Below are 57,671 nucleotides of genomic sequence, written 5' to 3'. Positions count from 1 at the left end.
TCAACGGCATCGAAATTAACAACGAGTGCTTCTTGCTGATCAGGACTTCCTATTAACGTATTAGCAAGATAGGGAGTCCCTAAAAATGAAGCTGATACACGATCAATCAATTCACCCTGAGTAAGATTTTTATTCGGTTTTATTTCACTATTAATAATATTATTGATTTTTTCTTTGGCACTATCACTTATCACTATGGGATAGCCTGGCTGATCATTTGAAGCACAAGAAATTAAAGAAAAAGCAAGCAGAACCAGTAGAGGTGATTTCATCATCTATTACCTAAAGTTGTTATTAACAACTTCATTAATATTGTAAATTATTTCAAATAGCAACTAAAATGTCATCAACATCTAGCGTCATTTTATAGTTCTCCTGGCTTACGTGGGGGATTGCGGCCCGAAATGTTGCTTGTAGAACTGCGGATTTCTTGCCCAAAAATATCGACACGCGCCTGAAATGGTGGGAATGGCAAAGTAATATCGTGTTTGTGGAATTCCTGCAAAATGTGTTGATGCACTTCATGGCGTGCAGGCATACGATGCCCCATTTCTGCGGCGTAAGCGCGCAATTCATAAACTTGAATGCCTTGCTGTAGATCCACTAAATAAACCTCCGGCATCGGATTATCCAGAATCAGCGGTGAGCTTTTGGCTGCGGCCATCAATATATCAGTGGCATTTGCTGATTCAATATCTACCGGAACAGGAATGGTCAGGACGATACGAGTGACCGTGTCAGACAGTGACCAGTTAATAAATTGTTCTGTAATGAATGCCCTGTTGGGAACGATAATTTCTTTTCTGTCCCAGTCAGACAGAGTAGTTGCCCGTGTATTAATCTTCGTGATGCTGCCTGTGAGACCCCGGATAGTCACGGTATCACCAATCCGGATCGGTTTTTCAAATAAGATGATCAGGCCGGAAATGATGTTGGCGAAGATCTCTTGTAAACCAAAACCAAGCCCGACCCCCATTGCTGCGATCAGCCACTGGAGTTTCGACCACTCAATGCCTACCAGCGAGAAACCAACCAGACCACCAACGAGAGTGATACTGTATTTAGTCAGTGTCGTAATGGCATAACCCGTACCCGGTGCCAGCTCCAAATGCTGTAAGAGAGCGAGTTCTAATAGTGCGGGAAGATTACGGACAAGCTGCGTAGTAATGATGATAACTAAGATCGCAATTAACACTGAACCCATAGTAATTGGCTGGACACTATCGACACCGTTGATGGTTGTGCTAACGTCCCAAAGCCGAATATTCTCAAGAAAAGAGAAGGCGGAATGCAATTCAGACCACAATAGAATAAGTGAAACGAGGGCAATCATCGTCAGGATCGAACGAACCAATCCCAACGACTGGGCACTGATTGCATCTAAATTGATGACGGGTTCTTCAACTTCGATTGAGCCTTCTACGCTGCTATTGATATTGGCTGAGTCTTCTTCACTTTTAGCACGTTGGGCCAATATCTCAGCGCGGCGCTGTTTGGCACGTTCAAAGGCAATTTTACGCCTTTGGATCAGCATCCATCGACGAATAATGTGGTAAATGACTAATAAGAAGAACCAAATGGCGACAGATGTTTCCAAACGTCCCAGCAGAGCTTGTGAGGTTTGCAGATAGCCGAGGATCGCAGCAAGTGCCGCCAATATTGGGGCAGAAAGCAGTATCCACCATAAAACGGAGCTAACGATATTTTCGCCTGAACCATGTTTATCCATATAAAGCGGGATACCGGCGCGTTTTAGGCTGCTGGTGACCAGACTCAGGGAAATACAGAGCATGATGAAACAGAGTCTGCCGAGGGTTGTGGTAAATTCCCGGTCGCTGTAATGATTAAAGGTGATCAGTGCCATCATGAGAGGCACGATCAGGAAAATGGAAAGACGATAAAAACGCATTGCCCGTTTTATGCGTTCTTCCGGCCACCGAAAATGGGCGATAAATAAGCCATTGGGATGGGCAAACGCTGCACTCAGCATAAAGACCCACAGGACCGGCGTTGTTTCACGTACACCATTGCCGATTGCATTAGCCATCGGATACTGCCAAGCATTTTGCAGGCCATAACCAATGGCTGACCAGAGCATTGGCAGTGGTAATGCCGCGACGATAGACCAAAAAACGGTACGTAAGGTCAGGGTGAAATGGTCTTGTGTTACTTTGCCGATACGGTTGCTGGAGCGCTCAAGAAAGGCATGGTATTGGCGATGTGAGCTAATACTGAAAATCACCAGCAGTAAAGTACCCACCAAATAGAGCAGGGTATCCTGTGTGGTCAGCATACTGTGGATTGCGCCACCCAGTTGCGAAAATGTATCCAGGGATAGCAGGCGTGTCAGATCTTGTACTACCTGCAACGGGTATTTCAGTGAAATGGGATTGACATCTGCAACCCAGAACAGATAACGGTGGGTCGCATCCTGTACTTCTTTTAGGGCATCATTTAACTGGCTGGTGGAGACTTTGAGCTTTGTTAGCTCCAGTATTTCGTTGTCATATCCTGAAAGCAGGGAACTTAACAGCTCTTTTCTTGTACGGATAAGTGAGTCATAGACTTGCTTTTGTGCCGGTGTCAGTGAGCTGTACGTTGGTGAATTTTGGTTGGTATCCCGTTGTAAATGTTCCAGCATTTCTTCATGTTTCAGCCTTTCGACTCGCAATTCGACAATACTTCTGTCAAGTTGCTGGGATTTCGGCATATCAGGAACACGGGTGACTTGGGCTCTTAATACTTCTCCTAGTGCGGTGGAATCACTCAGCCATTGTGCCTGCTCGCGGATGGTATTAAGCGTCTGGCGAACAGTCAGAATATCACTGGCGGCTTTGCGTTGCTGTGAGCTAATGGCATCCATACTTTGAGTTTGCTGGTTGAGCATTTGTGAGAGCTGGCGGTTTTGCTGAAGTTTATCTTGCAAAAACTGAGGGAGTTGCCCGCCACTTTGTTCCGCCAACATTTCGGTATGTTCAAGTGCTGATTCTGCTTTCTGCTGGCGTTGGCTATTTAACTGACTGCGCAGTTGCTGGAGTTTAAGATCCAGTCGTTGGTAGCGTTTTTTGAATAAGTCAGCGCGAACACGGGCAATTTCTTGTCGATTATTGGCAGAAAGCTGGGCTATTTCCAGTTCATTGGTTGCTGCCTTACGGGCATTGATCTCTGCCTGAGCCAGAGTCAATTGTGCTTCCGCCAATGGAGTAGAAGGAGAACCCAAAGATTGGAGACGGGAAATCGCCTCGGTCAGCAGACGTTTTGCCTCAACTTGTTGTTGAGGCAACTGATTAATGGAATCACTGATATCCCGGATCTTGTCTTGTTCTTGCTGTAATTGGCGTCCGTGTTCCAACAATTCGCTACTGGTCTGAATAATCTGTTGTTCCAGATTACTGATAGATTGATTGGCAGGAATAGGGGGAACAGTATCACTTTCAGCAATAATTTTCTGGCGAAGCTCTTTGATGATAGAAGGAAAATTATCAATCGACTGTTGATATTCCTGAGTACGCTCGTTGGCAGATTTTGTATCATTAACCCAATTTATAGCCCCTTGAAGTGATTGCGCGATTTCAGAATCATGAGAATTCTTATTGCCTTCAACCTGCTTCAGCTCTTTTTTCAGTTGGGTATCATCCAACTGTGTTATAGCGGCAAAAGCTGGATTTGCAATCAGCAAGCTGAGAAGTAAACTGATAATCAGGTGCACAATAAGGGGCTCCTTGGCTTTAAAATTCGCTGACGATATCTTTAATTCACTGATTCTCTGTATTCACAGTAGGTTCTTCTGTTGCCACTGCCTGAGCCATTAAGCCTCCCATGCGGGTTTGTGAACCACTGTATAAATTATTGGCAAAATGAATCTGATCGGAGGCAAACAGGTTGATGACAGTTGAACCGAGTTTGAAACGCCCCATTTCCTCTCCTTTTTTCAGGGAAACAGCACCTTCCTGACCCTCTGTTGGGTAAGTCCAGCGTTTGATAATGCCCTCACGCGGTGGTGTGACACAACCACTCCAGACGGTTTCTATACTGCCGACAATTGTCGCACCAACCAGAATTTGCACCATCGGTCCAAATTCTGTATCAAATAAACAGATGACACGCTCATTACGTGCAAACAAATTTGGAACATTTGCTGCTGTCAATGGATTGACTGAGAACAGATCGCCCGGGACATAGATCATCTCTTTTAGCACACCATCGCATGGCATATGGACACGGTGATAATCTTTTGGTGATAAGTAAGTCGTGATGAACTGACCGTTGCGGAACTGCTCTGCCAGTTGATACTGCCCTGCCAGCAGTGCTTCTACAGTGTAATAGTGGCCCTTGGCCTGAATAATTTGATCTTCACGGACAGCCCCAAGCTGGCTGACGGTTCCGTCTGCTGGCAGAGCCAATTGAGTGGTCTCATTGACGATAGGGCGTATGTCCTCTTTTAAAGGACGGACAAAGAACTCATTGAATGTTGAGTAAGCGGTGAATGAAGGATCTTTTGCTTCATTCATGTCTACTTTATAGGCTTTGGCAAAAGCCTTGATGACGAGCTGTGTCATCCAGCCCGCCTTTTTATTGGCAAACCAGCCCGCTAAATGTGTAATGCATTGTTTTGGCAGTAAATATTGTAACCTGATTTTAATATTATCCAGCACGTCAACCTCTTGGATTTTTTCTTGGCAAATTGGACAAAAGTCTACCATTGTACCTGCCATTGTTTTTAATGTCAGTGTATCGTTAATTATTGTCTTATTTCTGACTGTCTGTGAAATTTCGGCGTGGTTTAACCTGTGCCATACTTTCTAAGATCCGCTGATAATTCTCGAAACGTTCTTCTGCAATATCACCTCGATCCAATGCTTCTCTCAAGGCGCAGCCTGGATCATCTTGATGCTTGCAATCGCGGAATTTACATCTGCCAAGATATTGATGGAACTCAATAAAGCCTTGTGTAACTTGTTCTGGCGTTAAATGCCATAAACCAAATTCACGAACACCTGGAGAATCAATCACATCTCCGCCCAGAGGGAAATGGTAAAGACGTGCGGTGGTGGTGGTATGCTGACCGAGACCCGAATTGTCCGAGACTTCATTGACCAGAATATTTTCTGCATTATCCGGCAATAATGTATTGAGCAGGCTTGATTTCCCAACACCTGATTGCCCCGCAAAGATACTGATTTTATCAGCCAGCAGTGAGATGAGTTCAGGGATACCTTCTCCGGTATAGCTCGAAACTTCCAATACGCGATAGCCGATATGACGGTAAATATCCATGACGCTGTTAACCCAGTCACGGCTTTCTGCATCCAGTAAATCAATTTTGTTGAGGACGATCAAAGGCTCGATATTGAGTGTTTCACAAGCAACTAAATAACGATCGATAATATTCAGGGAGAGTTCCGGCAAGATAGCGGAAACAATCACGATTTGGTTGATATTTGACGCAATGGGTTTGATGCCATCGTAGTAATCGGGGCGTGTAAGAACAGAGGTACGTTCATGAACTGCTTCGACTATCCCATTAACTTTGACATCAGATTGGAGTTGTAGCACAGGGCGCCATACAACGCGATCGCCTGTGACTAATGAACGGATTGTTCTTCTGATATTGCAACGCTGTATGGAAGCATCATCGGCTTCGATATCGGCATGTTGCCCAAATCGGCTGATTACCAGGCCTTCCTGCGGCTCACCAAACTGGCTGTCATCCATTTCTGGTTTATTGGTCTCAGCCTTGTTCAGCCTACGCTGATGGTTGGCTTGTACACGGCGTTGCTGCCCTTTGGAGAGTTTATTTTTAGCCACCGAACCTCACTTATTTCATCTATCTTGCTGATTATCGCTGTGAGTGATCAAAAACGTTATGATACATCACGGATACAGACTACCTGTTTTGAAGGAAACTAGGATATATCATGTCAAAAAGTGAGAACAATCTTATCTGGATAGATTTAGAGATGACTGGGCTAGATCCAGAGCGTGATCGCATAATTGAAATTGCGACCATTGTTACCGACCCGGAATTGAATATCCTCGCGGAAGGCCCTGTTATCGCGGTACACCAGTCCGATGAGCAACTGGCATTGATGGATGACTGGAACGTACGGACACACACAGCCAGTGGGTTGGTGGAACGAGTAAAGCAGAGCCAGTGTGGTGATGAGCAAGCAGAAAAAGCCACCATTGCTTTTCTGGAACAATGGGTGCCGGCAGGAAAATCTCCGATTTGTGGCAATAGTGTGGGGCAGGATCGTCGTTTCTTGTTCCGTTATATGCCTGAATTGGAAAAATATTTTCACTATCGCTACTTGGATGTCAGTACGCTTAAAGAATTGGGTCGTCGCTGGAAGCCTGAGATGCTATCTGGTTTCAGTAAGAAAAACACCCATCAGGCATTGGATGACATTCGGGAGTCTATTGCTGAGTTAGTGTATTACCGAGAGCATTTTATCCAGAAATAAAAGGTCGGGCGTGGTACAAATTCGTATCTAAGTCGTCTCTGTGTTGATGATTAAGCTGATAATTTGCTGATTTAATCATCATCCAGAGAGAAAAAATGATTTTTTGTGTTTTAGGGCTTGCCAGAAGAATAATTCCTCGTATAATGCGCTCCCCGTACCGGAGAAAATTTCTAAAGTACAGCACACCAAAATTTAAGCGGGAATAGCTCAGTTGGTAGAGCACAACCTTGCCAAGGTTGGGGTCGCGAGTTCGAGTCTCGTTTCCCGCTCCAAATCTTATCTCGATTTATGATTTTATCTCTTCCTTAGCCACAGTCACCAAAGCCTTAAGCAAATTCCCTGAAATAACTGTGAATGCATATCGATTCGAGGAAAAGATAGCGTGCATGGTAAATTACGCACGCTACCTCCGGTTATGCTATTTAATGCATCTAAATAGGCATTGCTTATTATTTATGACCAAACGTCATAGTACTCTAGCAAGCGTTTTTTAATCTTGTCATCGTAGTGAGAGAAAGCGATAACCTCCGGAGGTGGTGTAAAGTGGGGGTGGAGAGAATTCACCAAACTCTCATAACGGTGTAACAGCCCTTCCTGAATCACCGGTTCCCAATTCGGTTTGATATCCCAAAGGCATTCATAACCCATGCCCAGCATCTGCGACGTAGTTTCTTTTGCTACCACGTCTCGGGAAAGGCCGGCTAATGGTGCCCGTATAGGGGTAAAATCACTGAGATCGATATCCGCATTGCTTTCCCCATATATTGCATTGGCGATATAGTCAGCCAGTAAGGGGGATTGGTGCAGCCCATCCCGATAAGTGCCGGTCACAAGCCAGAGTCCATCTATTCCACATTCTCCAATAAGCGGAAAACCATCTGCCGATATTGGTCTATTGCCTACTTGGATTGAGACTATCTCAGAATAGTACAAATCTGTATGGAGCTGTTCAACCGCACACTCAAGCAGGAACTGTACATCTGATACGGCTGCTTGAGTCCGGGGATTATTTTTTAAGATATTGGTTGCGCCGATATATAAAATACCGTCATTTCTTGGTACGCAATGCAAACCACATGCGAACGCACGATTAGGTGTCCGAATGACGGATGATGGCAATTCCATGCCTTCTGGAAGTTTAAGTAATATGGAAATGCCGTTGCCTGAAAATAGCGGTGGAATTCGTTTTGTGATGTCTGGCATATCAGCAAGGATATCGAGTGAGTGCACACCTGCCGCTATAACGACTTTATCGGCCAAAATCGTTTCGCCATCCTCAAGTTCAACGCCAGTAATAATTTTATCTTTTGATAGAACACGCTTGGCATTTTTTGCGATGATAGTTCCCCCTTCGGCTACAAAAGCAGAATCCAGCACATCGAGCAGCAGATGGGAATTTACGGCGTGTTCATCGGGGATGTAAAGACTCATTAACGGCCGAACAAGTTCGTTGGGTTTTAACCAAGTAATTTGTTTAGGGGCAACCGTTTCATAAGGTTCGTTATAAGTGGTCAGAACATCTTCGATTGCATGAAAATTATCAGTATCTATTTCGTCTGTTCCGGCAGTATTAAGAATGACATGTGTTCCTTGTGCAGTAAAAAGTGATTGATGATTGCCGGATGAGTCTGCGAGTCTTTTAGCCCATTGTGGCCATCGTTTTTTGGCGTTGAAATCCATACTGACTTTCAGCTTTCCATGCTGGCTTGCTATTAGACCTGTCGTGACTTCACCAAAACAGCCATTCATGGCCCCTGCCGCATTGGAAGCGGCATTACTTCTATCCAGACTACCGACGCGGCAGACTGAATACTTTCTGCTGGCGAGTTCATAGGAAATCGAACTGGAGATTGCACCTGAGCCTACAACAATTACATCGTATTTCATGATATTGCTCCTTATAAATTCCCGTCGCGGGTTTTGAAACAGCCATTTGTACACATTCTCTGCGTAGCAATGGCAACAAGGCATTCTCAAGTACGATTCTCTAGAACTGTTTTTTTTACCTTTAACATATAAATATTCAAAATTTTGATTGAATAATATGTGGGCATGTTTGAGTCTGTCAACTTGATGTTTTCATCTATGTGGTACGTGAATTGTTTAATTTTATTTCATTGAATTTAAAGTGTTTATTGTTGTTTTTTTCTGTTTTATTATTGTTTTATGATTGGTAATGTAGTGGGTGTTATACAGTTTTATAATTCAATAAATAAATTGAATTTTATAATTAATGAGGGAGGAAGGGGACATTCTCCAGTTCATCAGGATAGAGAACAAATTTAAGAGTAAATTTTTTAATATGATGAAACCGTTTTGGGGCAGCCAGTACTGAATTAGCTTAAAGTGCGGAATTTTTTTATTTACGCAATGATTTCAAGAAGGTGTTATCACGTGAGATCAAATAGCCAATATCTGCAACAGTGACGCCAAACACCTCCATCAACGATGGCATCATACCCACGACCATAAATTCAGAGGCCGTGAGTATGAATATCGTCTTGAACTTTATTCATGGCGAGGTTTGCCTAATACGACAGAACTTCGTCTTGTAAGCAAAAGCGCTATCAACGCTGCAATAGCATAAGCCGCAGCAGCAGTTCCGAATGCCCATATGTAGCCATCAACGGTATCTATTTGTGTTGCGGCCACAGCCATTAATGCTGAAAGACCAACGGTTGGGCCGAGTTCCATGGCTGTATTCATGACCCCGCCGGCAAGTCCTGCCTGATGCTGTGGCACATTCATTGTAGAAAGTACGGCAGCGCCTGCAAAAGCAAGTGACATACCGATTGCTACCAAAATTAGACTTGGCAGTAATCCAGCAATATAAGTCGTATTTCTATCAATACCAACCAACAATCCAAAACCGAGCGCAGAGATTAGTAGACCAGCACTCGTCATTCGTGCTGCTCCGATGCGACCAACCAGAGGCGCTGCCATTTTTCCTGTCGCGATGAGTGCGATTGCGAACGGCAGGAATGCGGTGGCGGTCATCAATGGTGTCCATCCCAACTCTTGCTGGAGATAGAGTGATAAAATAAAGTTGATAACACCCGATCCAACGGCAGCAAGGAACATGCCAAACAACCCGGTGAGACGGTATCGTTCAAAAACAAATCCCGGTGGAAGAAGCGGGTCACGGACAAGACGTTCGATCAAAGCAAAGGCAATTAATAAGCCAATACCAGTCAGCAGAGGGGTCAGCACGACTGATGATGTCCATGGGTGATCGCCTGTTAATATCAGTCCATAGCTACTTAAGGAAATGCCGAATGTGGCAAGTATCGCACCAATCAGATCCAGTTTAGGCCGATGTTGTTGAGACTCATCAATGCCGGCTGGAAGTATGCGAATGCTTATTAAGCCAATGATTGAAACGATAACCGGAACAGCAAACATCCATCGCCAGGAAATCCAGGTTGTTACTACCCCTGAAAGAATAAATCCTGAGACGGCACCGAGAACAGAAACGCCACCCCACGTCGCCATTGCCCGGCCAAAAGCTCTGGGTTCTGGGAACAACGCCCGCAGTACTGCCATTGCTGCTGGTGCTATCAGGGCACCACCCACTCCTTGAGCAAAGCGCATGGCGACAAGCACTTTGAAACTGGGGGCAATGCCGGCAATAACGGAGGATATACCGAAGATAAATAAACCAATAGCTAACATCCGTCGGCCCTGAAATCTATCTGCCAACCGCCCACCAAAAAGTAGCAAGCCACTGAATGGGAGCCCGTAGGCAGCGAGTACAAGAAGTAAATCGGCAGGTGTGATATTGAATTCTATCGCGATTTTTGGAAGTGGAACGGTGATCAATGCAATTGTGAAGATCAACGTGGTTTGAACGATCGCCAGGATCGTGAATGCCGGACGCTGAGTACTATTTTTGGGTATTGTTGGTTGCGATTGATCGTTGTTTCTGGATGGCAAATTATTTGGCGACATTATGCAAACTCCTGATTGACAAAGACGCAGTATAAAACACGATGACTTCACCAAAATAACACATTCAATTTAATGATTGAATGACAGATTAATATGACTTTGCCTTTTCGTCAATGACTAGTAACCAAGGCTATTTCGTGTATAAATAACGTACAACAATGGAGCTGCATTGGGGGAAGAAAGGATATCTATTGTGTTAGTTAGAGTGTATTTTGAGCGTTTGGAATTTGATTGTACTCAAAGTACTTGCCATGGTTACCAAACAAAGCCATAATAGCGCCCATCTTGAAGTCCTGTTATATAAAAATATTGTTAATCAATGAGTTAAAGTGATTATAATAAAATTTCTGATATAGGGATAGTTAAGGCTGGTAGCAGCCATCAATGATGCGGGAATAGCTCAGTTGGTAGAGCACAACCTTGCCAAGGTTGGGGTCGCGAGTTCGAGTCTCGTTTCCCGCTCCAAATTCAGGACGGTAGATTTTATTGAAGTCTGCAAGTCATAGGAAAAAGCGCCGAAAGGCGCTTTTTTCGTTATCAACCAATAGATTATCAGTCTGTTTTTATAATGCTTTCAGCAACTCTTCTTTACTTACCAACATGTGTTGTATCGCTTTTTGCTTCACATGACCAAAACCCCGCACCTGATTGGGGAGTTCCGCGAGCTGCTGACAGATTGCCAAATTATTGCGATCCATTTTTTCAATCAGAAAATCAATCAGTCGTTCATATTCAAGCAGTAAATTCCTTTCCTGCTTACGCTCTTCTTGATAGCCAAAAAGATCGAAAACAGTACCGCGAAGTGGTTTACATGCGGCTAAAAAGCGGAATAAAGGAATGATCCATGAGCCATACTCTCGTTTTCCACGTTGCCCTGTTCGTGGATCTTTACGGCTTAAAAGAGGAAGGCTGAGGTGAAAACGAATATTGTCTACATTATCAAATTTTGAGCGGAGCTTATCGAAAAAACCTGTTTTGACATAGAGGCGGGCAACTTCATACTCATCCTTATATGCCATCAGCTTGAATAAGTTTTCAGCAATGGATTTAGTAATCTCTTCTGCATTAATCTGCTGGGCGACCATTTGAACCTGAGCTATGCGGCTGAGATAACGCATGGCATAGCGTTCATTTTGATAATCAACCAGCAATTGATATCGGTTCATAATGAGGTCGTCTAGACTTGGTATGTTTTCTGAAGGATAAATATTAATATTATTCAACAAGATATCTGGATTTTCCGCAGCGATGCGGCCTATATGGAAAGCCCGCCGGGCATTATTAGCTGAGTGCCCCAATTCTTGAATCGCTCTGTCGATAGAAGATAACGCGAGTGGGAGTTTGCCTAGCTGCCAGGCATAACCGATTAAGATGATATTTATTTGATCCCTGTCTCCCACTAGGTGGGTTGCCATCATCTCCGCATCAATGGAACGTAATGTTTGGATGTGTTGGTTAAGGGTATTTAGCATTTTGGGCTGATCCAAATCCAACATAGGAGCTCGAAGCATTGTACCGATTTGAGTTTCATGAGTATTCAGTATGCATTTTGTTGAACCTCTTGACATCACTTCCAGTGAGTTCTGCCCTGTTGCGGCAACTAAATCAGCCGCAATAACCAAATTGGCGCGTCCCCGATCAATTCTGACCTGGTGTAGTTTATTCGCATCACGACTCAATCGGACATGAGTGATGGCTTCTCCTCCTTTTTGAGCAAAGCCGGTAAAATTCAGTAAACTGACGGCACAATTATCTAACTGAGCGGCGTTTGCAAGTAGATGCCCGGCGGTAACGATTCCTGTACCACCGATACCAACCAGCAGAATTTCATAAGGTTTTTCCGCACTAGCGAGTGTCGGCAGTGGTAATGTGGGAATAATTTTATCTAAATCTGCCTGTGAAATGATTTTGCTGAGGTCAGAGCGTGGATTAGCATTTTCGACAGTGATAAAACTGGGACAAAACCCTTTCAGACAAGACAAGTCTGAGTTGCAAATATGCTGATCTATCTCGCGCTTAGTCCCTAAAGATGTTTTGACTGGAATGACGGCAAGGCAATTCGATTGTATCTGGCAGTCACCACATCCCTCACAAACCAATTCGTTAATGACGGCACGGCGTACTGCTTTTGGTTCCAGACCCCGTTTTCTTTTGCGGCGCAGTTCTGTAGCACAGGTTTGATCATAGATAATCACTGTTACGCCAATGATCTCTCTAAAGCGTTTCTGCACATCTTCAAGATAATCCCGCCCATAAAGTTTCACTTGGGCAGGAAAGATATTTTTTCCTTTATATTTATTAAGCTCATTTGTTACGACTGCGACTTCCTTCACTCCTTCAGCAAGCATCAAGGAAACAATTTGCGGTATGCTGATACTTCCATCCAGAGGTTGCCCACCCGTCATTGCCACGGCATCATTAAACAGTAATTTATAAGTAATGTGGATGCCGGCGGCTACTGATTGGCGAATGGCTAAATGACCGGAATGAAAATAGGTGCCATCGCCTATATTCTGAAATACATGCGAACGGTTAACAAAAGGAGAATGCCCCATCCAGTCAATACCTTCTCCCCCCATCGGCAGGAGACCGCTTCCCGTATTACGATCCATCCAGGCTGCCATGACATGACACCCAATACCAATTTGGGCTTGGCTTCCTTCTGGCAAGCGGGTTGAAGTGCTATGGGGACACCCTGCGCAGAAATAAGGCGTGCGTTTTGGTAAAGACGTATCGTGCGGAGTGATGGCAGACGACCATTCCAGAGGAATGGAGAGAAATAGATTAAACTGCTGTAACCATCCGGCCAACGGAGCCGCTACTCGGGAAGGGCGTAATTCAACATCTGCGGGCAACAGTTTTTGGCCAAAATGGTTATACTTACCTATTAATCTGACATTTTTTTGTAAATTAACCAAATGATGGGCGAGCAACATTTCGACGACAGCCATTTTTTCTTCAATGACAAAAATATCGGTGGTTTGTGCCGCTAGCTCAATGAGAAGCGGGGATAAAGGATAAACCAGACGGACATGAAGCAAAGCAATGCCTTTTTGTGCCAGTTCGGAAGGAGTTAGGCCTCCGGCCCGCAAAACTTCCATGACATCTTGGTGGGCTTTGCCAACCGTGACCAATAGGGCTTGCGGGCGTTCGCAGGGAGCAAGAAGGAAGTCGATAGGGTTAAGTTTGGCAAAATCTTCAATAGCTTTAAGTTTGTAGGCCAAGCGTTTCTCTAGTTGTAGGCCGGGGAGATCAGGCCAACGCCAGTGTAGCCCATCAGGGCCGGGATCGACTTGGGGAATTTTATAATCAGGGAGTGGCTTGCTTTCTCTGACCGCACCACTTTCTACGACTTCACTGATTGCCTTAAATCCTATCCATGCACCACTTATGCGTGATGCAGCCCAGCCCCATAAGCCGACATCAAGGTAATCAGCAACCGATGCCGGATGCAGGATAGGCATACTCCACGCCACTAAACTGAGGTCAGACTGGTGGGACATTGAGGAGGAGACACAACCGTGGTCATCCCCGAGAATCACCAATACCCCGCCGTGTGGTGAGGAACCATAGGCATTGCCATGTCTTAGGGCATCACCAGAACGATCGACCCCCGGCCCTTTGCCATACCACATTCCGAAGACACCATTAACTTGTCTGTCGGGGTCGGATTCTACTTTTTGCGTGCCTACCAGTGCATTTGCCGCGAGATCTTCGTTGATCGCAGGTTGAAAGCGAATATTGGCCCGAATAAGTTCTTTACTGTGTTGCCATAATACTTGGTCTAAACGGGCCAGGGGAGAGCCTCGATAGCCTGAAACAAAACCTGCTGTGTTGAGATTGTTGAGTTCATCCAGCTCAGCTTGAGTGAGCAGAAGGTCAGCCAGAGCTTCAGTGCCTGTGACAAATTTAGATTGATAATATCGAGCCATGTTTTTGACCCTCTCTGAAGAGAATAATTATCTAATTTTTAATCAAAATTGATGCTAATCTATTTCCTTAAAATACTTACGACAAGCATAAATCTTATTAGATGTTATCTATTTGTTTACTTAATGTTGTTTTTTGTGATGTCGGTCTATTCTAGATTGCTGTTGGAAGCACGTGTGTGCTTTTTGTATCAGTATGGGGAGAATATCTTTTGAGCGTTTAGTGCGGAGATGCAAGTAAAGGGCTTGCCATCTTATCTGAACATGTTCATAATAGCGCGCATTCCTGATATGTAGGCTAAAATAATTGTCTTGTTGTTCATACGGTTAACAAGCATTTTGTAATCAACATTCGGAATATCTCAGGCTAAGATTAGCCGTCAGCGACGCGGGAATAGCTCAGTTGGTAGAGCACAACCTTGCCAAGGTTGGGGTCGCGAGTTCGAGTCTCGTTTCCCGCTCCAGTTCATGAAATCCAAAACTCCATTTACTTCAGAAATTTCCTTCAAGACTCATTTTCTTCAAGACTTAAACCAGTGTCATACCTGTTCCTCTATTTCTTTCCAACACAGCACGAGCCAATCCATTAATGCAGATATCTTGCTAGGAACATAGTGGCTTTTTATTCTTACCAAGTGGACAGGTAATTCTGGAAATTGCCAGTCAGGTAACAGTCTGACTAATTTTCCGCTGAGAATGTCTTCATTGAACAGCCAGGCAGGGCCTGCGTTAATTCCCGCTCCGAGGCAGACAGCTTGATAAATGGCTCCAGCATTATTCAGGTAAAAATTGCCGGATAACTCCACCTGTTCTGTCACATGATCGCGGTGAAATAGCAGGCGGGTAGGATGGGAATTTTGATAGAGCGAATAAATAATCGACTTATGATGGCTCAGGTCTTGTGGATGCACCGGAGTACCGTGTTTTTGCAGGTATTCAGGGCTGGCGCATAATACTCCGACCATATCACCCAATTTTTTGGCAACCAAAGAAGAAGCGGGTAATTTTCCGATACGTATAGCAAGATCAATCCCTTCATGCCGGAGATCCATACATTTATCTGAAAGCACTAAGTCAAATATAATATCGGGATGTTGATGCTGAAAAAGCGTCAGCCACTGCGTGACATAGCGCTCCCCCAAATTGACTGGCGCTGTTATTTTGATTTTACCAGCTAATGATTTATTGCTAATATCACTCAATATGCCATCCATTTCATTCAATAAGGGGCGCATCTGCTCATATGCCATAGTTCCGGCCGTCGTTAGGCTGAGTTTTCGAGTTGAACGGTTAATCAATTGAACTTTTAGCTGATGTTCAAGGGCTGCCAAACGTCGACTGGCAACAGATGGGTCTAATCGCAAGTCTTTTGCTGCTTTTGTCAGGCTTCCTCTCTCGACAATACGAAAAAAGAGATGCCAGAGTGTCAGATCATAATTCATGCTATTTCCGCAATTTATATTTGAGTATCTAGCAATATTATTGCCGATATTACATAAGTAAAATCATACTATCTAGAGGCATTTCTTTAAAAGGTTGCCTGAGACATATTGCGGAGAACATGGCATGCAGATGGTGGAGAAGAAATCATGGAGTCGCTATTGGGTCTTAGCGGCTGTTTGCATGGCAGGGCTGATTTTACCTTTGGAATATACAGGCCCCGCCGTCGCTTTACCTGCGATCCAAGCTGAACTGGGAGGTAGCGGAATTGCGTTGTCCTGGGTCATTAATGCTTTTGCCTTAAGTTTTGGTAGTGCCGTGATGGCGGCCGGGGCGTTGGCTGATCAGTATGGGCGCAAGAAGATGTTTGTGATCGGCATAGCAGGCTTTACTCTATTCTCTGTCGTCGTCAGTATCGCTAACAATGTGGTCTTTCTTGATCTAGTGCGTGGTGTTCAAGGGTTTTTTGCAGCTTTAACTATGGCGGGAGGAAATGCTTCTCTGGCGCAAGAATTTGAAGGAAGAGCAAGAACCAAGGCGTTTGGTTTGCTGGGAACGGCCTTCGGTGCCGGATTGGCATTCGGGCCTGTAATCTCAGGAGTTTTAGTCGAGACTCTGGGCTGGCGTTCTGTTTTTCTATTGGGGGCTGTATTTGGTGGAGTTGCACTGATAATCGGTGGTCTTTATATGCGGGACTCGCGTGATCCCGATGCAGCTAAACTTGATATTAAAGGGCTACTGAGTTTTACGGCATTTCTGGTATTGCTAACATTTGGCATCATGCAGATTCCACAGAGTGGCATAGGTAGTCTCCCTGTTATATTACTGCTCAGTACCGCAGTAATTATGTTGGCTATTTTCATTGTCTGTGAGCTAACCCATGCGCGCCCAATGTTGGATATCTCCCTTTTCCGGTTCAAAAAATTTGTTGGAGTGCAGTTTTTACCTTTGGCAACCGCAGTTTGCTTTATTGTATTACTGATATTGTTTCCGATTCGTCTGATTGGGATTGAGGGTTACAGCGCAATTGAGGCAGGTAAGATGATGATTGCTCTATCGGCCCCAATGCTTTTTGTTCCTTTTCTGGCGGCATTACTGACCCGTTGGATTTCATCACCGATACTTTCTTGCATGGGCTTATTATGCGCAGCGATTGGTCTGGCATGGTTAGCAAATATGCCCGTTGGAACCGAACCGACAATGTTAATGCTCCCATTGCTTCTCATTGGTGTTGGTACGGGTTTTCCTTGGGGATTAATGGATGATCTTTCAATCCGGGTCGTTCCGATTGAACGGGCGGGAATGGCGACGGGTATTTTCACTACCATGCGGGCTTGTGGTGAAGCGATATGTGTAGCGGGAGGATTGGCAATGTTGAATTTCCTTCTGCATATGGGGTTGGGACAGGCTTCCCAACAATCTTCAAGCGTAATTTCGACTGCGGCGAATAATCTGACAACAGGGAACTTTGAGAGTGCCAAAGGATTATTCAGTAGTTTATCAACACAGGAGCTAATGAGCATTTATAGTGGTTCTTTCAGTATCCTAATTTATACCCTGATGGGAATAACATTATTTGCAGCTGCTATTTGTTTTGTGACTTTGAGAAATGATCGAATAGCTGTACATTCTAATTAGTGTGGATGTAATAAAATTTTTATAAAAATAAAGTGTTTGATAAAAATTTGGCTGGGGGTGTTATTATGAATACAAATCCAACTCTATTAGTAAATAAACCATATTGTGCTCCAAAACTTATTCCGTTATCAGATGTGTTATCGTCTTATGAATTAATTAGGCTTGGCAACATTACTTTCGGATTCAGCAGAGGCTATCTTATTTAATGTATTCGATAAGTACGCTTTATTTTGCCAGCGTTGGGAACAGCATCGATTGCCTATGACGGTAGATGAGAACTTACGTTTGTGGGGGCAATTGCAACAAGCTGGTCGTTTAGCTAGTGAAAGTATTGAAACGCTTTTCCGAAGTGCTGGCTCATCGGCAGCATTAAAATTTAAAAATGCGATCAGAACGGTTGCTGGTCTATACGATTACCAGAAAGATAATTTTGAGAAAATGACTTTCCTAACAAAATCGGGTAATCGAATAGGGCGGTATTGGGAGTTTCCGACAACAGCCCAGAAGCTAATAGAGCGAGGCCAAATTGCCTATGATTGGGCTATGCAGGGAGCTGGCTGGATAGGAAGGAGTCCTGATCATGTTTCGTCTGCGTTGGTTGGGATGATGACTCACATTGATGTATTTGAATCCTATTCACAAGAGCGTGCGGATGCTTTGAGAAATTACTTTGCCCATGTGAGTGAGAAAGATTTATACCTGACCTATGCTCTAGTGAATCCACAGGGTGATCGTTCAAAGACACCTGGTGAACATTCCCAAAATATCTATCATACTCTGGGGTTGGTGGAAAAAGTCAGGCTGATGAAACTGGTTTGGGATTCGGTTGGTTCAGAGTTTGCGTCAAGACACCTGCAATATGAAATGTTTTATTCTGGTTCGCATTTTGCCACTTTTAATCGTTTTTATGATCGTTATGATTGGAAATTTTCGAAAGCATTAATTAAAAGTATCAAGGAACCCTAGTCTTATTTTTTGTTTTTTTCACTTTATTTGTGAGGATAAAAGTGCTGACGGGTGATGTTGGCACTTTTTCCTATATTATTGTGCTTGGAACTATATTTGAGCATCTTGAATTGTAATAAATCGGATTTAAACTATCACCTCCTTCGATTAAACTAACTGACTTGTTATTAGCTATCATGATAGCACAGGAATTTGATATCGCTTTTCAGGCAGATCCACAGGAATATATTTCAGTGTGTTGAAAAGTAAAATTTTTGTTAGCACTGGGAAGATAATGTTCTCCATGAACTTCACTGAGAATCTGCGTCTGTAGAATAATGACAATCTAATTAATCGGTTCTCACTCTTTGTCGTATTCAACATAAGTATTGTTGTTATACCCGTTCTAAATAAGGGCAATTATCTTTGTATATTAATCACTGGTGCTGATTAAAAGACCTCTTTTCTTGACCTTTAAAAATCGTAACTGGCGACAGGAGTAAGGAAAAGATGATAAGGACCGGAGAAAAATATTTGGATGATCTGCGTGACGGACGAACCATTTTTATTAATGGAGAGAAAATCACAAATCATGTGGATCATCCTGCGTTTAAGAACGCTATCAGGTCGGTTGCAAGTTTATATGATTATAAAATTGCCCATGCCGATAGTATGACTTTTGAGACAGAAACAGGTAATCAACTTAGTCTGTACTGGCAATTGCCGTCTGCACCGGAAAAGTTAATTGCCCGTGGTCATGCCGCCTATGAATGGGCTAAGCAGACGATGGGTTGGCTGGGAAGAAGCCCCGATTATGTCGCTTCGGCACTGACAGGAATGATAACGCATATTGAGCTGTTTGAATCTTACTCGCAAGAACGTGCTGATGCTTTGCGAAATTATTTTTCCTATGTGAGTGAAAACGATCTTTATTTAGCTTATGCGCTGATTAATCCACAAGGCGATCGTTCAAAAACCCCCGGTGAGCACACGAAGAATATTTATCACACGCTTGGTGTGGTGGAAAAGAATACCAGGGGCATGATTGTCAGAGGCACCAAAATGCTGGCAACAGGGGCTGTTCTGGCAGATGAAGTTTTGGTTGGTTCACACAGGCCACTTAAGCAGGGTATTGATGAACGATATGCGCTCTCGTTTGCTCTGCCGCTCAATACGAAAGGTATCAAAATCATTTCAAGGAAATCTTACGAATTCGGGGTAAATCCCAAGGATTATCCGATATCGTCTCAATTCGATGAAACTGATTCCATGATCTATTTTGATGATGTGCTGGTGCCTTGGGAAAGAGTTTTTGTCTTCGAAGACATTGAGATGGTTGTTAACCAGCTGGATTTAACGGCGTCAGAAGCGATGATGGATATCCAAAGCCTGGCTCGTTATGCGGTGAAATTACATTTTCTGGCGGGCTTGGCTCAATCCATGGTTGAGGTAAACGGCGTTGCACAGCTCCCCGCAGTTAAAGAATCCCTTGCACAGTTGGCCTGTCATGCAATGAATGTTGAGGCGCTGTTCAATAGTGTACTCCATTGCCCAACAGTGCATAACGGGTTTTATTTGCCGGATAAAATGCAGCTTGATGCGTATCGTGTTATCTCGCAGTCAATATATCCAAAGGTACTGGAAACAATAAGGAAATTGGCTGGTGGAGGTGTTTTGATGCTGCCATCAAGCGAAGCAGATTTAGAAAATGATGAGATTTTAGGCATCATTGAGAAAGCTCAGTATTCGTCAGTTGTTTCCCCGATCGAAAGGGTCAGGATGATGAAATTGGTATGGGATGTAATAGGATCTGAGTTTGCTTCAAGGCATCATCAATATGAACTGTTTTATGCAGGTGCTGAGTATCAGACACTGGGACGTCTTTACAATCAATATGACTGGGGGGCATCTAAGGAGTTAGTTGAAAAGATTAAAACGTTCTAAGCGGGTCTTTATCTCACTATCATTGCAGTTGTCCCGGTAGCGGAAGAGTGCCAGTATGCTGACATTGGCACTTTTTACCCGCACGTCTTACCCAAAAGAATCCACCCCAAATAATCCAAAATAAATTGTCGATAAAGCCCTTGCTATCCTTCCGCAACAAGTCCATAATGCCGCCTCATTTTTGAAGAGGCAGAGGAAAATTTCTCCACTACTCCCTGAAGTGGATGTATATTTTTTATTTTCCTGCTGATTTCTGGTTTTTTCTACTAGAATTCAATTCTTGTTTTTTATCCACAGTATTGAAGATTATTGCCGTATTGGGTTACCTGATGATGCTTAACTTGTTACACAGAGTTATCCACAGGGCGTCTTTCTATATTTGAATTTTTTGCTTTATTATTCTAAGTAATAGTCTTTTCTTAACTTATTGATTATTTAAAATAATTAACCTGACTTAAAATCATATTGATTAATATTTATTCACATTTTGTCTGTTGAGCAGAAAAGCATTTTTATTTTATTCACAAGGAAATAGATGCTTTTTTTAATAAGATATTAGGATGATTAATTGTTAAGCATCCCGAGGAAGGCCTTTGGTAATTGCCCGTATCAGACGTTTTTGTTGTGAAGTTTGAACTTCAATTACGTTAGCATTGCGGCGGACCATTTGTTGGTCGATAGCCCAGTGGATATGTTCATCCAAAACATCACTCAAGCCGATTCTTTTTCCCAACGCTAACACAATGTCATCTTGATAAGGTGAGTTACCCAAAGCAACGGAAATATTGCGTAACCAGCGTAAATAACCAATCCGGCGGATTGCCGAACCTTCCGTAATACGCAGGAACTTTTCTTCACTCCAATTAAACAGATCGAGTAATTCAGGAGTATGCAGGGCTGCGCGAGGGCTAAAGTCAGCTTCATCAGTTAGCTGTGAAAAACGGTTCCAGGGACAAATCAGCTGGCAATCATCACAGCCATAAATCCGGTTGCCCATTAGTGGACGGAATTCTTCCGGTATCACACCTTCTAGTTCAATGGTCAGGTAAGAAATGCAGCGTCGGGCATCAATGGTGTAAGGCTCAGCAATAGCGCCCGTCGGGCAGGTGGTCATGCAGGCTACACAACGCCCACACTGTTCTTCTTGGGGAGCATCGACAGGCAGGGGAAGGTCAATCAGCAGTTCCCCAAGGAAAAACCAAGAACCCGATTCCCGATTTAATATAAGTGAGTGTTTACCAACCCATCCTAGCCCGGCTTTAGCCGCCAGTGGTCGCTCCATAATCGGGGCAGAATCGACAAAGGGGCGAAAATTCAGAGTCCCCTGATATTCATGAGCGCTACAATAGCTTTGAATTTGATCACCCAGTTTTTTTAGGCGTTGGCGCAGCAGTTTATGATAATCTCTGCCCAGCGAATATCGGCTAACATAACCCATTTGTGGATTATTAAGTGTGCTGGCAAAAGCCGCTTTAGCGGGCAGATAATTCATGCGTACGCTGATAACCCGTAAAGTCCCGGGCAACAATTCATGAGGGCGGGCGCGCATCATGCCGTGACGGGCCATCCAGTCCATTTCGCCGTGGTATTGTTTATCAAGCCATTCCTGTAGTTTTGGTTCTTCTGTCGATAAATCAGTGTCACAGATACCGACTTGCTGGAAACCAAGGGAGAGTCCCCATTGTTTGATATTTACTGCCAGAAGATTCAGATCGAGAGGGATTGCCATGGAATACAATTTACTGCCGCAAGAGGAAATGTAGCTTAACACAGTGTGGATTGAATACAAAAATGCGGCATGTAGCGTTATAGCAGGGCAGAAGATGTTAAATATCCGTATCCGTATCCGGGTTATGTTATGGTGATTGGCTGGATATTTAACTGATAAGCCTATTATTTTGACTCTTACTCAATAAATAAAATAGATATTTTTCGATGAAAGAACTCGTTTTATCACTTCCAAATGAAAATGCCACGGTTGCATTAGGCAATGCAGTGGCAGCAATCAGCAATCGCGGCTATGTTGTTTATTTATATGGCGATCTTGGTGCCGGAAAAACTACATTCAGTCGTGGTTTCCTACAGGCTCTTGGTCATCAAGGACATGTAAAAAGCCCGACATATACGTTGGTCGAGCCTTACGCCTTGCAACCACGGCCTGTTTATCATTTTGACCTTTACCGTCTGGCTGACCCCGAAGAATTAGAGTTTATGGGGATTCGTGACTATTTTCATCAGGATTCTATTTGCTTGGTGGAATGGCCTCAACAAGGCACGGGTGTTTTACCTGATGCCGATATTGAATTGTATTTAAGTTATGACAGTGAAGGGCGACAGGCGCGTTTTGTCGCATTATCTGATTATGGTGAAAGTTTGTTGGATAATTTGAAGTCCTGTTGAAGGAATACCCGACCATGCTGAATGCTTTTTTCGTGAATGCCCTTTTTGTGAATATAAGCGTGAATATAAGCAAAAAATGGCGTGCCCATTGGGTGATGGTTTGTGTCTTGTTTGTCATGTTGAACCAATTAGCCATGACGACAGCCGCAGCAGCAACGTTATCTGATATTCATGTGGCTAATAGCCCATCTGAAGCGACAGTAACGTTGAAATTCTCTGGTGGGAACCCTGACTATCGATTTTTTCCCCTGCATTCTCCTGAGCGGTTGGTGGTGGATATTCGTCAAACTAGTAAAATTACTGGATTGCCGATGCGTTTGTCCGGTCAGAATTTGGTAAAACTGGTGCGTTCCAGCCAGCCCCCTGATGCCCATCATCAGAGATTGGTACTGGAGCTGGCGGATAAATCTGCGTCTACCTCAGTGGTGAAAAACATGTCTGGTCAATATCAGGTGGTGATTACCCTGAAATCTAATGGCGCAGTGAATAAAACCGCTGTATTCAGTAATAATGCAGCTCAGGATGAAAGTAAGCAATCGCTAACATTCGGTGCTCAATTAACGAAACCAGATACCAAGCCAGTATCGAATCATCATAGTCAGGAGTTGAAAAAACAGGTCGCCAAAACTAAGCAAGGAAAGGGTATACGCCCGATTGTTATTGCCATTGATGCCGGACATGGAGGGCAAGATCCCGGTGCGATTGGGCAAAAAGGGTTGAAGGAAAAAAATGTAACTATTAGTGTTGCACGTAAACTGGAGACTCTTTTACGCAATGATCCTATGTTTAAGCCTGTATTGACCCGGAACGGTGATTATTTTATTTCAGTAGCCGGGCGTTCCGAAGTTGCGCGTAAGCATAAGGCCAATATGCTGGTATCGATTCATGCTGATGCTGCCCCTAATCACAGTGCGAAAGGTGCTTCTGTGTGGGTGCTATCTAATCGTCGTGCAAACAGTGAATTGGGAAGTTGGCTGGAGAAACATGAAAAACAATCGGAATTGCTGGGTGGTGCGGGAAATGTCCTTGCCAATGGGACAGATCCTTTTCTGAGTCAGGCGGTGCTGGATTTGCAATTCGGTCATTCCCAGCGGGTTGGTTATGATGTTGCTGTACAGGTATTAACTCAGCTAACCAGAATGGGTTCTCTGCATAAACGAATGCCTGAACATGCAAGCCTTGGTGTTTTGCGTTCACCGGATATTCCGTCTATTTTAGTGGAAACAGGCTTTATCAGTAATCTGTCTGAAGAAAAATTGTTGGGTTCCGATCAGTATCAGGAAAAATTGGCACAAGCGATTCATTTGGGATTGCATCACTATTTTCTGGCCAATCCGTTACAGACAGCGCCGAAGTAACTCATATATGCCTATCTAAGCAGGCAATAAATCGTAAACGAAGGTCGAATATGGCTATCAAGATATTACCTCCACAATTGGCAAACCAGATTGCTGCTGGTGAAGTGGTTGAACGCCCTGCATCTGTAGTGAAAGAATTGGTGGAAAATAGCCTTGATGCTGGCGCTACACGCATTGATATTGATATTGAACGCGGTGGTGCAAAGTTGATCCGAATCCGCGATAACGGTTGTGGTATTAGTCAGCAGGATCTCACATTGGCACTGGCACGCCATGCCACCAGTAAGATTGCTTCATTGGATGATTTGGAAGCAATTGTCAGTATGGGATTTCGAGGGGAGGCGCTAGCCAGTATCAGTTCTGTCTCACGGCTGACGTTAACTTCCCGTCCTGAAAGCCAGACAGAAGCATGGCAATCTTATGCGGAAGGCCGGGATATGGAAGTCACGGTTAAACCTGCTGCCCATCCTGTGGGAACAACGGTTGAAGTGTTGGATCTGTTTTATAACACGCCTGCCCGTCGGAAATTCCTCAGAACGGAAAAAACGGAGTTCGGCCATATCGATGAAGTGGTGCGTCGAATTGCACTGGCGCGGTTGGATATCGCCATCAACCTAAATCACAACGGAAAGTTAGTGCGTCAGTATCGCCCAGCGAAAGAAGAATCCCAGCATGAACGGCGCTTGGCTGCAATTTGTGGTACGGCGTTTGTACAGCAGGCTTTGACGTTGTCATGGCAACATGATTCTTTGTCTATTAAGGGCTGGGTTGTTGATCCCATGAGTGCCGCAACGGGGAGTGATATCCAATATTGCTATGTCAATGGGCGCATGATGAGGGATCGGCTGATTAACCATGCGATTCGTCAAGCTTATCAAGACTTGATTCAGGGTGAGCAACAGCCCGCTTATGTTCTGTATCTTGAGATAGATCCGCATCAGGTCGATGTGAATGTGCATCCTGCGAAACATGAAGTACGTTTCCATCAGGCCCGTTTGGTGCACGATTTTATTTATCAAGGTGTGGCTGCGGTATTGAAACAGCGAAGCAAGGGAGATGAATTGGCTCTTGGTTGCCAGGAGGCGACTGAAAACTGGGTGCCGGAGAATCGTCTTTCTGCCGGAGAAAATCATTTTCTCAGGAAGAGTATTGCGCCAGCAGATTCGGCCTCTTCTCTACCTCATGCTAATGACAATATCAAGCCGCGGGGATCAGAAAAACAGCCGTCATCTGGTCGTGAGACACAGCAATTGCATCATGGGGAAACCTATCAGAAAAAACAGGGAGAGCTGTACCAGAAATTGATTCAGTGTGCACCGGAAGAAAGGCGCCCTTTGTTTCCCGAAAGAGGAGCTGCATCGGGCAAAACGATCCCTGTTGCATCAGAAAAAATTGCTCCGGCACCGAGTTCATCAATATTTGATCAAGCAACGGTTCCTGCCAAATCAGTGCACATGAGCCAGGGAAAAAACAGCGGTGCCAGTTTGGGGTGTCACTATAGCTTTGGAAAGGTACTGAGTATCTATGCCGGCTGTTATGCTTTTCTTGAATCTACGCTGGGAATTGGGTTGCTCTCTCTGTCGGTTGCAGAACGCTGGTTGAAGCAGGCGCAATTGACGCCGGGGGAACAGGGGCTTAAATCCCAGCCATTGCTGATTCCGTTGAAGCTTGCTCTCAATCAGGCAGAAATGAGCGTCTTGAAGCAGAATAGTGAGTTATTAAAGACTTTTGGCATTGAATCTACAGTCGCGCATGGAAAAGTAACCATTCATGCGGTATCGTTGCCTTTGCGTCAACAGAACCTGCCGAAACTTTTGCCGGAACTGTTGGGCTATCTCGGGGAACAGCCAGCAGCTTCTGCCGGGCAGGTTGCAAGTTGGCTCTCCCGTCATGTGGGTAGCGAACATGAAATGTGGAACATCGCACAAGCTGTCCAGCTTTTGGCTGATGTCGAGCGTCTTTGTCCTCAGCTGGTGGGATCGCCGCCAGCAGGATTATTACAGTTAATTGATTTACAAGCAGTGGTGGCACTTCTTAATCATGAGTGATTTAAAAACTCAACCTTTGCCGACAGCCATTTTCGTTATGGGACCAACGGCTTCAGGAAAAACAGCGTTATCGATCGCTTTGCGTCAACATCTTCCGGTTGAATTAGTCAGTGTCGATTCTGCGTTGATTTATCGTGGCATGGATATTGGGACAGCCAAACCTTCCGCAGAAGAACAAGCACTGGCTCCTCATCATTTGATTGATATTCTCGATCCTGCTGAGACTTATTCCGCTGCCGATTTTCGCCGTGATGCCTTGAAAGAAATGGCAGCTATTACGGCGGCGGGGAGAATTCCACTCCTGGTGGGCGGAACCATGCTATATTTCAAAGCATTACTGGAAGGATTATCTCCATTACCCTCTGCAAATCCTGAAATCAGAGCGCAGATAGAGCAGCAGGCCGAGGAACTGGGATGGGAGGCTTTGCATCAGCAATTACGGGAGATTGATCCGGTTGCAGCGGCAAGGATTCATCCCAATGATCCACAACGTCTTACTCGTGCACTGGAAGTTTTTCGAATTTCGGGTAAAACTCTAACTGAATTGACTGAAACGACTGGAGAAATATTGCCTTATCGCGTTCATCAATTTGCGATCGCTCCTGCAAGTCGTGAAATTTTGCATCAGCGTATTGCCGCCCGTTTTGAACAAATGATCAAATCAGGGTTTGAAGATGAAGTGAAAGCACTTTATGCTCGTAGCGATTTGCATACAGATTTACCCTCCATTCGTTGTGTTGGTTATCGTCAGATGTGGTCTTACCTCGCAGGCGAAATATCTCATGATGAGATGGTTTATCGTGGTATCTGTGCGACACGCCAACTGGCGAAACGTCAGATCACGTGGCTCAGGAGCTGGGACAATGTGACTTGGTTGAATAGTGATCAACCTAAACAAGCACTAAATACGGTCATACAGGTTACTAGTACATAAATTCATTGATTGTGTACAATTGATCAGTACAAAGTGTCATTTTTGAGTAGTTACTTTTTCGAACCGAACGGTTCTTAGTTAAAACAACAAAATAAGGAAAACATAGAATGGCTAAGGGGCAATCTTTGCAAGATCCATTCCTGAATGCTTTGCGGCGTGAAAGGGTCCCGGTTTCTATTTATTTGGTCAACGGCATCAAATTACAGGGGCAGATTGAATCTTTCGATCAATTTGTCATTTTACTGAAAAATACGGTCAGTCAGATGGTTTATAAACACGCCATCTCTACTGTTGTACCTTCCCGTCCTGTGTCTCATCATGGTAGCAACCAGAATGCGACAACTGGTGTTGGGAATTATCATGCTGGCACTAACCCGGCAGCACAACAGGAAAGTGATGTCACTGAGTAAATCAGTGGCTGCAACTGACGTAAATAAAAACATAGGTAGGGAGACTTTACCTATGTTTTTTCCTATGGATTTTTACTCAGCCTGAGGGGTTGCACTGTTGTTTGATCGTTATGAAGGCGGAGAATTAGCCGTTCTGGTGCATGTTTTCTTCTCACAGGAAAAAGATACGGAAAATCTCAGTGAATTCGAATCATTGGTGACTTCCGCAGGTGTTTCTCCTGTGCAGATTGTAACGGGAAGCCGGAAGGCGCCTCATCCGAAATATTTTGTCGGTGAGGGCAAGGCAGAGGAAATTGCCGATGCTGTCAAAAGCAGTGGCGCAGATGTGGTGCTGTTTAACCATACCCTCAGCCCTGCTCAAGAACGCAATCTTGAACGCTTGTGCCAATGTCGTGTTATTGATCGCACTGGGGTGATCTTGGATATTTTTGCTCAGCGGGCAAGAACACACGAAGGCAAACTGCAAGTTGAACTGGCACAGTTACGTCACCTGTCTACCCGCTTGATACGGGGCTGGACTCACCTTGAACGCCAAAAAGGTGGAATTGGTCTGCGCGGTCCCGGAGAAACCCAGCTGGAAAGTGATCGTCGTATGTTGCGTGATAAAATCAAACAGATTTTAGGGCGCCTCAGCAAAGTTGAAAAACAGCGTGAACAGGGGCGTCAGGCACGTAATAAAGCCGATATTCCAACGGTTTCCCTTGTCGGCTATACCAACGCGGGAAAATCAAGTTTATTCAATAAAATAACGTCAGCCGAAGTTTATGCTGCTGATCAGCTTTTTGCCACCCTCGATCCGACGCTGCGCCGCATAGATGTCAATGATGTCGGCACCGTTGTCTTGGCGGATACAGTAGGTTTTATCCGTCATTTACCCCATGATTTGGTGGCAGCTTTTAAGGCTACCTTGCAAGAAACTCGACAGGCAAAATTGTTACTGCATGTTGTTGATGCGGCTGATAATCGTCTGGATGAAAACATTATCGCTGTTGACAGTGTCCTGGAAGAGATAGAATCAAATGAAATTCCTTCTCTGCTGGTGATGAATAAAATCGATATGTTGGAAGATTTTGTTCCTCGCATTGACCGTGATGAGGAAAATCGGCCTATCAGAGTCTGGTTATCTGCACAGACAGGCGAAGGTGTTCCATTATTACTGCAAGCATTGACTGAACGCCTTTCAGGTGAAATCGCACACTATGAATTGCATCTTCCACCAGAAGCGGGCCGCTTGCGTAGCCGTTTCTACCAGCTTCAATCTATTGAACGTGAATGGATGGAAGAAGACGGTCAAGTGGGTATAGAAGTCAGGATGCCGATGGTAGATTGGTGCCGACTGTGCAAACAAGAGCCAAATTTAACTGACTATATTGTCTGATTGATTGGCTCAGAGCAACAAACAAGGTATTATTTTATCTGCCATTTCAAGGTGCTTATAGTCATGGAGTAGCGGTGATGGAATGGCGGTGGTGAAATGATTGTGCCAGAATTGCAGTAATAGGATCAGCACTGTCAAAAGTATCACCCAATAATATTGGTTGCTTACAAAAACGATGAAGTTTGTCGTTTCTGCCCATGGAGGCCGCTGTCAGACCTATCCGGGATAGGCAACGGCCTGGGAAGTGGGAAGCCTCACCCGTTTGGGTGGAGAGCAGTCACCTCTGAAAAACCAGTGAAAAACTAAAAAGTGGAGCTAAAACATGGCGTGGAATCAGCCCGGTAATAACGGACAGGACCGCGACCCGTGGGGAAGCAGCAATAATAATGGCGGCAACTCCGGCGGCAACAATAGCAACAATAAAGGTAGTCGAAATCGTGGGGCAACTGATCTCGACGATCTGTTCCGTAAACTGAGCGAAAAACTTGGTGGTTTCGGTAGAAACAAAGGTGGAAATGGTTCTGAACAGACCCCTAAATTTGGTGGGCGTCTGATTGGCCTTGCCGTTGCTGCTGTAGTTGTTGTCTGGGTTGTAAGTGGTTTCTATACGATTAAAGAAACAGAGCGTGGTGTGGTTACTCGGTTGGGTAAATTTGCCCATATTGTTCAGCCTGGCTTGAACTGGAAAATGACGTTTATCGATCGGGTTCGTGCCGTTAACGTTGAATCTGTTCGTGAACTGGCGACAACGGGTATCATGCTGACATCAGATGAAAACGTTGTGCGTGCTGAAATGAACGTTCAGTACCGTGTAACTGACCCTGCGGCCTATCTTTTCAATGTCACCAATCCTGACAATAGTCTGCGTCAAGCAACAGACAGCGCAGTGCGTGGGGTAGTTGGCAAATACACAATGGAAAAAATCCTGACGGCAGATCGTACAATTGTACGTAATGACACTCAGAAAGTACTGGAAGAAACTATTCGTCCGTACAAGATGGGTATTACGCTGCTGGACGTTAACTTCCAGGCTGCGCGTCCACCGGAAGAGGTGAAAGCTGCATTCGACGATGTTATCGCCGCCCGTGAAGAAGAGCAAAAAACGATTCGTGAAGCAGAAGCCTACAAAAACTCTGTTCTGCCAATCGCTAAGGGTGATGCTCAACGCATTATTGAAGAAGCTAAAGCCTATAAGGTGAGTGCGATATTGAATGCTCAGGGTGAAGTGGCAAGTTTCGCCAAAATACTGCCTGAGTATAAAGCCGCACCAGAAATTACTCGTGAGCGCCTTTACATTGAAACTATGGAGCGTGTTCTGAGCCATACCCGCAAAATTATTGCGAACGAAAAGAGCAATAACATGTTGGTATTGCCGTTGGAGCAAATCCTGCGTCATCAGGCTGAAGCACCAAAACTTCAGCCAGGAAGCAAGGTAACTTCGGAGCAGGGCCACACGACGCACTCAACATCGACGCAAAGGCACTCAAGTTATAATTCTGGTTATGACAGCTCTGGCTACGGAAATTCAAACAATCTGCGTGGTGATACGCAAAGACAAGGGAGACCATAATCATGCGTAAGTCATTCGTCTTTGTTATTGCTGTCGTATTGGTCGTGTTGTATTCGTCGATATTTATCGTGTATGAAGGTCAGCGTGGCATTATGCTGCGTTTTGGTAAAGTGATGCGTGACTCTGAAAATAAACCTTTGGTTTATCAGCCCGGCCCGCATTTCAAAATTCCATTTATTGAAACAGTTAAAACACTTGATGCCCGAATCCAGACTATGGATATCAAGGCTGACCGTTTTCTGACAAGTGAAAATAAGGACCTGATTGTTGACTCTTATCTGAAGTGGCGCATTGAAGATTTCAGTCGCTATTATCTGGCAACAGGTAATGGAGAAATTTCTCAGGCTGAACTGTTGTTGAAACGCAAATTCAGTGACCGTCTGCGTTCTGAAATTGGTCGTCTGGATGTGCGCGGGATCGTAACCGATTCTCGTGGTCGTTTGACGACAGATGTCCGTAATGCGTTGAACTTGGGAACAGATGAAAGTGACTCAAGCGCAGATAGTGATATTGCTTCAGCTGCGGCACGTGTAGAGAAAGAAACGAAAGTTAAACAATCCGTCCTGAATCCGAACAGTATGGCGGCTCTGGGGATTGAAGTTGTGGATGTTCGTATCAAGCAAATAAACTTGCCAGATGAAGTCTCTGGTGCAATTTATCAGCGTATGCGTGCGGAACGTGAAGCTGTGGCTCGTCGTCATCGTTCACAAGGTCTGGAAGAAGCGGAGAAAGTCCGTGCAACTGCTGATAAACAAGCGACTGAAATCAAAGCTGAGGCAAACAGCCAGGCATTGGTTTTACGTGGTGAAGGTGATGCACAAGCGACCAAACTGTTTGCTGACGTTTTCAGTGAAGATCCTGAATTCTATGCATTCATCCGTAGCCTGCGTGCTTACGAAAAGAGCTTCAATAATGACGGTAACATTATGATTCTCAGCCCAGATAACGATTTCTTCCGTTATATGAAAGAGCCATCTAAGCAGCGCCATAGTTCGAATGATTGAGTGGTGTTGACAGGTTGATTACCTTAAATCACTTTCATTGAAAAAATACGGCTGACATGTTTGGCCGCTTCCTAAGCCACTGTAAAAAATGTACAGTGGCTTTTTTGTATACGGTCATCATTCCCAATGTTTACTTATTATCCCATTTATATGACGAAACGAAATAACAGAAGTGACAAAAAATACTGAAAGGTGCTAAATGAGATGGTAGAATCCATTTTTAAGCAACCGAGTGAAATTTTGAAATGGGTAAGAACGTTGTCGTATTGGGCACCCAATGGGGTGACGAGGGCAAGGGTAAAATCGTCGACTTGCTGACTGAACGAGCTAAGTATGTAGTTCGTTATCAAGGGGGCCACAATGCGGGCCATACACTAGTCATCAACGGTGAAAAAACCGTTCTCCACTTAATCCCATCTGGGATCTTACGTGAAAATGTCATTAGCATTATCGCAAATGGGGTCGTTTTAGCACCAGATGCTTTGATGAAAGAGATGAGAGAGCTTGAATCACGTGGGATTCCTGTACGTGAACGCTTACTGATTTCTGAAGCCTGCCCGCTGATCCTGCCTTATCATGTTGCATTGGATAATGCCCGCGAAAAAGCACGTGGCGCTAAAGCGATTGGCACTACTGGTCGTGGCATCGGCCCGGCATACGAAGATAAAGTTGCACGTCGTGGTCTTCGTGTTGGTGATCTGTTTGATAAAGAAGCCTTCGCTGCCAAACTGAAAGAAATCATTGATTATCACAATTTCCAACTGGTTAACTACTACAAAGAACCGACTGTTGATTATCAGAAGACGCTGGACGACATTCTGGCTGTTGCTGATATCCTGACTGGCATGGTAGTTGACGTTTCTGATCTGCTTTACAAAGCAACTCAGAAAGGTGAGCTGGTGATGTTCGAGGGTGCACAAGGAACACTGTTGGATATTGACCACGGTACTTACCCTTATGTGACTTCTTCCAATACCACTGCGGGTGGTGTTGCAACTGGTTCCGGTCTGGGTCCACGTTATGTTGACTATGTTCTGGGTATCATCAAGGCTTACTCTACCCGTGTTGGTGCAGGCCCATTCCCAACCGAACTGTTTGATGAAACTGGTGAATACCTGCGTCAGAAAGGTCAGGAATTTGGTGCTACTACAGGTCGTAGTCGTCGTACCGGCTGGCTGGATATCATTGCTATTCGTCGTGCGATCCAAATCAACTCCTTGTCAGGCTTCTGCATGACCAAACTGGATGTGCTGGATGGCTTGAAAGAAGTGAAAATCTGCGTTGGCTATCGCCGGCCTGATGGCTCCGTAATTGACATTACGCCATTGGCGGCAGAAAACTGGGAAGGTCTGGAAGCCGTTTATGAAACGCTGCCAGGTTGGGATGAAAGTACCTTCGGTGTGAAAGATCACAGCCAGTTGCCACAAGCAGCATTGAACTACATCAAACGTGTAGAAGAGCTGACTGGTGTTCCTGTTGATATTATTTCTACAGGCCCAGATCGTGCAGAAACGATGATCCTGCGTGATCCATTTGATGCTTAATTGATAATTTAATCTTTTAGGCATACATAACCGGGCTTAATGCCCGGTTTTTGTTTTTTAAGAAATCAAGAAGCAAGCCGCTCTGTTTTGCTTAATTTTAAAAATACCCACATAATGATGAACAACTAACGAAAACCAATATACAGAACAGACATTTTTTGGTTCCAAATAAACCCCCGTTATATTCAGTCTCCCAGAGGTGAGTGTGCAGTTAACCAGTTTTACCGATTATGGATTACGTGCTTTGATTTATATGGCTTCTTTACCAGCAGGTCAAATGACGAGCATTACAGAGGTAACTGAAGTTTATGGTGTCTCACGTAACCATATGGTAAAGATCATCAACCAACTTAGTCATTTAGGGTTGGTGAAGGCTGTCAGAGGAAAAAATGGTGGCATTAGTCTGGGTAAACCTGCCAGCGAGATCAAAATTGGTGATGTGGTTCGCTCATTAGAGCCACTTGCATTGGTTAACTGTAGTGCTTGTCAAATCACGCCTGCATGTCGCTTAAAATCAGTCTTGAATCAAGCAGTAGAGAATTTTTTGGAAGAGTTGGATAAACATACTTTGACCGATATGGTTAAAGACAATCGTCCCCTTTATCAGTTGCTTCTGGCTAGTGAAGTAAGGGGATAAACAGCTTGCTGATGACAACAGAGGAATGACGATGTCAAAAGATCCTTTTCAGGAACGAGAGGCTGAAAAATACGAATCTCCAATTCCAAGCCGTGAATACATCTTGGGTATCATTTCTAAACACACCGCTCCGGTAAGCCGTCAGGAATTAGCACAAGAACTTCAATTAACCAGTGCAGATGCACAGGAAGCATTGCGCCGCCGTTTGCGGGCAATGGAACGTGATGGACAGTTAGTTTTTACCCGTCGTCAATGTTACGCGCTGCCAGAGCGTTTAGATTTATTGAAAGGAATGGTGATCGGTCACCGTGATGGCTATGGTTTCCTGCGGGTAGAAGGCCACAAAGAAGATTTTTATCTATCTGCCGAACAGATGAAAATGGCTATCCACGGTGATGTTGTACTGGCACAACCTTTGCGACCAGACAGAAAAGGCCGCATTGAAGTCCGTATCGTACGAGTGCTGGAGCCGAAAAACAGCCAAATAGTTGGCCGGTATTTCATAGATGCAGGCATGGGGTTTGTCGTTCCTGATGATAGCCGCCTGTGTTTTGATATCTTGATCCCGAAAGAAGATACTTGCGGAGCAAGAATGGGGAACGTCGTGGTGGTTGAATTAACAAATCGCTCGACTCGCCGTACTAAAGCCATAGGCAAAATTGTTGAAGTATTGGGTGAAACGATGGGAACGAGCATGGCGGTTGAAATTGCGCTTCGTACCCATGAAATCCCACATAGTTGGCCACCCATGGTAGAAAAACAGGTGGCTGATTTAGATGAGAATGTTCCTGAATCCGCCAAACAAGGCCGTGTTGATTTACGTGAATTGCCGTTGGTAACAATCGATGGCGAAGATGCCCGTGACTTTGATGACGCGGTATATTGTGAAAGAAAACGCGGTGGTGGTTGGCGTTTGTGGGTTGCGATTGCTGATGTGAGTTACTACGTTCGTCCACAAACAGCTTTGGATACAGAAGCACGCAGCCGTGGTAATTCGGTCTATTTTCCGTCCCAAGTTGTACCAATGCTGCCAGAAGTGCTGTCGAATGGATTGTGCTCCCTCAATCCAGACGTTGATCGCCTGTGTATGGTGTGTGAAATGACCATTTCTGCCCAAGGCAAATTATCTTCCTATAAGTTTTACGAAGCGGTGATGAATTCACATGCGCGTTTGACCTATACGAAAGTTTGGAAGATTTTGCAGGGTGATCAAGAACTGCGTGAACATTACAAGCCGCTGGTGACTCATATTGAGCACCTGCATGAACTTTATCAGGCTCTGGAACACGCACGCGAAGATCGTGGGGCGATTTCGTTTGAATCTGAAGAAGCCAAATTTATTTTTAACGCGGAACGCCGTATTGAGAGTATTGAGCCAGTTGTACGCAACGATGCTCATAAACTTATCGAAGAATGTATGATTCTGGCTAACATTGCGGCTGCCCGCTTTGTTGAAAAACATAATGAGCCAGCGTTATACCGTATTCATGATCGCCCGAGAGAAGAGAGCATCCTGAATCTTCGTTCGGTCTTCAATGAACTGGGGTTGAGTTTATTGGGTGGCCTGAAGCCAGAGCCGAAAGATTATGCGCAATTGATGAAAGATGTCGCAGAGCGACCAGATCACGAATTGCTGCAAACAATGCTGCTGCGCTCCATGAAACAGGCAATTTATGAGCCTGAAAATCGGGGGCACTTTGGTCTGGCGTTGCGTGCTTATTCTCATTTTACTTCACCGATCCGCCGCTATCCTGATTTGGCATTGCACCGTGCTATCAAATATTTATTGGCGCAAGAAAACGGTGTTGTTGAGCATCGCGAGACGCCAACAGGTGGCTGGCACAACGATATGGAACACATGCTGCAATTGGGCGACCACTGTTCCATGAGTGAACGTCGTGCAGATGAAGCGACAAGAGATGTAGCTGACTGGCTGAAATGTGATTTCATGCAAGATCAGGTGGGTAATGTTTTCACCGGACTTATTACCAGTGTGACTGGTTTCGGTTTTTTTGTCCGCTTGAATGATCTGTTCATTGATGGTTTGGTCCATGTTTCGACTCTGGATAATGATTATTACAGATACGATAATGTCGGCCAGCGCTTGATTGGTGAGTCTTCCGGGCAAACATATCGCCTTGGTGATGAAGTTGAGATCCGTGTGGAAGCCGTAAATATGGATGAGCGTAATATTAATTTCACCTTGCTGTCCTCGACACGTAAAGCGCGTAACCAAGGTAAAACAGCGCGTGATAAGGCGAAAAAAGGCAACTCAAATTCAGAGCGTAAGAATGGTAAAAAAGGCCGGGATTATAAAAAAACAGCCAATTTTGAGCCAGATAGCGAATTTCATAAAAAGAAAAGTACGGAAAAACCTAAATCGTCTAAGCAAAGCAAAAAGAAAAAACAATCAGACACAACCAAAAAAATTACGGCAAAATTGAAAGCAAAACGTGCAAAGAAAAGCATGAATTAATTGCCCATAAAAACAGTCAGTAAAAATAGTCAATCAGTGAGTTAGGTATCAGCCAGTCATGAGTGAAATTATCTACGGTATCCATGCCGTTAAAGCCCTGTTGGAACGTGATCCACAGCGATTCATGGAAGTTTATGTATTAAAAGGGCGTGAAGATCGTCGTTTGACTCCATTGTTGCAGGAACTGGAAAGTATCGGCATTGCGGTGCAACTGGCCAATCGCCAATGGTTGGATGCCCAGACAGAAAGTGGCGTACACCAAGGAATCATTGCCCGGGTCAAACCGAGTCGTCAGTATCAAGAAAATGATTTGCCGGATTTGTTATCCCGGATGGATCGCCCATTTCTGTTGATACTGGACGGTGTTACTGATCCCCATAATTTGGGGGCTTGTCTGCGTACTGCTGATGCTGCGGGAGTTGATGCGGTTATCGTTCCCCGTGATCGCTCAGCACAATTGAATGCGACAGCTAAAAAAGTTGCCTGTGGTGCCGCAGAAAGCGTGCCACTGATCCGTGTGACCAACCTTGCCCGTACTTTACGTTTGCTGCAAGAACACAATATCTGGATTGTCGGGACGGCGGGTGAAGCCACTCATGCGTTATACGAGAGCAAATTAACTGGCCCGATGGCCTTAGTTATGGGGGCGGAAGGCGAAGGAATGCGTCGGCTGACCCGTGAACATTGCGATGAATTGATCAGTATTCCAATGGCAGGCTCAGTTTCTTCCCTGAATGTATCGGTTGCAACAGGGGTATGCTTGTTTGAAATCGTACGTCAGAGAAGCGCCCAGTAATTTTTACCTATTTCAAATCGTTTGAAAGAAGAATAAACGCGTTTTTCTCCTACCCGTACCTTGAGTTTTTTATATTGTACGGGTATAGTGACGCGTCGATTTTTCAGCCGTACTAAACACGTTCCTTGCCTCCATGGGCCACGGCTGACCCTGACAGGAGGCTGAATAATCCGTAAGGAGCAATGCTAATGCGTCATTACGAAATCGTTTTTATGGTCCATCCTGATCAAAGCGAACAGGTTCCGGGCATGATCGAGCGTTACAGTGCGACTATCACTAACGCGCAAGGTCAGATCCACCGTTTGGAAGACTGGGGTCGTCGTCAATTGGCTTACCCAATCAACAAACTGCACAAGGCTCACTACGTTCTGCTGAACGTTGAAGCGCCACAAGAAGCGATTGATGAACTGGAAACTAACTTCCGCTTCAACGACGCCGTTATCCGCAGCATGGTTATGCGCGTTAAGCACGCAGTAACTGAAGCATCACCAATGGTTAAGGCTAAAGACGAACGTCGTAGCCGTGATCTGGCTCTGGAAGAAGACCTGGTTGATGATGCTGATGAAGCTGGGGATTCTGAAGAGTAATTACCGTGACAACCAATCGTTTGGTGCTTTCTGGCACAGTGTGCAAGGCACCGATACGAAAAGTCAGTCCATCCGGTATTCCACATTGTCAGTTTGTGCTTGAACATCGTTCACAGCAACAGGAAGCCGGATTCAGCAGGCAGTCATGGTGCAGAATGCCCGTTATTGCCAGCGGACAGTTGTTACAGGAATATACTCACAGTATAACGGTCGGCAGTCGAATAACTGTTTCAGGATTCATTAACTCCCATTATGGGCGCAATGGTCTGAGTAAACTGGTTCTTCATGCCGAGCAGATTGAATTGATAGATTCTGGAGACTAGCCAAATGGCACGTTATTTCCGTCGTCGCAAGTTCTGCCGCTTCACAGCGGAAGGCGTACAAGAGATCGATTATAAAGACATTGCTACGCTGAAAAACTACATTACCGAAAGCGGTAAAATTGTACCAAGCCGTATTACCGGCACTCGTGCAAAATACCAGCGCCAGCTCGCTCGTGCTATCAAGCGTGCGCGCTACCTGTCTCTGTTGCCTTATACTGATCGTCATCAGTAATAGGCTCAGTCCATTAACGACTTTGAGAGGATAAGGTAATGCAAGTTATTCTGCTTGATAAAGTAGCGAACCTGGGTAGCCTGGGTGACCAAGTTAACGTTAAATCGGGTTATGCCCGTAACTTCTTAGTACCACAGGGCAAAGCTGTTCCTGCAACTAAGAAAAACATCGAATTCTTCGAAGCTCGCCGTGTTGAACTGGAAGCCAAACTGGCTGACGTTCTGACAGCAGCGCAAGCTCGTGCAGAGAAAATCAACGCACTGGGTTCTGTTACCATCGCTTCTAAAGCGGGTGACGAAGGCAAACTGTTCGGTTCTATCGGTACTCGTGACATCGCTGATGCAGTAACTGCTGCTGGTGTTGAAGTATCTAAGAGCGAAGTTCGCCTGTCTAACGGCGTTCTGCGTACTGTTGGTGAGCACGAAGTTCACTTCCAAGTACACAGCGATGTATTCGCACAGTTGAACGTTAACATCGTTTCAGAAGCTTAATTTTTGATTAGGCTTACGAACATGTGACGAAAGAACGCTGGCATAGCCAGCGTTTTTTGTTATCAGCCCTGATTAACCCCCTTCACGCGTTTACCCATCTGTATAGTGCTGTTATGCTTGAGTCTTCACTCATTTAATAACAGGTATTTTCATGACAAAACCTTCTTTTGACTCTATTGAAGCACGCGCAAGTTATGGTATTGGCTTGCAAGTTGGCCAACAATTACAGGAATCTGGTTTGCAGGGTTTGGAGCCAGAAGCGCTTTTGGCGGGATTGTGTGATGCGCTGGAAAGCCGCACTCCTGCTATTCCTGTAGAAGAACTGCATCGTGCTCTGCGCGAAATACATGAACGTGCTGACAGCGTTCGCCGTGAACGCCAGCAGACGATGGCAGAAGAAGGCAACAAATTCCTGACAGAAAATGCCCAGCGTGAAGGGGTAGACAGCACTGAATCCGGGCTGCAATTTTCTGTCCTGACACAAGGTGAAGGTGCAATCCCGGCTCGTACTGATCGTGTTAGTGTTCACTATACTGGTCGCCTGATTGATGGCACTGTATTTGATAGCTCAGTACAGCGTGGTACACCAGCAGAATTTCCTGTAAGTGGCGTGATCCCAGGCTGGATTGAAGCGCTGACTCTGATGCCAGTAGGTTCTAAGTGGGAACTTTATATTCCTCACAATCTGGCTTATGGTGAGCGTGGTGCGGGCGCATCCATCCCTCCTTACAGCACACTTATCTTTGAAGTAGAATTACTGGAAATTTTATAATTCTATTTCAATGGAATAGCCGGTTAACCGGCTATTTTTTTGTGTGAATTTAGCTGTAATCGGTAAATAAAGTATTCGCCATTACAGTAAAAAGTGCGTTAAAAATGTAGTTTCTTTCAAGTGATATATACCCAATAGATTTCGAGTTGCGGCATGGCGATAAGGAAATGAATCCTCGACATAGATAACAGCCATTCAAGTAGCAATTTGAAAGCATAAGGGGATAGCTGAACAAAGAATGCAGAGGTGTATGATGCTACAACAAGTCTGCCAATTGGCACGGGAAGCGGGTGCAGCGATCATGGAGGTCTATCTGTCTGAACAACCGTTGCAAGTAGAGCACAAGACGGACAATTCACCTGTTACAGCTGCGGATATTGCAGCACATAAAATTATCAAAGCTGGATTGTTGCGGATTGCCCCTGATATCCCCTTGTTATCAGAAGAAGATCCTCCTATATGGGAAGAACGGCAAAGCTGGCAGCGTTACTGGTTGGTTGATCCACTGGATGGTACAAAAGAGTTTATTCGCCGGAATGGTGAGTTTACTGTCAATATCGCATTAATTGAGGATGGCATACCTGTTATGGGTGTCGTTTATGTCCCTGCACAGAATATTCTGTATTCGGGGCAGGGACGTCAGGCGTGGAAGGAAGCCAATGGACAGACACTTCCGATTAAAGTTGTGCCTGCAACACTGCCAATTGTGGTAGTTAGCCGCTCTCACCGAGATGATGAAGAATTAAATGATTATCTTGCTCAATTAGGGGTTCACGACATACTATCGGTTGGGTCTTCACTTAAGTTTTGCATGGTTGCGGAAGGAAAAGCCCAGCTTTATCCACGCTTTGGGCCAACGAATATCTGGGATACGGGTGCCGGACATGCTGTTGCAATTGCCGCAGGTGCACATGTTACCGATTGGGAAGGAAAAACATTGAATTACTCCCCGCGTGAGTCTTTCCTGAACCCGGGTTTTAGAGTCAGCATCTTTTGAAGCTCAGGTGATAATGGCCCACTGCCGTGGAACCATTATCACTGAACTATTATGAAAAGATTATCGTCATTTAGAATCCGATTGGGATGAAAGTTATTTTTTCAGTTCTTCTTCAATAAGGCTGATAACGTGCGTGATCTCTTCATTACTCAACTTGCCGTCTTTGACAAATTTCACGTTACCATTTTTATCCAGCACAATAATTGCTGAACTCTTCGGTTCCAGTCCCCATGCTTTTTTGGCCAGTCCATTGCTGTCGACAATAAATTGTGACCATGGAAACTGTTTTTTGCTGTCTTCAAGGTTATTACGAACGAAGACGCTGGTGCCAAAAATAGCATCGTCGGTATTTACGATACTGGTTGTTTGATATTTATCTTTTGGTAAGCCGGCATTTTTTAATGCTTGAATCAGAGGGTCATTCATCTCTTTTGCGGAACTACGGCCAGCAATGTGCTGGATAGTTCTTACTTTTCCCGGAAGTTCAGTACTGTCCCAATTTTGGTAGCTGAACTTGCCATCGTTGAATAACAGCTCACCTTTATCGGTCACACTGACCGCAGGAACTTGTTGTTCTGGTGTGATGTTATGGGCGAAAGCAAATATTGGTATCAAACTCAATATTGCAGATAACGCAATGTTTTTTATCATATTTATTCCTCATTTGGCATGGTGTGGCATGTTATCAGGGAACGTCATATTCAGCATAGCGCTTGTTGACTGGTCTGTCCTCATTAAAAGCAACAATTTGGTAACATTTAGCGTGAAATATAAGCAAACCAGGAAGTAATAATCATTAATTATATTTTATTTCAACATGTTATGTGAAATTGGTGATTGAATCTTAGGGATCGGGGAACAAATTTCCATATATGTAGTCTATACATCTGACATGATAGTGATATGTCTTCTGATTCACTAAGTAGTGATGCAGTAGAATGATACCGTAAGAAGCATGGGAGGAAAAAAACAGAGATGAAAATCTTTCACCATTATAACCCACTGAAAATTGCTCTCTACGTAAAAACTCTATTTCGTGGGCGTTTATATATCAAGGATATGGGCGCTTTTGAATTTAACTATGGGAAAATCTTACCACCGAAGATAAAAGATAAACGTCATTTCCATGTAATGAGCGAAGTCAATCAGCAAGTATTGCGCTTACAAACCGAAATGGGATAGCTTTTCTGCAATGACTTATTTACTGATAGATATGTGCCATTATCGATAGCACATTATTAGTATAATAAACGGCCTATTGGCCGTTTTTAGTTTAACTCTCTGTTGTTACGCTTCTTCACGCTTCATACGACTGCTCAATGCTGGATTGATTGATTTGGCCAGTAGTATCGACTATTTTCGTTACCAGCAATTGATCGATTTTGTAATTATCGATATCCACAACTTCAAATTTATAACCACTGAATTTCACAAAATCTGTGCGTTTTGGAATTTTCCGCAGGCGGAACATCATAAAGCCAGCGATGGTTTCATAGTTGCTGGAGTCGGGAAAATCGTCGATATCCAATACCCGCAGTACATCTTCAATCGGTGTACCACCTTCAACCAGCCATGAATTTTCGTCACGGACAACAATTTGTTCTTCTTGCCCCTGACCGATTAAATCACCCATTAAGGTGGTCATGACATCATTAAGTGTAATAACACCCATGACTAAGGCGTATTCGTTGAGAATAATTGCGAAATCTTCACCCGCAGCTTTGAAACTTTCCAATGTATCAGACAATGAAAGAGTATCAGGGATCATCAAGGCATTGCGTATCTGAACGCCATCTTTCAGATTGAGGCTTTGCCCACTCAGGACACGATTGAGTAGATCTTTCGAATCTACATAACCGATAACATGATCAATATCGCCATCACAAACAAGAAATTTTGAGTGTGGGTGAGTTGAAATTTTTTCTTTGATATTGTTTTCGTCTTCACTTTTGTCAAAGTACACCACGCTTTCACGGGAGGTCATGGCAGAAGGGACGGTACGGGATTCCAGTTCAAAAACGTTTTCGATTAATTCATGCTCCTGCTTGCGTAATACTCCTGCAATGGCTCCTGCCTCAACGACAGCATAAATATCGTCAGATGTAATGTCTTCATTACGTTCCATCGGGATCTTAAAGATTTTGAATATATAGTCAGCGAGGCCATTGAATAACCAGACCAGTGGTCGGCAAATTGTCAGGCAGAAACGCATGGGATTGACAATTCTGACGGCAACGGCTTCGGGTTTAATCATTCCTATGCGTTTCGGGGTTAGATCAGCAAGCAGTATAAAGACACTAGTGACAATAGCAAAAGAGCAGATAAAGCCGAGTTGATCTGCCCATTCTGGGCGCATGAATTGCACGAATAAAGTTTTCAGCGCGGGGGAAAAGGCAGATTCCCCCACAACTCCAGCAAGGATAGCTACGGCATTCAGACCAATCTGGACAACCGTAAAGAACATGCCGGGGGTTTCTTGTAGCTTAAGTACATGGGCAGCATTGAGATTTCCTTCATCTGCCATGAGTTTTAATTTAATTCTTCTTGACGCTGCCAAAGAAATTTCTGATAACGAAAAAAATGCGCTAATGGTACAAAGCAAGACTATGATTAATAAACTGTTTAACATAAAGTGTCCGTGTTTTATCTCTGAAAAAGGTAGGTGTTTTGTTTGAATAACACTGAAGAGAGATAAAAAATTATTAGTTAGCCCAATGATTATAACATTAGGCTAACTAAATCGACTAATCTTTGTGCGTTGGAGGGAAACAGATCCCAATACCACCTAATACGCAATATCCCTCTGGGTTTTTGTAGAGATACTGCTGATGATAATCTTCTGCAAAGTAGAATGGCCCTGCTTCGCGGATTTCTGTCGTGATAGCCCGTTCATCACCATTTTGCGCCATCGCTTGCTGAAACTGGTCGCGGCTGACCAGTGCCTGTTCATTTTGTTGTGGTGAAATGGTGTAAAGGGCGGAACGGTATTGTGTACCGATATCACCATGCTGACGCATGCCTTGGGCAGGATCATGATTTTCCCAGAACAGCGCCAATAATTGGGTATAAGTGATTTTTGTCGGATCAAACACGATCCTGACCACTTCGGCATGTCCGGTTAAGCCAGTACAAACTTCTTCATAGTTTGGATTTGGCGTCGTGCCGCCACTGTAACCCACAGAGGTGGTATAGATGCCTTCTTGTTGCCAGAAAAGGCGCTCAACACCCCAGAAACATCCCATTCCGACATAGGCGATCTCCATATTTTCTGGAATGTTATCTATCGAATGCTGTGTGATGACATGATAGGGTGATACAGTTAATGCGGTAGCCCTGCCTGATAAGGTATCTTGCGGGGAAACATGTTGGCTTTCATTAGTTGAGTTGGGCAAGATTCTCTCCTTGTTATTCACGAATTTTATGATTATGTGTTGCTTGTATATCTTTAAAACTTTACCAGAATTAATTTATTGCAGCATTTTTATATCGTTAGAATTTATCTTACCGATATAGATAAATATTAGGAGTTCGAGTGTCACGATATCCCCTCATATGTGCGCTTTTTGTATCTATCGCAATTCCATCGGCTTATAGTGCAAATTTACGGTTGAAAGTAGAAGGGCTTTCTGGTGAATTGGAAAAAAATGCCAGAGTACAACTTTCAAATATTAGTACCGATGAAGTTTCCCCTGATGGTCGTTTTCGTGCTCGCGTAGAAAAAGCAATACGGCAGGGGCTTCGTCCATTGGGATATTATGATCCCACTGTTGAATTTACCTATCAAGAGAATACGCCGCCAGCCCGTCCTGTTTTGACTGCAAAGGTAACACTCGGTGATCCTGTGCGTGTCGTTAAAGTGAATGTTGATTTGGAAGGCGGCGCAAAAACAGATAAAGATTATGCTGCTCTGATTAAAAAAAATATGCCGAAAGAAAAAGAAATTCTTAATCATGGCGAGTATGAAAATTTTAAGGGTGCATTAACGAATCTGGCCGTTAAAAAGGGATATTTTGACGCGGCGATGAAAAAAAGCGAATTGGGGGTATCAAAAGAGCTGCATGAATCCATTTGGGATTTTGATTTTGACAGCGGGCAACGTTATCGTTTCGGCTCTGTGAAATTCCACGGTTCACAAATTCTAGAATCCTATTTGGATAACCTTGTTCCCTTTAAATCAGGGGAATATTACTCTTCAGAACAATTGGCCGAATTTAATCGGCGTTTGGTAGATACCGGATGGTTTAATTCTGCGGTTGTCGTACCTGATTTCAAAGTAGGGCGTGAGAATAAAGATAAGTTGCTACCACTGAATGCTTCTTTAGTTCCTCGTTCTGCTAACTATGTTGAATTGGGTGGCGGCTATGCAACAGATATTGGTCCCCGAGTTCAGGTCAAATGGAAAAAGCCATGGCTCAATTCCCGTGGGCATAGTCTGAGTTCCAGTATTAATATCTCTTCACGAGAGCAATTCATTGATGCTTCTTACAAAATGCCGCTTAAAGTCAATCCACTCGAGGAATATTACGAGCTGCAAACGGGTTATAAGCGAAAAGATATTAACGATACGATCTTAGATACAGCAACACTGAACCTTGTTCGTAATTGGGATCTTTCTACTGGCTGGCAGTATGGTGTCAATCTTCGCTGGAGATTCAGCCATTTTACACAGGCTAATACGACAAACACCACAATGCTGCTTTATCCGGGGGCAAATGTCAGCCGTATTCGCCAGCGTGGTGGCACCATGCCTTATTGGGGAGATAGCCAACGTTATTCGGTTGATATTTCGGATACGACGTGGCGATCTAATGTGGATTTTCTTGTATTGCAGGCTCATCATGTCTGGGTCAGAACTTATCAGGAGAACCACCGTTTTGTGGTGCGTGCGGATTTAGGCTGGATAGAAACTAATGATTTTAATCAGGTACCACCTGATCTTCGTTTCTTTGCTGGGGGCGATCGCAGCATTCGGGGTTATAAGTACCAGACTGTTTCACCAAAAGACAGTAAAGGTAAATTAGTCGGGGCATCAAAGCTAGCAGTGGGTTCGTTGGAATATCAATATAATATTTATGGAAATTGGTGGAGTGCCTTGTTTGTAGATTCGGGTGAAGCGGTGGACGATATTAAAAGGAGTAATTTTAAATCAGGTGCGGGTATTGGTGTACGTTGGGCTTCACCTGTCGGGCCGATAAAATTTGATTTGGCGACTCCAGTCAGGGATCGAAATAGTCATAATATTGAATTTTATATCGGCTTAGGGGCTGAACTATGAGGTGGGTAAAAAGGATCAGTATTGTTTTCCTGTTGATTGTTAGCTTGGTACTGATGACAATTGTGGGATTAGTTTGCACGCAAACGGGTCTGCATTTTATGATTAACAGTGCGGCACGTTGGGTTCCTGGGTTGGATATTGCCAGCGTTAGTGGAGACTGGCGCGATTTAACGCTAAAAGGCGTGAAATATCAGATGCCGGGAGTCAATGTCAGTGCTGATAATTTACATCTCTCATTACAACTTTCTTGCTTGAAGCATAGTCATGTGTGTGTCAATGCACTGACGACGGAAGGAGTTTCTGTTTCAGTGAATACGGCTGAACTTCCACCTTCAGAACCTTCTCCTCAATCAGAACCACTGACCGAATTAAAAACACCGTATCCTATCTCACTGGATTTGCTTTCTTTAAAGAATATCCACGTCAAAATAGATGATATCGTCATTGGTTTAGATGAATTTAAATCTGGTGCCCAATGGCGGGAAAAACAGTTGATATTAAAACCAACGGAAATCCGTCATTTGTTGGTTGCATTACCAAAGACGCCACCTGAGCCTGAGCAGAAAACTACTGCTCAGGCCGACCCTGATCAATCATTGGGTGAAACGTTGAAGGCGTTGTTTGCTAAGCCTCTTTTGTCTGAATTGCCTTATATCCCTATTCCCCTTGATATCACTGTAGAAGGGATTCATGGTAATCAGCTTCGTCTGACTGGTGATACTGATATCACTATTCATGATTTTCGGTTGCAAGCTCATAATAAAGGGCAGCAAGTTGATGTAAAAACCTTGAGTGTACAAGCGCAGGAAGGTTTACTGGCAATACAGGGAACAGTAAAACTCGCCGAACAGTGGCCAGTCAAACTGGTAATGAAAGGTAATGTTGATAATTTAAATAATGTAAATCTGGATAAGCTGAAAGGGCAGGAGATTGATTTAACACTGAATGGGTCTTTGTTGCAGCAGCTTGATATCGCATTACATCTTTCCGGGCCACTTGCCGCCAGTTTAGATGCTCAGGTCGGATTAGCAAAAGCAGGTTTGCCTATTCGTCTGACTTTGCAAAGTAAACAACTTCAATGGCCATTGAAAGGCAAACCGGAATACCAGTTTAATGGTGTGAAATTACGCCTGAATGGTGAAGCCAGCCGTTATGATCTTTCTCTCCGTTCTGATATTAAGGGTAATGATATCCCTCCTGCATCGCTGATGTTGGATGCAAAAGGGAATGAAGAATTGCTCAGACTAACCCGCTTGCGTCTGGTTGCACTACAGGGTAAAGCGGATATCACAGGTGTTGTTGATTGGAGTAAAGCTATTAGCTGGAATGCCAAGTTAGTTCTGGATGGCATTAATACAGCCAAACAGTGGCCGGAATGGCCCGCCAAAATGGACGGTAAAATAGCAATACGCGGTAGCCTGTATGGTGGAAGCTGGCAGATCCGGATACCTGAAATTACCCTTGATGGTAATGTGAAACAGAATGTGGTGAAAGCGCATGGAAAGGCATCGGGTAATGCGGCTGGGCAGTGGGATATTCCGCAATTCGATTTAGTGTTTGGCCGCAATACGCTAAATGTTCAGGGGCAGCTTACAAATGAAGTCTGGAAACTGGATGGAGAAATTAATGCGCCTCAGTTGAACGGGTTATTACCGGGATTGGCTGGACTGATTACTGGTAATGTCAAACTACGCGGCAATATGAAAGTTCCGCAAATCGGGGTGGATTTGAACGCGCGTGGGGTACGCTGGCAGGACGAGCTACGGGTGGATAGCGCTAAGATTAAGGGAAATATACGCTCAGCGGAACAAATTCAAGGGCAGCTATCAGTTGTTGTTCGCCAATTAAAACAAGCGAATTTAACCATCAATAATTTGGTGCTTGATGCTAAAGGCACAGAAAAGCAGCATGATTTGCAATTGAAAATTGAGGGGAATCCGGTATCAGGCCAATTGGTGCTCAATGGCAGTTTTGATCGTCAACAGGAACGCTGGAAAGGCAGTATCAACAATACTTACTTTGATACACCTGTCGGAGAGTGGCGTTTAAGCAAGGCGATATCCATCGATTATTTCAACTTACAACAGAAAGTTACACTCGGAACTCACTGCTGGCTCAACCCAAATGCCCGGCTTTGTATCGTAAAACCGATTGAAGCGGGAAGTCACGGTCATGCACAAATTGCTCTTGAACGATTTGATTTAGCTATGTTCCAGCCATTCATTGATAAAGGTACTCAACTTAAGGGCATATTCAGTGGTAACGCTGATGTCAAATGGACAGCAGACCAAAGTTTGCCACAAGCAAAAGTTGCATTGCAAGGGAGTGGCGTTCGAATCCGTCAGGTTGTAGAAGGCATTGCGTTACCGATTGATTTTGAAACGCTCACTTTGAATGCAGGGCTGGAAAATGGCAAAGCAAACCTGGCATGGTTATTCAAATTGGCTGGGAATGGTCAGGTGAATGGTAATGTTCAGGTAGCTGATTTAGAAAATAGCCGTAAATTATCAGGTAATGTAGATCTCCAAAATCTTTCCTTGAATTTGATTAAACCTATTTTGGGGAAAGGTGAAAAAGTGAAAGGGGGAATGAATGCAAATTTTCGCCTCGGAGGTAACGCCAAAAACCCACTGTTATTTGGTTTATTGAAAGCAGATAACTTGAAAATAAGCAGCCATTGGCTGCCATTTGATATCTCTCAAGGTCAGTTGGTTGCCCGTTTTAATGGGGTTCAGTCTGATTTGAATGGGTTGATTAAAACCCCCAAAGGGCAATTAAATCTTAATGGTCGTGCTGATTGGCATAATTTGGATGCGTGGTATGCCAGAATAGCAGCTAATGGCGATAAATTACGTATCACTGTCCCGCCAATGGTAAAAATCGATGTCAGCCCTGAGTTGGTGCTGGAAGCGACACCGAATTTACTGAAACTCGACGGTAATGTGGATATCCCGTGGGCACGCATTACGGTGCAGGAATTGCCAAAGTCAGCAATAGGTGTTTCTTCTGATGAAGTTATGCTGGATAAAAATTTGCACCCGATAGAGAAGAAAAAATCATCTATTCAGATCCAAAGTAACTTAAATATTCATATTGGTGATGATGTCCATTTGAGTGCTTTCGGTTTGACGGCGCAGCTAAAAGGAGTTTTGAAAGTTCTTCAGGATCAACAAGGATTAGGGCTGAATGGTCAAATTGACATTCCAGAAGGACGTTTTAATGCTTACGGGCAAGATTTGCAGGTACGCAGAGGAACAATTATATTCTCCGGCCCGCCAGATCAGCCACTGTTGAACATTGAAGCTATCCGTAATCCAGAATCAACAGCGAATGGTGTTATCGCGGGTGTCAGAGTGACAGGATTGGCGGATAAACCCAAAGTAGAAGTTTTCTCTGATCCCGCCAAATCACAGCAGGAAGCATTGTCTTATCTTCTGCGTGGGCAAGGTTTAGAAAAGGGGGACGCTGACAACTCTCAGATGGCAGCTATGCTGATAGGCTTAGGAGTGGCCCAGAGTGGTCAGCTGGTGGGTAAAATCGGGGAAACTTTTGGTGTCTCTGATTTGGCTTTAGATACTCAAGGTGTTGGTGATAAATCTCAGGTTGTTGTTAGTGGTCGAATAACCAAAGACTTACAAGTGAAGTATGGTGTAGGTATTTTTGATTCTTTGGCAACACTGACTTTGCGTTACCGAGTTATGCCAAGATTGTATCTGGAGGCAGTATCTGGTATTGATCAAGCTTTAGATTTGCTCTATGAGTTTGAGTTTTAAAAATGCGAGTTATTGTTTATGGCAGCCTGAGGCGCAAACAAGCTAATCATCACTGGATGACAGATGCTCAACTGTTAGGAGAACACAGTTTAGAAGGTTATGAAATTTATGACCTTGGGCATTATCCGGCGGTGATCCGTGGCGAAGGGATAATTGAATGTGAAGTATATCGCATTACGCCATCTATTCTGACTGAGCTGGATGATTTGAAAAAAAATGCTCAGGAATATCGAAGGGAACTCATTGAAACACCTTATGGTAAGGCATGGATTTATCTATATAAATTGTCTGTCGAAGGTCTGTGTCGGATAACAAGTGGCGATTGGCTTAAACGCCACGGAGAAGAATAAAATCAGCGATTTGTTGTTTGCCAATAAAATCAAGCATCAAACAAAAACCTCTGCTCTTATAAAGGACAGAGGTTTTTTGATTTAAAACCCGCTGTTATCCATCAGGATTATTTTTTTGCAGCGCGTTCGAAAGAGGATATAATTTCAGCTTTAGCTGCTGCGGCATTGTCCCAACCGTCAACTTTAACCCACTTGCCTTTTTCCAAGTCTTTATAATGCTCGAAGAAGTGAGTAATTTGAGCGCGCAGCAGTTCTGGCAGATCGTTCACATCTTTGATGTGATCGTACTCTTTGCTCAGCTTGGTATGAGGAACAGCAACCAATTTTGCGTCTTCGCCAGATTCATCGGTCATTTTCAGAACGCCAACTGGACGGCAGCGAATAACTGAACCTGGTTGCAATGGATATGGCGTTGGAACCAATACATCAACAGGGTCACCGTCAAGGGACAGGGTGTTGTTGATATAGCCGTAGTTACATGGGTAGAACATTGCTGTGGACATGAAACGGTCTACAAACAGGGCGCCGGATTCTTTGTCTACTTCGTACTTGATCGGATCAGCGTTAGCTGGGATCTCAATGATGACATAGATATCTTCAGGCAGTTCTTTACCTGCTGGTACGTTGTTCAGGCTCATAAAAGGTTTCCTTCAATTTCAAACCAAAATGGAGTGCGGGGTATTATAGCCAAAACAGGTTTAAAGTCCTTGGATTTTTGACCGACTTGTCGGTACTAAAAAACACAGCCCCAATAATTATTGAGACTGTGCGTTTCTTTCTTCATCCTTACCAAAATAGGAAGATCCGCTTGATTTAGAAAGTTTACATATTAATCTTCCCTGAGTGGCTCGTTTCTTTTCTTCGTCTATATCCAAGGTGTATAATTCCCTTCTGCTATAGTCAAATGCCTTATAACTCTTAGAGGCTGAGTCCCAGAGCTTAAGGAGCGTATGGTCACTGCTGAGTGTATCGGGGAAAATAACAAAGTCTGGGAAATGTTCTTTGTCATACTCACGATTGAATGAATTTTCGGTAAGAAGAGCGTCAGTCGCACCAATGTCTGATGTCGACGCACTCATCACCGTATTAGTTGAATGACCATAAATGTACTCAGACCTAAGAGTGTAGCAAAATGGACTGCCGATAATGTCGGATTCACCAGTAAGTGTTGGGGTAAATATATACTGTTGGGGGTTGAAAGTATAAACGTAGGCTGATTTTTCGCCTGTTTCTTCATTTGTTATCCGAGCTGTAACGGTTGTCGTTCCTTTTTCTCGTATGTTGAAGGTTTCAACAGGAAATGTGATCTGACCTTCGTCATTTACTTTCGCTATATTTTCATTAGAAGACTTAAATTCGACTTTATGCGAGTTATCCTTACCCGAAATTACCTTGTTGTCATCCGGTGTTAGCAGGGTCACTATTAGGTTCTTATGGATGTTGTAAGGCTTCTCCTGTTGCTGGAAGTCCTTCGTAGAGGAGGTGCCTTTTGTATTCATTCGTATATGTGCTAATTGTGGTTTAGGTTCAATCTCCACAGAAACGGATTTCTCCTTGTCTGCATTTAAAGTTGCCGTGACAATCACGTTATTAACCCCTTTAGTACTTGTCAAAAAGGCAGTCAAATAACCTTGTTCATCTGTGGTTTGATCCTCAGGAACGCGGAGCTTAACATCGTTAGGAAATTTATTATCTTTTATACCCCATGTTACTCTTGAAATACTTTGGTTTGGCATGGCACTACCATTGTTAGTATTATCAATCAGTTGAACCTTAAAGGGATACTCTGTTTTTCCATCACCTATCATTGTCCCGATCGGTGGAATAACATTTCCTTCGAGTGAAGCGTCCAGATTGCTGGGGGCGATAAATGTGAAAGGATCAGATTCGCCCTGATCTCCTCCATTAACAGACAATCCGACTTTAGCGTTTTCTATCGCTCGGGTGCTGGTTAAAGTAGCTTGGATCTTGCCATTCTGGTCTGTTGTGAAAGTTCCTTCTGCTGGATCAATCTTGAAGCCCGCCAGTTTTTCAGGCATTGTGAACCACTGTACGCTCACTTTTTTCCCTTGCCTAAGATCATTATCATTTTCGTCGGTTAATTGCGCATACACGGTGATCTTGTAACTTGCCGTTGCTACGTAAGGTTGTTGGGGTGGATCAAACGTAATATCTTTGATCTTAACTGGTTGATTAGAATCATCCTCAAAACTGACTTTTGTAAACTCATGACTCGGGCCATCTTTAATAGAAAGTGTTACGGTGATCTCCTGGGCTTTGGTACTGTGCAAGCTCGCAATCAATTGCCCCTGCTCGTTGGTGGTGTCGTTGGTGATATTTTTTAGTGTCACACCATCGTTGGGAGTTGTCGTCCAAGAGGCTTGAATCTTTTCTTTCCGCAGTGGATTCCCTTTTTGGTCCAATATCGTGGCCTTAAAGGTATAAATATCTTCTGCGTGACGGATTGAGAGTGGGCCTGTAGGTTCAACTAACTGCGTGGTGATCTGGTATTTGGAATTTACACTCGTAAAAGTGGGTCGTTTGTCGCCTGTTATCTCCATTTTGGGCATACCATCCATTTCCAGATAAACCTTGGTATTATTTGAGAGCGGCTCTGTACTGACTAACGTTGCGGTTAATTGACCTTGGTCATTGGTTGTTCCTGATTTATCCCAGCTTAATTCTGCCTTGGGGTTTTCTGGTTCAATGCTCCATTTTACGTCCGGTATAGCCCTGACTCTGATAGCGTCGTTATCCTTATTGCCATGGGTGATGGTTGCAGCCAGATGATAAGGAGACTTGCCATCAGCAAGCACGGGGTCTGTTCCATCTGATGTAATGCTCTGGGCTTTAATAACAAAAGGTTCAACGTCAATATTCATTTGAGCTGTTTTGGATTTACCACCTTCTTCTTCAGCGGTAGCAGACAAGGTATATCTGTTTATTCCGTTGTTAACATATTTCGGCAATACTAATTCAGCTTGTTCATCTTGGTTACCGTCTAAGAGAATTCCTTTGTTTTCATAGAATCTTTTATTGGCTTTCCAATTAACTTTCTTCAGTGGTTTGCTGGAGATAATTTTGGCGCTAGTTATAACAGTTTGGCTACTATACCCGCTTAAGGTATCTGGCAGAGTAATGGCTAACTCCGGCTTTTTCTTGTAGTCCAGTACGATGTTGTTATTTCTTTCCACCAGATCATAACGGCTGCCGGCCAGTGTGCGCATGGACGCCACGCTGTCAGGGGCCATCTGGACGCTGAAAGGGGTGCCGAAACGGTAGTTCAGGTTAGCCTGAAAAAGGGTTTCGCTGTGTCCGCTTCCCCCGAACTTATAATCGACGCCCATGGTTACCAGCGGAATGGGCGTATAATTCAGCCCCAGTCTGGCCAGGCTGGGATTTTTCTGAGTGGAATCCCGATTGAACAGGGCGACGTTATCACCGAAGTACTGCTCATAACTTAATTTACCGCCCAGATTCGGATAGGCGGGCAAGAAAAACTCACTGTTGAGATCAAAGCCGTTGGCCGGGCGTTCTTCGTAGTCCTTGTCGTGGAGTGCATCATGCCATTTGCTTAAGCGCCAATAGGTATTGGCCGACAGCTTGACGTAATCCGTCCAGGCTTCTCCGCCCAGCCCCAACCGTTTATTATTCCCGGTGACATCATGGTCAAAGAATGTGTTCAGGCCATACATCCAGCCGGGGGTAAAATAACGGCCGCCAAACCCGAGGTTGACCGTGTGACGGCTGTCTTTATTGCGATAACCCAATTGGGAGAAAAACAGCCAGTCTGCTTTATTGTCGTAGAGGGGGAGCAGCAGGTCTAAGGCCCCGTTATCGAGTTTTCCCTTTCTGTCGAAAGCAAAATTAATTCTGGCGGTGCCGAACTGGGCCAGCCATTTTTGGGTTTCTGTGGCTATTGTATTATTGACTTTCCCCAGAGCGTAGGATTTAGCCTGTTCAGCCAACTGGGTAGGGGAGGATGAGAGCAGGTTGCTGACCCGCATCACATTTTGGGCAATGACCCCGGCATTATCATCGTGCACATTCTTGGTGCTATTTTCATTCCCCGCTTGTTGTAACCATGTTCTTTCTGTTTTATTTCCGTCAATTTTTTCACTCACCGAAAAAGCACTCATCGGCGTAAAAGGTAAAAAAAGGGAATACGCGAGAACAGATAGCCGGAAAATTTTATAATTAAGATACGAGTCCATATATGAATACCTCATACAATATGGGCTGTTGCCAGCGCTTCAGAGTGATACCTTTGATGTTTAAAGTTACTGGATATAGGGAAATGTCCATGAATATAAAGAGAATCATATTCCCCATACCTACATACATTAGGAAAGTTTTTATTGTTCTGCGTAATGAATAATTGTTATCAGCTGATAACCCAGGGTGTTCGATTTATTAAAATTGATGATGGTTATTTTCAGCAGAAAATAGTATTTATGATAATGCAGTGGATCCTGACAAAATATAGGGGTTCTCTATTTAATGTTCTCGGAAAAATTAAAAGAGGCGATATTTAGCCTCTTTTAATTTAGGTTTGATAATAGTTTTCTTACCGTTTCACCACCCCTTAATATCCTTTATTTCTCTAAATAGTCTATTCATAATAGTGATACACTCAATTTATGAAGATTCTTACTCCTCGCGTAGCGAGGAGTAAGGAAGTGATCTACAATTTTGACTTGCTATTTAGCCCCAATTATCTTCTCCATCCCTGTAACATAACAACACGCCTTCATCATCATCGTTGGAAGAAACAACTTGTCTTTTGTCAATATCATAAAAAGCAAAACCGTCTGCAGTTTTGATTTTAATTTTACGTGTTGTGTCTTTCCTAAGAGAGGCAAGTCCAAGGTTCTTGAAGTCACTGTTAAAATCGTAATTATATGAGGTATTCGGAACTGCGGATCCAGCTTCTGTAATATCTGTCCCTAAGACCAGCGTTTTGACCTTGAAAGCGAAAGTGTCGGCGGCAGGAAGGTCTTCGCATGTCATATCGTCCTTAAGTTTAACGTACCTCAGAGCCTTGTCAGGGGTTTCTGGAGGATAGACATATCTTTGAGGGTTGAGTGTATAAGAATATAGCTCTTTTCTACCTGTTTCCTTATCTGTGTAAGTTTTTGAGAATGTTATAGGCCCTGGCATAAAATGCCTAGTGTTGAAGCGCATATTATCGTCCGAATCCCTATATATTACACGTTCTTTATTGCTGGGACTAACTGTTGTTAGCCAATCGTCCTGACTGCTTGTTGGATACTTACCACCCTTCGAACCATGCCTCGAATACCCCAGATATTCGTTTTTACCGTCTATCGTTTGCATCAACTCAAGAGAAGCATCTTCATGCACATAGCGAATTCCATTTGGTTGTGAACTTGGAATAACTTTTTTTACTCCAGCGTTATAATCAGCTTTTAAGAAAAGCCCTACTGATTTTTTTGCTACAGGTAGGAATTGCACAACAGGTTCTGATTGTTTCTCAGTATCTCCTAAGGATACAGATACTGTAACGTTATCATATCCCTCTTTACTTTTCAGTTTAGCGGTCAAATAACCTTCATTATCGGTTGTTGAATTATTAGGCACATCGAATGTAAAGTCGCCCAGCGCTTTTTCTGGCTTATTCACTTTCCATTTTATGTCGGAAATGCTTTGGTTTTTCAATGCATTGCCGGAGTCTTTTTGAATAACTTTTACTTGATAGATGAACTCATCTTTTTCATTTCCCCGTATCGGATCAGATGATAAAGGCTCAACTTTTCCTTCTAGTACAGCCCCTAAATCCTGTGAATTAGGTGCAACAAAATTGAATTCTTCAGATTCAAACAAAGGTCCATCATTAACTGATAAGATGATTTTCGCACCTTCGATACTTCGCGTACTGGAAATAAGCGCATGAGCTTTACCTCCCGGGTCTGGGGTGTTATCAGTTTCTTTGATAGTAAATTCTGCCAATTTCGGTTCCAGTGACCATTTCAACTTCAATGGCTTGTTATTATTGAGAGCTTTTCCTCCCTGAGTTAGGTGGACAGTCACTTTATATTCTTTATCTGATATGGCGGTTAAATGATTTTTTTCATCCTTACCATCAATGGTAAATGTGGCCTCCATGTCACTTTTGACAAACTCGACCTCATTAAATGATGCTTTAGCTCCCTTCTCAAGGGAAAGTGTAACCCTGATCTTCTGAGGGGTGTTACTGCGCAGGGTTGCCGTAAGCACGCCTTCGGAATTTGTCTTGTAATTATCAATCGACTTTATTTCCACCTCTTTATTGCTATTATCTTGCAGGGAAATCGCCTGCCATTTGGCGTTGATTTTCTGATCCTGCAGCGGGTTCCCGTTTTTATCTAATATTTTGGCCGTAAAGATATATACATTATTAACGTCATTAGTGGTAAGCGTGCCATCTGGTTTAACTTGAGTATCAGTAATCTGATATTCACTGTACATATTGACAAAATTGAGGAGGGAGTCGGTATCGTTTATCAACTCTTTCGGCATACCGGCGATAGACAGATAGACTTTTGTCTTTGGATCAAGTGGTGTTGTACTCCCCAGAGTGGCAGTTAATTGACCTTGCTCATTGAGCGGTTGGCTGTCATTCCAAAGTAATCTGGCATCATTATTTGGTGGATCAATGGTCCATTTTACATCTGGGATCATCGTATCCTTCTTGAGAGGTTTATTATTTTTATCGCCGTAAGTGACTGTTGCCAACAGATCATAAGCCGGGCCACCATCCGCTACAGCAGCGCCTTTTCCACGAGCCTTGATGCTTTTCTCTTTGATGACAAAAGGTTCAACAATCACTTTCATGTGCGCGGTTTTCGGTTTACCGTGCTCTCCTGCTACAGTGACAGCCAGATCATAGTTGTTGAGTCCGGCGGATCCGTCTTTGGCATACTGGTAGACGGGCAGTAAGATTGAGGTTTCCTTCGCGGTTTCATCAGCAATGGCCCCGCCATTGGCCTTGAACTGTTGACTGAATGACCAGCGAATATTTTTCACGGGCTTTGAGGAAGTGACCATCGCGGTGAGCGGAACGTTCTGAGCACCGTACCCGCTTAGGGTATTTGGCAGGTTCACGGTCAGGTCTGATTTTTGCCGATAATCCAGCACGATATTGTTATTTCTTTCCACCAGATCATAACGGCTGCCGGCCAGTGTGCGCATGGACGCCACGCTGTCAGGGGCCATCTGGACGCTGAAAGGGGTGCCGAAACGGTAGTTCAGGTTAGCCTGAAAAAGGGTTTCGCTGTGTCCGCTTCCCCCGAACTTATAATCGACGCCCATGGTTACCAGCGGAATGGGCGTATAATTCAGCCCCAGTCTGGCCAGGCTGGGATTTTTCTGAGTGGAATCCCGATTGAACAGGGCGACGTTATCACCGAAGTACTGCTCATAACTTAATTTACCGCCCAGATTCGGATAGGCGGGCAAGAAAAACTCACTGTTGAGATCAAAGCCGTTGGCCGGGCGTTCTTCGTAGTCCTTGTCGTGGAGTGCATCATGCCATTTGCTTAAGCGCCAATAGGTATTGGCCGACAGCTTGACGTAATCCGTCCAGGCTTCTCCGCCCAGCCCCAACCGTTTATTATTCCCGGTGACATCATGGTCAAAGAATGTGTTCAGGCCATACATCCAGCCGGGGGTAAAATAACGGCCGCCAAACCCGAGGTTGACCGTGTGACGGCTGTCTTTATTGCGATAACCCAATTGGGAGAAAAACAGCCAGTCTGCTTTATTGTCGTAGAGGGGGAGCAGCAGGTCTAAGGCCCCGTTATCGAGTTTTCCCTTTCTGTCGAAAGCAAAATTAATTCTGGCGGTGCCGAACTGGGCCAGCCATTTTTGGGTTTCTGTGGCTATTGTATTATTGACTTTCCCCAGAGCGTAGGATTTAGCCTGTTCAGCCAACTGGGTAGGGGAGGATGAGAGCAGGTTGCTGACCCGCATCACATTTTGGGCAATGACCCCGGCATTATCATCGTGC

42 protein-coding genes and 3 tRNA genes (1 of these 45 running past the window's edge) are annotated in these 57,671 nt (G+C 44.2%); 29 read left to right on the top strand and 16 right to left on the bottom strand.

Annotated elements, in window-relative coordinates:
* From AACQ81_RS15060 to rsgA, 4 genes are all read right to left on the bottom strand, one after another.
* Nucleotides 1-275, bottom strand: the 5' portion of a protein-coding gene (locus AACQ81_RS15060) for a DUF1460 domain-containing protein (protein WP_443089514.1). Its footprint begins 526 nt before the window's first position; only the first 275 of its 801 coding nucleotides appear in the window; it begins with the start codon at nucleotides 273-275; its stop codon lies beyond the left edge, outside the window.
* 89 nt (nucleotides 276-364) lie between these two features.
* Entirely contained in the window at nucleotides 365-3,709 is a 3,345-nt protein-coding gene (mscM, locus tag AACQ81_RS15055; protein ID WP_237385592.1) for a miniconductance mechanosensitive channel MscM, read from the bottom strand.
* 46 nt (nucleotides 3,710-3,755) lie between these two features.
* Nucleotides 3,756-4,655: an archaetidylserine decarboxylase gene (gene asd, locus AACQ81_RS15050; protein ID WP_237385591.1), complete on the bottom strand. Its 900-nt coding sequence runs from the start codon at nucleotides 4,653-4,655 to the stop codon at nucleotides 3,756-3,758.
* A 94-nt stretch (nucleotides 4,656-4,749) separates the two neighbouring features.
* Nucleotides 4,750-5,808, bottom strand: a complete 1,059-nt coding sequence (rsgA, locus tag AACQ81_RS15045; protein WP_237385590.1) for a small ribosomal subunit biogenesis GTPase RsgA — start codon at nucleotides 5,806-5,808, stop codon at nucleotides 4,750-4,752.
* A 110-nt stretch (nucleotides 5,809-5,918) separates the two neighbouring features.
* On the opposite strand from rsgA, the gene orn reads away from it, so the two are divergent.
* Both orn and AACQ81_RS15035 read left to right on the top strand, forming a co-directional pair.
* Nucleotides 5,919-6,464, top strand: coding sequence for an oligoribonuclease (gene orn / locus AACQ81_RS15040; RefSeq protein WP_092549674.1), 546 nt, complete (start codon nucleotides 5,919-5,921; stop codon nucleotides 6,462-6,464).
* Nucleotides 6,465-6,660: 196 nt separating this feature from the next.
* Nucleotides 6,661-6,736 (top strand) — tRNA-Gly (locus AACQ81_RS15035).
* Between the two features lie 181 nt (nucleotides 6,737-6,917).
* Here the strand turns inward: AACQ81_RS15035 and AACQ81_RS15030 are convergent.
* Together AACQ81_RS15030 and AACQ81_RS15025 are read right to left on the bottom strand one after the other, a co-directional pair.
* Entirely contained in the window at nucleotides 6,918-8,351 is a 1,434-nt protein-coding gene (locus AACQ81_RS15030) for an NAD(P)/FAD-dependent oxidoreductase (protein WP_237385589.1), read from the bottom strand.
* A 621-nt stretch (nucleotides 8,352-8,972) separates the two neighbouring features.
* Nucleotides 8,973-10,412: an MFS transporter gene (locus tag AACQ81_RS15025; RefSeq protein WP_237385588.1), complete on the bottom strand. Its 1,440-nt coding sequence runs from the start codon at nucleotides 10,410-10,412 to the stop codon at nucleotides 8,973-8,975.
* Between the two features lie 389 nt (nucleotides 10,413-10,801).
* Between AACQ81_RS15025 and AACQ81_RS15020 the strand changes: the two genes are divergently transcribed.
* Nucleotides 10,802-10,877: transfer RNA gene (locus AACQ81_RS15020), tRNA-Gly, on the top strand.
* Nucleotides 10,878-10,975: 98 nt separating this feature from the next.
* Here AACQ81_RS15020 and AACQ81_RS15015 read toward each other — a convergent pair.
* Nucleotides 10,976-14,344, bottom strand: coding sequence for an indolepyruvate ferredoxin oxidoreductase family protein (locus tag AACQ81_RS15015; protein ID WP_237385587.1), 3,369 nt, complete (start codon nucleotides 14,342-14,344; stop codon nucleotides 10,976-10,978).
* 385 nt (nucleotides 14,345-14,729) lie between these two features.
* On the opposite strand from AACQ81_RS15015, the gene AACQ81_RS15010 reads away from it, so the two are divergent.
* Nucleotides 14,730-14,805 (top strand) — tRNA-Gly (locus AACQ81_RS15010).
* A gap of 75 nt (nucleotides 14,806-14,880) precedes the next feature.
* Here AACQ81_RS15010 and AACQ81_RS15005 read toward each other — a convergent pair.
* On the bottom strand, nucleotides 14,881-15,783 hold the full coding sequence (locus AACQ81_RS15005) for a LysR family transcriptional regulator (protein ID WP_237385586.1): 903 nt from the start codon (nucleotides 15,781-15,783) through the stop codon (nucleotides 14,881-14,883).
* 124 nt (nucleotides 15,784-15,907) lie between these two features.
* On the opposite strand from AACQ81_RS15005, the gene AACQ81_RS15000 reads away from it, so the two are divergent.
* The 3 genes from AACQ81_RS15000 to AACQ81_RS14990 all read left to right on the top strand — a co-directional run bounded on the left by AACQ81_RS15000 (nucleotide 15,908) and on the right by AACQ81_RS14990 (nucleotide 20,308).
* On the top strand, nucleotides 15,908-17,419 hold the full coding sequence (locus AACQ81_RS15000) for an MFS transporter (protein ID WP_237385585.1): 1,512 nt from the start codon (nucleotides 15,908-15,910) through the stop codon (nucleotides 17,417-17,419).
* A 162-nt stretch (nucleotides 17,420-17,581) separates the two neighbouring features.
* Nucleotides 17,582-18,385, top strand: coding sequence for a 4-hydroxyphenylacetate 3-hydroxylase N-terminal domain-containing protein (locus AACQ81_RS14995; protein ID WP_237385584.1), 804 nt, complete (start codon nucleotides 17,582-17,584; stop codon nucleotides 18,383-18,385).
* Between the two features lie 489 nt (nucleotides 18,386-18,874).
* Complete coding sequence (locus tag AACQ81_RS14990) at nucleotides 18,875-20,308, top strand: 4-hydroxyphenylacetate 3-hydroxylase family protein (RefSeq protein ID WP_237385583.1); 1,434 nt, start codon at nucleotides 18,875-18,877, stop codon at nucleotides 20,306-20,308.
* A 571-nt stretch (nucleotides 20,309-20,879) separates the two neighbouring features.
* Here AACQ81_RS14990 and queG read toward each other — a convergent pair.
* Nucleotides 20,880-22,037: a tRNA epoxyqueuosine(34) reductase QueG gene (gene queG, locus AACQ81_RS14985; RefSeq protein ID WP_237385582.1), complete on the bottom strand. Its 1,158-nt coding sequence runs from the start codon at nucleotides 22,035-22,037 to the stop codon at nucleotides 20,880-20,882.
* Between the two features lie 206 nt (nucleotides 22,038-22,243).
* Between queG and tsaE the strand changes: the two genes are divergently transcribed.
* From tsaE to hflX, 6 genes are all read left to right on the top strand, one after another.
* Entirely contained in the window at nucleotides 22,244-22,708 is a 465-nt protein-coding gene (gene tsaE / locus AACQ81_RS14980) for a tRNA (adenosine(37)-N6)-threonylcarbamoyltransferase complex ATPase subunit type 1 TsaE (RefSeq protein ID WP_237385581.1), read from the top strand.
* Nucleotides 22,709-22,722: 14 nt separating this feature from the next.
* The gene (gene amiB, locus AACQ81_RS14975) at nucleotides 22,723-24,066 is read left to right on the top strand and encodes an N-acetylmuramoyl-L-alanine amidase AmiB (protein WP_237385580.1); all 1,344 of its coding nucleotides are present in this window, start codon (nucleotides 22,723-22,725) and stop codon (nucleotides 24,064-24,066) included.
* Nucleotides 24,067-24,116: 50 nt separating this feature from the next.
* Nucleotides 24,117-26,114, top strand: coding sequence for a DNA mismatch repair endonuclease MutL (mutL, locus tag AACQ81_RS14970; protein ID WP_237385579.1), 1,998 nt, complete (start codon nucleotides 24,117-24,119; stop codon nucleotides 26,112-26,114).
* A complete protein-coding gene (gene miaA / locus AACQ81_RS14965; RefSeq protein ID WP_237385578.1) occupies nucleotides 26,107-27,048 on the top strand; it encodes a tRNA (adenosine(37)-N6)-dimethylallyltransferase MiaA in 942 nt (313 codons plus the stop codon). The genes mutL and miaA overlap by 8 nt, the downstream gene beginning before the upstream one ends.
* A 107-nt stretch (nucleotides 27,049-27,155) precedes the next feature.
* Nucleotides 27,156-27,458, top strand: coding sequence for an RNA chaperone Hfq (hfq, locus tag AACQ81_RS14960; RefSeq protein ID WP_237385577.1), 303 nt, complete (start codon nucleotides 27,156-27,158; stop codon nucleotides 27,456-27,458).
* Nucleotides 27,459-27,555: 97 nt separating this feature from the next.
* The gene (hflX, locus tag AACQ81_RS14955; protein WP_237385576.1) at nucleotides 27,556-28,836 is read left to right on the top strand and encodes a ribosome rescue GTPase HflX; all 1,281 of its coding nucleotides are present in this window, start codon (nucleotides 27,556-27,558) and stop codon (nucleotides 28,834-28,836) included.
* A 61-nt stretch (nucleotides 28,837-28,897) separates the two neighbouring features.
* On the opposite strand, the gene AACQ81_RS14950 is transcribed toward hflX, so the two are convergent.
* Nucleotides 28,898-29,035, bottom strand: a complete 138-nt coding sequence (locus tag AACQ81_RS14950) for a hypothetical protein (protein ID WP_237385575.1) — start codon at nucleotides 29,033-29,035, stop codon at nucleotides 28,898-28,900.
* Between the two features lie 123 nt (nucleotides 29,036-29,158).
* Between AACQ81_RS14950 and hflK the strand changes: the two genes are divergently transcribed.
* The 12 genes from hflK to cysQ all read left to right on the top strand — a co-directional run bounded on the left by hflK (nucleotide 29,159) and on the right by cysQ (nucleotide 40,265).
* Nucleotides 29,159-30,406, top strand: coding sequence for an FtsH protease activity modulator HflK (hflK, locus tag AACQ81_RS14945; protein WP_237385574.1), 1,248 nt, complete (start codon nucleotides 29,159-29,161; stop codon nucleotides 30,404-30,406).
* Nucleotides 30,407-30,408: 2 nt separating this feature from the next.
* Nucleotides 30,409-31,410: a protease modulator HflC gene (gene hflC, locus AACQ81_RS14940; RefSeq protein ID WP_237385573.1), complete on the top strand. Its 1,002-nt coding sequence runs from the start codon at nucleotides 30,409-30,411 to the stop codon at nucleotides 31,408-31,410.
* Nucleotides 31,411-31,655: 245 nt separating this feature from the next.
* Nucleotides 31,656-32,954 (top strand): adenylosuccinate synthase, encoded by a 1,299-nt coding sequence (locus tag AACQ81_RS14935; RefSeq protein ID WP_237385572.1) that lies wholly within the window; start codon nucleotides 31,656-31,658, stop codon nucleotides 32,952-32,954.
* A gap of 205 nt (nucleotides 32,955-33,159) precedes the next feature.
* A complete protein-coding gene (nsrR, locus tag AACQ81_RS14930) occupies nucleotides 33,160-33,591 on the top strand; it encodes a nitric oxide-sensing transcriptional repressor NsrR (protein ID WP_237385571.1) in 432 nt (143 codons plus the stop codon).
* A 31-nt stretch (nucleotides 33,592-33,622) separates the two neighbouring features.
* Nucleotides 33,623-36,067, top strand: a complete 2,445-nt coding sequence (gene rnr, locus AACQ81_RS14925; protein ID WP_237385570.1) for a ribonuclease R — start codon at nucleotides 33,623-33,625, stop codon at nucleotides 36,065-36,067.
* Between the two features lie 58 nt (nucleotides 36,068-36,125).
* Entirely contained in the window at nucleotides 36,126-36,863 is a 738-nt protein-coding gene (gene rlmB, locus AACQ81_RS14920; RefSeq protein ID WP_237385569.1) for a 23S rRNA (guanosine(2251)-2'-O)-methyltransferase RlmB, read from the top strand.
* A gap of 188 nt (nucleotides 36,864-37,051) precedes the next feature.
* Nucleotides 37,052-37,450, top strand: coding sequence for a 30S ribosomal protein S6 (gene rpsF, locus AACQ81_RS14915; RefSeq protein ID WP_237385568.1), 399 nt, complete (start codon nucleotides 37,052-37,054; stop codon nucleotides 37,448-37,450).
* 5 nt (nucleotides 37,451-37,455) lie between these two features.
* Nucleotides 37,456-37,773, top strand: coding sequence for a primosomal replication protein N (gene priB, locus AACQ81_RS14910; RefSeq protein WP_010845246.1), 318 nt, complete (start codon nucleotides 37,456-37,458; stop codon nucleotides 37,771-37,773).
* A gap of 4 nt (nucleotides 37,774-37,777) precedes the next feature.
* A complete protein-coding gene (rpsR, locus tag AACQ81_RS14905; protein WP_000135199.1) occupies nucleotides 37,778-38,005 on the top strand; it encodes a 30S ribosomal protein S18 in 228 nt (75 codons plus the stop codon).
* A gap of 38 nt (nucleotides 38,006-38,043) precedes the next feature.
* The gene (gene rplI, locus AACQ81_RS14900; protein WP_237385567.1) at nucleotides 38,044-38,496 is read left to right on the top strand and encodes a 50S ribosomal protein L9; all 453 of its coding nucleotides are present in this window, start codon (nucleotides 38,044-38,046) and stop codon (nucleotides 38,494-38,496) included.
* A 151-nt stretch (nucleotides 38,497-38,647) separates the two neighbouring features.
* A complete protein-coding gene (gene fklB / locus AACQ81_RS14895) occupies nucleotides 38,648-39,268 on the top strand; it encodes an FKBP-type peptidyl-prolyl cis-trans isomerase (protein WP_237385566.1) in 621 nt (206 codons plus the stop codon).
* A gap of 253 nt (nucleotides 39,269-39,521) precedes the next feature.
* The gene (gene cysQ / locus AACQ81_RS14890) at nucleotides 39,522-40,265 is read left to right on the top strand and encodes a 3'(2'),5'-bisphosphate nucleotidase CysQ (protein WP_237385640.1); all 744 of its coding nucleotides are present in this window, start codon (nucleotides 39,522-39,524) and stop codon (nucleotides 40,263-40,265) included.
* Between the two features lie 93 nt (nucleotides 40,266-40,358).
* On the opposite strand, the gene AACQ81_RS14885 is transcribed toward cysQ, so the two are convergent.
* Complete coding sequence (locus AACQ81_RS14885) at nucleotides 40,359-40,916, bottom strand: YtfJ family protein (protein ID WP_237385565.1); 558 nt, start codon at nucleotides 40,914-40,916, stop codon at nucleotides 40,359-40,361.
* 324 nt (nucleotides 40,917-41,240) lie between these two features.
* On the opposite strand from AACQ81_RS14885, the gene AACQ81_RS14880 reads away from it, so the two are divergent.
* The gene (locus AACQ81_RS14880) at nucleotides 41,241-41,447 is read left to right on the top strand and encodes a DUF1107 domain-containing protein (RefSeq protein ID WP_086111906.1); all 207 of its coding nucleotides are present in this window, start codon (nucleotides 41,241-41,243) and stop codon (nucleotides 41,445-41,447) included.
* 115 nt (nucleotides 41,448-41,562) lie between these two features.
* Here AACQ81_RS14880 and AACQ81_RS14875 read toward each other — a convergent pair whose 3' ends face one another.
* Complete coding sequence (locus tag AACQ81_RS14875) at nucleotides 41,563-42,894, bottom strand: hemolysin family protein (RefSeq protein WP_237385564.1); 1,332 nt, start codon at nucleotides 42,892-42,894, stop codon at nucleotides 41,563-41,565.
* A gap of 115 nt (nucleotides 42,895-43,009) precedes the next feature.
* Nucleotides 43,010-43,657 (bottom strand): peptide-methionine (S)-S-oxide reductase MsrA, encoded by a 648-nt coding sequence (msrA, locus tag AACQ81_RS14870; RefSeq protein WP_237385563.1) that lies wholly within the window; start codon nucleotides 43,655-43,657, stop codon nucleotides 43,010-43,012.
* A 140-nt stretch (nucleotides 43,658-43,797) separates the two neighbouring features.
* On the opposite strand from msrA, the gene tamA reads away from it, so the two are divergent.
* Genes tamA through AACQ81_RS14855 form a run of 3 tightly spaced genes read left to right on the top strand, consistent with a single transcriptional unit; the run spans nucleotide 43,798 to nucleotide 49,663 of the window.
* On the top strand, nucleotides 43,798-45,540 hold the full coding sequence (gene tamA / locus AACQ81_RS14865; protein ID WP_237385562.1) for an autotransporter assembly complex protein TamA: 1,743 nt from the start codon (nucleotides 43,798-43,800) through the stop codon (nucleotides 45,538-45,540).
* Nucleotides 45,537-49,313 (top strand): autotransporter assembly complex protein TamB, encoded by a 3,777-nt coding sequence (gene tamB, locus AACQ81_RS14860; protein WP_237385561.1) that lies wholly within the window; start codon nucleotides 45,537-45,539, stop codon nucleotides 49,311-49,313. The genes tamA and tamB overlap by 4 nt, the downstream gene beginning before the upstream one ends.
* 2 nt (nucleotides 49,314-49,315) lie before the next feature.
* Nucleotides 49,316-49,663 (top strand): gamma-glutamylcyclotransferase family protein, encoded by a 348-nt coding sequence (locus AACQ81_RS14855; protein WP_237385560.1) that lies wholly within the window; start codon nucleotides 49,316-49,318, stop codon nucleotides 49,661-49,663.
* Nucleotides 49,664-49,770: 107 nt separating this feature from the next.
* On the opposite strand, the gene ppa is transcribed toward AACQ81_RS14855, so the two are convergent.
* From ppa to AACQ81_RS14840, 3 genes are all read right to left on the bottom strand, one after another.
* On the bottom strand, nucleotides 49,771-50,301 hold the full coding sequence (gene ppa / locus AACQ81_RS14850; RefSeq protein ID WP_237385559.1) for an inorganic diphosphatase: 531 nt from the start codon (nucleotides 50,299-50,301) through the stop codon (nucleotides 49,771-49,773).
* A 117-nt stretch (nucleotides 50,302-50,418) separates the two neighbouring features.
* Nucleotides 50,419-53,787 (bottom strand): inverse autotransporter beta domain-containing protein, encoded by a 3,369-nt coding sequence (locus AACQ81_RS14845; RefSeq protein WP_237385558.1) that lies wholly within the window; start codon nucleotides 53,785-53,787, stop codon nucleotides 50,419-50,421.
* A gap of 580 nt (nucleotides 53,788-54,367) precedes the next feature.
* The coding region (locus AACQ81_RS14840) for an inverse autotransporter beta domain-containing protein (RefSeq protein ID WP_237385557.1) at nucleotides 54,368-57,671 on the bottom strand (3,304 nt) is incomplete at its 5' end.

The organism is Xenorhabdus sp. Sc-CR9 (assembly GCF_963897815.1).
Classification (GTDB): Bacteria; Pseudomonadota; Gammaproteobacteria; order Enterobacterales; family Enterobacteriaceae; genus Xenorhabdus.
The sequence above is the reverse complement of the archived record's forward strand: the minus strand, read 5'-3'. Positions and strand labels throughout refer to the sequence as shown.

Bases quoted from the DNA above. Each gene is read 5' to 3' on its own strand.
- AACQ81_RS14855 (WP_237385560.1), top strand. From the start codon at position 49,316: ATGCGAGTTATTGTTTATGGCAGCCTGAGGCGCAAACAAGCTAATCAT.
- tsaE (WP_237385581.1), top strand. From the start codon at position 22,244: ATGAAAGAACTCGTTTTATCACTTCCAAATGAAAATGCCACGGTTGCA.
- AACQ81_RS14990 (WP_237385583.1), top strand. From the start codon at position 18,875: ATGATAAGGACCGGAGAAAAATATTTGGATGATCTGCGTGACGGACGA.
- amiB (WP_237385580.1), top strand. From the start codon at position 22,723: ATGCTGAATGCTTTTTTCGTGAATGCCCTTTTTGTGAATATAAGCGTG.
- AACQ81_RS15000 (WP_237385585.1), top strand. From the start codon at position 15,908: ATGCAGATGGTGGAGAAGAAATCATGGAGTCGCTATTGGGTCTTAGCG.
- rpsF (WP_237385568.1), top strand. From the start codon at position 37,052: ATGCGTCATTACGAAATCGTTTTTATGGTCCATCCTGATCAAAGCGAA.
- rpsR (WP_000135199.1), top strand. From the start codon at position 37,778: ATGGCACGTTATTTCCGTCGTCGCAAGTTCTGCCGCTTCACAGCGGAA.
- fklB (WP_237385566.1), top strand. From the start codon at position 38,648: ATGACAAAACCTTCTTTTGACTCTATTGAAGCACGCGCAAGTTATGGT.
- AACQ81_RS14885 (WP_237385565.1), bottom strand. From the start codon at position 40,916: ATGATAAAAAACATTGCGTTATCTGCAATATTGAGTTTGATACCAATA.
- AACQ81_RS14880 (WP_086111906.1), top strand. From the start codon at position 41,241: ATGAAAATCTTTCACCATTATAACCCACTGAAAATTGCTCTCTACGTA.
- AACQ81_RS14935 (WP_237385572.1), top strand. From the start codon at position 31,656: ATGGGTAAGAACGTTGTCGTATTGGGCACCCAATGGGGTGACGAGGGC.
- tamB (WP_237385561.1), top strand. From the start codon at position 45,537: ATGAGGTGGGTAAAAAGGATCAGTATTGTTTTCCTGTTGATTGTTAGC.
- mutL (WP_237385579.1), top strand. From the start codon at position 24,117: ATGGCTATCAAGATATTACCTCCACAATTGGCAAACCAGATTGCTGCT.
- AACQ81_RS15025 (WP_237385588.1), bottom strand. From the start codon at position 10,412: ATGTCGCCAAATAATTTGCCATCCAGAAACAACGATCAATCGCAACCA.
- AACQ81_RS15005 (WP_237385586.1), bottom strand. From the start codon at position 15,783: ATGAATTATGATCTGACACTCTGGCATCTCTTTTTTCGTATTGTCGAG.
- hfq (WP_237385577.1), top strand. From the start codon at position 27,156: ATGGCTAAGGGGCAATCTTTGCAAGATCCATTCCTGAATGCTTTGCGG.
- AACQ81_RS14875 (WP_237385564.1), bottom strand. From the start codon at position 42,894: ATGTTAAACAGTTTATTAATCATAGTCTTGCTTTGTACCATTAGCGCA.
- AACQ81_RS14950 (WP_237385575.1), bottom strand. From the start codon at position 29,035: ATGGGCAGAAACGACAAACTTCATCGTTTTTGTAAGCAACCAATATTA.
- AACQ81_RS15015 (WP_237385587.1), bottom strand. From the start codon at position 14,344: ATGGCTCGATATTATCAATCTAAATTTGTCACAGGCACTGAAGCTCTG.
- rlmB (WP_237385569.1), top strand. From the start codon at position 36,126: ATGAGTGAAATTATCTACGGTATCCATGCCGTTAAAGCCCTGTTGGAA.
- ppa (WP_237385559.1), bottom strand. From the start codon at position 50,301: ATGAGCCTGAACAACGTACCAGCAGGTAAAGAACTGCCTGAAGATATC.
- cysQ (WP_237385640.1), top strand. From the start codon at position 39,522: ATGCTACAACAAGTCTGCCAATTGGCACGGGAAGCGGGTGCAGCGATC.
- orn (WP_092549674.1), top strand. From the start codon at position 5,919: ATGTCAAAAAGTGAGAACAATCTTATCTGGATAGATTTAGAGATGACT.
- queG (WP_237385582.1), bottom strand. From the start codon at position 22,037: ATGGCAATCCCTCTCGATCTGAATCTTCTGGCAGTAAATATCAAACAA.
- rplI (WP_237385567.1), top strand. From the start codon at position 38,044: ATGCAAGTTATTCTGCTTGATAAAGTAGCGAACCTGGGTAGCCTGGGT.
- miaA (WP_237385578.1), top strand. From the start codon at position 26,107: ATGAGTGATTTAAAAACTCAACCTTTGCCGACAGCCATTTTCGTTATG.
- hflC (WP_237385573.1), top strand. From the start codon at position 30,409: ATGCGTAAGTCATTCGTCTTTGTTATTGCTGTCGTATTGGTCGTGTTG.
- hflK (WP_237385574.1), top strand. From the start codon at position 29,159: ATGGCGTGGAATCAGCCCGGTAATAACGGACAGGACCGCGACCCGTGG.
- rnr (WP_237385570.1), top strand. From the start codon at position 33,623: ATGTCAAAAGATCCTTTTCAGGAACGAGAGGCTGAAAAATACGAATCT.
- AACQ81_RS15030 (WP_237385589.1), bottom strand. From the start codon at position 8,351: ATGAAATACGATGTAATTGTTGTAGGCTCAGGTGCAATCTCCAGTTCG.